The 56,763-nt window shown below is 67.7% G+C and carries 53 protein-coding genes (1 of these 53 only partly in view); 29 read left to right on the top strand and 24 right to left on the bottom strand.

Translation table 11 applies throughout. The features are described from left to right. Positions 1–172, top strand: the final stretch of a protein-coding gene (locus AWC18_RS08550) for an acyl-CoA dehydrogenase (protein ID WP_064998069.1). Its footprint begins 1,007 nt before the window's first position; the window shows 172 of its 1,179 coding nt (coding positions 1,008–1,179); its start codon lies beyond the left edge, outside the window; its stop codon occupies positions 170–172. Between the two features lie 34 nt (positions 173–206). Further along, positions 207–1,304: an acyl-CoA dehydrogenase family protein gene (locus AWC18_RS08545; RefSeq protein WP_064998068.1), complete on the top strand. Its 1,098-nt coding sequence runs from the start codon at positions 207–209 to the stop codon at positions 1,302–1,304. An 18-nt stretch (positions 1,305–1,322) separates the two neighbouring features. On the opposite strand, the gene AWC18_RS08540 is transcribed toward AWC18_RS08545, so the two are convergent. Then, a complete protein-coding gene (locus AWC18_RS08540) occupies positions 1,323–1,841 on the bottom strand; it encodes a nuclear transport factor 2 family protein (RefSeq protein ID WP_420093320.1) in 519 nt (172 codons plus the stop codon). 29 nt (positions 1,842–1,870) lie between these two features. Here AWC18_RS08540 and fadD17 point away from each other — a divergent pair, with 29 nt between their 5' ends. Beyond that, positions 1,871–3,388 carry a long-chain-fatty-acid--CoA ligase FadD17 gene (gene fadD17 / locus AWC18_RS08535; RefSeq protein ID WP_085138409.1) on the top strand — a complete coding sequence of 506 codons (1,518 nt, stop codon included), beginning with the start codon at positions 1,871–1,873 and terminating at the stop codon, positions 3,386–3,388. Positions 3,389–3,412: 24 nt separating this feature from the next. Here fadD17 and AWC18_RS08530 read toward each other — a convergent pair whose 3' ends face one another. After that, positions 3,413–3,910, bottom strand: a complete 498-nt coding sequence (locus AWC18_RS08530; RefSeq protein WP_064998066.1) for an Rv1419 family lectin — start codon at positions 3,908–3,910, stop codon at positions 3,413–3,415. A 325-nt stretch (positions 3,911–4,235) separates the two neighbouring features. Between AWC18_RS08530 and AWC18_RS08525 the strand changes: the two genes are divergently transcribed. From AWC18_RS08525 to AWC18_RS21060, 3 genes are all read left to right on the top strand, one after another. Further along, on the top strand, positions 4,236–4,859 hold the full coding sequence (locus AWC18_RS08525) for a lasso peptide biosynthesis B2 protein (protein ID WP_064998065.1): 624 nt from the start codon (positions 4,236–4,238) through the stop codon (positions 4,857–4,859). Continuing rightward, on the top strand, positions 4,856–6,622 hold the full coding sequence (locus AWC18_RS08520) for an asparagine synthase-related protein (RefSeq protein ID WP_085138407.1): 1,767 nt from the start codon (positions 4,856–4,858) through the stop codon (positions 6,620–6,622). The genes AWC18_RS08525 and AWC18_RS08520 overlap by 4 nt, the downstream gene beginning before the upstream one ends. 87 nt (positions 6,623–6,709) lie before the next feature. After that, positions 6,710–6,880, top strand: a complete 171-nt coding sequence (locus tag AWC18_RS21060) for a lasso RiPP family leader peptide-containing protein (protein WP_109560027.1) — start codon at positions 6,710–6,712, stop codon at positions 6,878–6,880. Positions 6,881–6,911: 31 nt separating this feature from the next. Here AWC18_RS21060 and AWC18_RS08515 read toward each other — a convergent pair whose 3' ends face one another. Continuing rightward, on the bottom strand, positions 6,912–8,792 hold the full coding sequence (locus AWC18_RS08515) for an ABC transporter ATP-binding protein (RefSeq protein ID WP_085138406.1): 1,881 nt from the start codon (positions 8,790–8,792) through the stop codon (positions 6,912–6,914). A 278-nt stretch (positions 8,793–9,070) separates the two neighbouring features. Between AWC18_RS08515 and AWC18_RS08510 the strand changes: the two genes are divergently transcribed. Continuing rightward, positions 9,071–9,781: a DUF3298 domain-containing protein gene (locus AWC18_RS08510; protein WP_234784461.1), complete on the top strand. Its 711-nt coding sequence runs from the start codon at positions 9,071–9,073 to the stop codon at positions 9,779–9,781. 8 nt (positions 9,782–9,789) lie between these two features. Here the strand turns inward: AWC18_RS08510 and AWC18_RS08505 are convergent, their stop codons facing one another. After that, positions 9,790–10,215, bottom strand: coding sequence for a DUF6636 domain-containing protein (locus tag AWC18_RS08505; protein WP_064998062.1), 426 nt, complete (start codon positions 10,213–10,215; stop codon positions 9,790–9,792). 191 nt (positions 10,216–10,406) lie between these two features. Here AWC18_RS08505 and AWC18_RS08500 point away from each other — a divergent pair, with 191 nt between their 5' ends. Next, positions 10,407–11,198, top strand: coding sequence for a serine hydrolase (locus AWC18_RS08500; RefSeq protein WP_234806467.1), 792 nt, complete (start codon positions 10,407–10,409; stop codon positions 11,196–11,198). Positions 11,199–11,239: 41 nt separating this feature from the next. Then, on the top strand, positions 11,240–12,793 hold the full coding sequence (locus AWC18_RS08495; protein ID WP_064998061.1) for a succinic semialdehyde dehydrogenase: 1,554 nt from the start codon (positions 11,240–11,242) through the stop codon (positions 12,791–12,793). A gap of 3 nt (positions 12,794–12,796) precedes the next feature. Here AWC18_RS08495 and AWC18_RS08490 read toward each other — a convergent pair whose 3' ends face one another. After that, on the bottom strand, positions 12,797–14,212 hold the full coding sequence (locus AWC18_RS08490; RefSeq protein ID WP_064998060.1) for a WS/DGAT/MGAT family O-acyltransferase: 1,416 nt from the start codon (positions 14,210–14,212) through the stop codon (positions 12,797–12,799). Between the two features lie 64 nt (positions 14,213–14,276). Next, positions 14,277–15,929 (bottom strand): medium/long-chain-fatty-acid--CoA/3-oxocholest-4-en-26-oate--CoA ligase, encoded by a 1,653-nt coding sequence (gene fadD19 / locus AWC18_RS08485; RefSeq protein WP_085138405.1) that lies wholly within the window; start codon positions 15,927–15,929, stop codon positions 14,277–14,279. 69 nt (positions 15,930–15,998) lie between these two features. Between fadD19 and AWC18_RS08480 the strand changes: the two genes are divergently transcribed. The 3 genes from AWC18_RS08480 (at position 15,999) to AWC18_RS08470 (ending at position 18,890) form a co-directional block, all read left to right on the top strand. Continuing rightward, positions 15,999–16,799 (top strand): crotonase/enoyl-CoA hydratase family protein, encoded by an 801-nt coding sequence (locus AWC18_RS08480; RefSeq protein WP_064998058.1) that lies wholly within the window; start codon positions 15,999–16,001, stop codon positions 16,797–16,799. Next, the gene (locus AWC18_RS08475; RefSeq protein ID WP_085138404.1) at positions 16,799–17,773 is read left to right on the top strand and encodes an NAD-dependent epimerase/dehydratase family protein; all 975 of its coding nucleotides are present in this window, start codon (positions 16,799–16,801) and stop codon (positions 17,771–17,773) included. Before AWC18_RS08480 ends, AWC18_RS08475 begins: the two co-directional genes overlap by 1 nt. A 232-nt stretch (positions 17,774–18,005) precedes the next feature. Continuing rightward, positions 18,006–18,890 (top strand): type IV toxin-antitoxin system AbiEi family antitoxin, encoded by an 885-nt coding sequence (locus AWC18_RS08470; protein WP_085138504.1) that lies wholly within the window; start codon positions 18,006–18,008, stop codon positions 18,888–18,890. A gap of 23 nt (positions 18,891–18,913) precedes the next feature. Here AWC18_RS08470 and AWC18_RS08465 read toward each other — a convergent pair whose 3' ends face one another. Further along, on the bottom strand, positions 18,914–20,143 hold the full coding sequence (locus AWC18_RS08465) for a cytochrome P450 (RefSeq protein WP_085138403.1): 1,230 nt from the start codon (positions 20,141–20,143) through the stop codon (positions 18,914–18,916). 28 nt (positions 20,144–20,171) lie between these two features. Between AWC18_RS08465 and AWC18_RS08460 the strand changes: the two genes are divergently transcribed. After that, positions 20,172–20,897 (top strand): acetoacetate decarboxylase family protein, encoded by a 726-nt coding sequence (locus tag AWC18_RS08460; protein ID WP_109560026.1) that lies wholly within the window; start codon positions 20,172–20,174, stop codon positions 20,895–20,897. Between the two features lie 24 nt (positions 20,898–20,921). Here the strand turns inward: AWC18_RS08460 and AWC18_RS08455 are convergent, their stop codons facing one another. After that, positions 20,922–21,953 (bottom strand): LLM class F420-dependent oxidoreductase, encoded by a 1,032-nt coding sequence (locus AWC18_RS08455; protein WP_064998054.1) that lies wholly within the window; start codon positions 21,951–21,953, stop codon positions 20,922–20,924. Positions 21,954–22,011: 58 nt separating this feature from the next. On the opposite strand from AWC18_RS08455, the gene AWC18_RS08450 reads away from it, so the two are divergent. The 6 genes from AWC18_RS08450 to AWC18_RS08425 all read left to right on the top strand — a co-directional run bounded on the left by AWC18_RS08450 (position 22,012) and on the right by AWC18_RS08425 (position 27,664). After that, the gene (locus AWC18_RS08450) at positions 22,012–23,004 is read left to right on the top strand and encodes a Zn-ribbon domain-containing OB-fold protein (RefSeq protein WP_064998053.1); all 993 of its coding nucleotides are present in this window, start codon (positions 22,012–22,014) and stop codon (positions 23,002–23,004) included. 8 nt (positions 23,005–23,012) lie between these two features. Then, entirely contained in the window at positions 23,013–24,077 is a 1,065-nt protein-coding gene (locus tag AWC18_RS08445) for a thiolase family protein (RefSeq protein WP_064998052.1), read from the top strand. Then, a complete protein-coding gene (locus tag AWC18_RS08440) occupies positions 24,077–25,249 on the top strand; it encodes a thiolase family protein (RefSeq protein ID WP_085138401.1) in 1,173 nt (390 codons plus the stop codon). The genes AWC18_RS08445 and AWC18_RS08440 overlap by 1 nt, the downstream gene beginning before the upstream one ends. A 50-nt stretch (positions 25,250–25,299) precedes the next feature. Beyond that, positions 25,300–25,710 carry a nuclear transport factor 2 family protein gene (locus tag AWC18_RS08435; protein ID WP_064998050.1) on the top strand — a complete coding sequence of 137 codons (411 nt, stop codon included), beginning with the start codon at positions 25,300–25,302 and terminating at the stop codon, positions 25,708–25,710. A gap of 303 nt (positions 25,711–26,013) precedes the next feature. After that, complete coding sequence (locus AWC18_RS08430; protein ID WP_064998049.1) at positions 26,014–27,186, top strand: 3-ketosteroid-9-alpha-monooxygenase, oxygenase component; 1,173 nt, start codon at positions 26,014–26,016, stop codon at positions 27,184–27,186. Between the two features lie 10 nt (positions 27,187–27,196). Next, entirely contained in the window at positions 27,197–27,664 is a 468-nt protein-coding gene (locus AWC18_RS08425; protein WP_064998048.1) for a hypothetical protein, read from the top strand. Positions 27,665–27,758: 94 nt separating this feature from the next. On the opposite strand, the gene AWC18_RS08420 is transcribed toward AWC18_RS08425, so the two are convergent. The 3 genes from AWC18_RS08420 to AWC18_RS08410 are packed head-to-tail and all read right to left on the bottom strand — an operon-like array spanning position 27,759 to position 30,816. Continuing rightward, complete coding sequence (locus AWC18_RS08420; protein ID WP_085138400.1) at positions 27,759–28,904, bottom strand: sulfotransferase family protein; 1,146 nt, start codon at positions 28,902–28,904, stop codon at positions 27,759–27,761. Then, positions 28,904–29,686 (bottom strand): SDR family oxidoreductase, encoded by a 783-nt coding sequence (locus tag AWC18_RS08415; protein WP_085138399.1) that lies wholly within the window; start codon positions 29,684–29,686, stop codon positions 28,904–28,906. Before AWC18_RS08415 ends, AWC18_RS08420 begins: the two co-directional genes overlap by 1 nt. A gap of 2 nt (positions 29,687–29,688) precedes the next feature. After that, the gene (locus tag AWC18_RS08410; RefSeq protein ID WP_085138398.1) at positions 29,689–30,816 is read right to left on the bottom strand and encodes a hypothetical protein; all 1,128 of its coding nucleotides are present in this window, start codon (positions 30,814–30,816) and stop codon (positions 29,689–29,691) included. A gap of 96 nt (positions 30,817–30,912) precedes the next feature. Between AWC18_RS08410 and AWC18_RS08405 the strand changes: the two genes are divergently transcribed. Genes AWC18_RS08405 through AWC18_RS08390 form a run of 4 tightly spaced genes read left to right on the top strand, consistent with a single transcriptional unit; the run spans position 30,913 to position 33,965 of the window. Beyond that, on the top strand, positions 30,913–31,848 hold the full coding sequence (locus AWC18_RS08405; RefSeq protein WP_085138397.1) for an IclR family transcriptional regulator: 936 nt from the start codon (positions 30,913–30,915) through the stop codon (positions 31,846–31,848). Continuing rightward, positions 31,824–32,306 carry a nuclear transport factor 2 family protein gene (locus tag AWC18_RS08400; protein ID WP_085138396.1) on the top strand — a complete coding sequence of 161 codons (483 nt, stop codon included), beginning with the start codon at positions 31,824–31,826 and terminating at the stop codon, positions 32,304–32,306. The genes AWC18_RS08405 and AWC18_RS08400 overlap by 25 nt, the downstream gene beginning before the upstream one ends. Then, entirely contained in the window at positions 32,303–33,235 is a 933-nt protein-coding gene (locus AWC18_RS08395; RefSeq protein WP_085138395.1) for a TIGR03619 family F420-dependent LLM class oxidoreductase, read from the top strand. Before AWC18_RS08400 ends, AWC18_RS08395 begins: the two co-directional genes overlap by 4 nt. Before the next feature lie 10 nt (positions 33,236–33,245). Beyond that, entirely contained in the window at positions 33,246–33,965 is a 720-nt protein-coding gene (locus tag AWC18_RS08390) for an EthD domain-containing protein (protein WP_085138394.1), read from the top strand. Here the strand turns inward: AWC18_RS08390 and AWC18_RS08385 are convergent. The 6 genes from AWC18_RS08385 to AWC18_RS08360 all read right to left on the bottom strand — a co-directional run bounded on the left by AWC18_RS08385 (position 33,940) and on the right by AWC18_RS08360 (position 40,482). Then, positions 33,940–34,206: a heme-binding protein gene (locus AWC18_RS08385; RefSeq protein ID WP_085138393.1), complete on the bottom strand. Its 267-nt coding sequence runs from the start codon at positions 34,204–34,206 to the stop codon at positions 33,940–33,942. The genes AWC18_RS08390 and AWC18_RS08385 overlap by 26 nt on opposite strands. Before the next feature lie 21 nt (positions 34,207–34,227). After that, entirely contained in the window at positions 34,228–36,309 is a 2,082-nt protein-coding gene (locus AWC18_RS08380; RefSeq protein WP_085138392.1) for a RecQ family ATP-dependent DNA helicase, read from the bottom strand. A 7-nt stretch (positions 36,310–36,316) separates the two neighbouring features. Next, entirely contained in the window at positions 36,317–37,345 is a 1,029-nt protein-coding gene (gene dmpG, locus AWC18_RS08375; protein ID WP_085138391.1) for a 4-hydroxy-2-oxovalerate aldolase, read from the bottom strand. Next, complete coding sequence (locus AWC18_RS08370) at positions 37,342–38,274, bottom strand: acetaldehyde dehydrogenase (acetylating) (RefSeq protein ID WP_064996442.1); 933 nt, start codon at positions 38,272–38,274, stop codon at positions 37,342–37,344. The genes dmpG and AWC18_RS08370 overlap by 4 nt, the downstream gene beginning before the upstream one ends. 21 nt (positions 38,275–38,295) lie before the next feature. Beyond that, positions 38,296–39,081, bottom strand: a complete 786-nt coding sequence (locus AWC18_RS08365; RefSeq protein ID WP_085138390.1) for a 2-keto-4-pentenoate hydratase — start codon at positions 39,079–39,081, stop codon at positions 38,296–38,298. Positions 39,082–39,222: 141 nt separating this feature from the next. After that, entirely contained in the window at positions 39,223–40,482 is a 1,260-nt protein-coding gene (locus AWC18_RS08360; protein WP_085138389.1) for a cytochrome P450, read from the bottom strand. Positions 40,483–40,737: 255 nt separating this feature from the next. Here AWC18_RS08360 and kstD point away from each other — a divergent pair, with 255 nt between their 5' ends. The 3 genes from kstD to AWC18_RS08345 all read left to right on the top strand — a co-directional run bounded on the left by kstD (position 40,738) and on the right by AWC18_RS08345 (position 44,888). Further along, the gene (gene kstD, locus AWC18_RS08355; RefSeq protein ID WP_208858340.1) at positions 40,738–42,441 is read left to right on the top strand and encodes a 3-oxosteroid 1-dehydrogenase; all 1,704 of its coding nucleotides are present in this window, start codon (positions 40,738–40,740) and stop codon (positions 42,439–42,441) included. A gap of 3 nt (positions 42,442–42,444) precedes the next feature. Next, positions 42,445–43,305, top strand: a complete 861-nt coding sequence (gene chsH3, locus AWC18_RS08350; RefSeq protein WP_085138388.1) for an enoyl-CoA hydratase ChsH3 — start codon at positions 42,445–42,447, stop codon at positions 43,303–43,305. Positions 43,306–43,385: 80 nt separating this feature from the next. Further along, the gene (locus tag AWC18_RS08345; protein WP_109560030.1) at positions 43,386–44,888 is read left to right on the top strand and encodes a PPE domain-containing protein; all 1,503 of its coding nucleotides are present in this window, start codon (positions 43,386–43,388) and stop codon (positions 44,886–44,888) included. Here AWC18_RS08345 and ltp2 read toward each other — a convergent pair. From ltp2 to AWC18_RS08315, 6 genes are read right to left on the bottom strand one after another with little or no spacing between them, the layout of a single operon-like run. Then, positions 44,863–46,020 (bottom strand): 17-hydroxy-3-oxo-4-pregnene-20-carboxyl-CoA lyase, encoded by a 1,158-nt coding sequence (ltp2, locus tag AWC18_RS08340; RefSeq protein WP_085138387.1) that lies wholly within the window; start codon positions 46,018–46,020, stop codon positions 44,863–44,865. The two genes, AWC18_RS08345 and ltp2, sit on opposite strands and share 26 nt — an antisense overlap. Beyond that, positions 46,020–46,421 carry a MaoC family dehydratase gene (locus AWC18_RS08335; protein WP_064996439.1) on the bottom strand — a complete coding sequence of 134 codons (402 nt, stop codon included), beginning with the start codon at positions 46,419–46,421 and terminating at the stop codon, positions 46,020–46,022. The genes ltp2 and AWC18_RS08335 overlap by 1 nt, the downstream gene beginning before the upstream one ends. Next, complete coding sequence (locus tag AWC18_RS08330) at positions 46,418–47,392, bottom strand: bifunctional MaoC family dehydratase N-terminal/OB-fold nucleic acid binding domain-containing protein (RefSeq protein ID WP_085138386.1); 975 nt, start codon at positions 47,390–47,392, stop codon at positions 46,418–46,420. Before AWC18_RS08330 ends, AWC18_RS08335 begins: the two co-directional genes overlap by 4 nt. 13 nt (positions 47,393–47,405) lie before the next feature. Continuing rightward, positions 47,406–48,569: an acyl-CoA dehydrogenase FadE29 gene (gene fadE29 / locus AWC18_RS08325; protein ID WP_085138385.1), complete on the bottom strand. Its 1,164-nt coding sequence runs from the start codon at positions 48,567–48,569 to the stop codon at positions 47,406–47,408. Further along, complete coding sequence (locus tag AWC18_RS08320) at positions 48,569–49,573, bottom strand: acyl-CoA dehydrogenase family protein (RefSeq protein WP_085138384.1); 1,005 nt, start codon at positions 49,571–49,573, stop codon at positions 48,569–48,571. Before AWC18_RS08320 ends, fadE29 begins: the two co-directional genes overlap by 1 nt. A gap of 37 nt (positions 49,574–49,610) precedes the next feature. After that, positions 49,611–50,861, bottom strand: coding sequence for a cytochrome P450 (locus AWC18_RS08315; protein WP_064996435.1), 1,251 nt, complete (start codon positions 50,859–50,861; stop codon positions 49,611–49,613). Positions 50,862–51,042: 181 nt separating this feature from the next. Between AWC18_RS08315 and AWC18_RS08310 the strand changes: the two genes are divergently transcribed. Genes AWC18_RS08310 through AWC18_RS08300 form a run of 3 tightly spaced genes read left to right on the top strand, consistent with a single transcriptional unit; the run spans position 51,043 to position 53,075 of the window. Then, entirely contained in the window at positions 51,043–52,194 is a 1,152-nt protein-coding gene (locus tag AWC18_RS08310; RefSeq protein ID WP_064996434.1) for a steroid 3-ketoacyl-CoA thiolase, read from the top strand. Beyond that, the gene (locus AWC18_RS08305) at positions 52,194–52,583 is read left to right on the top strand and encodes a DUF8021 domain-containing protein (RefSeq protein ID WP_064996433.1); all 390 of its coding nucleotides are present in this window, start codon (positions 52,194–52,196) and stop codon (positions 52,581–52,583) included. Before AWC18_RS08310 ends, AWC18_RS08305 begins: the two co-directional genes overlap by 1 nt. A gap of 9 nt (positions 52,584–52,592) precedes the next feature. Then, complete coding sequence (locus AWC18_RS08300; RefSeq protein WP_064996432.1) at positions 52,593–53,075, top strand: nitroreductase family deazaflavin-dependent oxidoreductase; 483 nt, start codon at positions 52,593–52,595, stop codon at positions 53,073–53,075. A 286-nt stretch (positions 53,076–53,361) separates the two neighbouring features. On the opposite strand, the gene AWC18_RS21635 is transcribed toward AWC18_RS08300, so the two are convergent. Then, positions 53,362–56,763, bottom strand: a 3,402-nt coding sequence (locus AWC18_RS21635) for a PE family protein (RefSeq protein WP_165757987.1), incomplete at its 5' end; no start/stop codon positions are given.

Below are 56,763 nucleotides of genomic sequence, written 5' to 3'. Positions count from 1 at the left end.
GGTGCTCGGCACCGCCGCCACCGTGCGCCAGGACTCCCCCGGCGCACTGCTGCGCGGACGGGTGGAGCGGATGCACCGGGCCTGCCTGATCCTGACGTTCGGCGGCGGCACCAACGAGGTGCAGCGCGACATCATCGGCATGGTGGCCCTGGGCCTGCCCCGGAACCGCTGACCCACATACCCAAGGACTTTGGAGGCAAGGACTCATGGACTTCACCACTACCGAAGCATCTGACGACCTCTCGGGTCTGGTCGGCACCATCGTGGACTCGGTGTGCACGCCGGAGCACCAGCGCGAGCTCGACGCACTGCAGCAGCGCTTCGACACCGAACTGTGGCGCAAACTGATCGACGCCGACGTCGTGTCCAGCGCGGCCGCCGAGCCGCTCGGCGGCGGAGGGTTCGGCGTGCTGGAACAAGCGGCGATCCTGACCGCGCTCGGCCGCCAGCTGGCCGCGGTGCCCTATCTGGAGTCGGTGGTGCTGGCCGCCGAGACTCTGGCCAAGTTCGGCTCCGCAGAGCTGCAGCAGGCCTGGGGCGCTCCGGCCGTGGCCGGGACGAAGATCCTCACCGTCGCGCTCGACGGGGAGATGGGCGAGGGCCCGGTCCGGGCGGCCGCCGCGGGTGACGGGTACCGGCTCACCGGCACCCGCACGCAGATCGGTTTCGCTTCGGTCGCTGACGCCTTCCTGGTGGCGGCCGAAACCGATTCGGGTGCAGCGGTGTTCCTGATCGACTCCGCCGATCCCGGTGTGACCGTGACTTCGCTGGCCACCACCGGTCGCGGCAGCGTGGGCCACTTGGAGCTGTCCGGAGTCGAGGTGGAGGCCGGCCGCCTGGTGGGTGGGGCCGACGTGCTCGACCACCTGGTCAATGTGGCGGCCCTGGGCCGCAGCGCCTACCAGCTGGGAGTGTTGGAGCGCGGCCTGGCCCTGACTGCCGAATACGCCCGCGAGCGCGAGCAGTTCGACAAGCCGATCGGCAGCTTCCAGGCGGTGTCGCAGCGGCTGGCCGACGGCTACATCGACGTCAAGGGGCTGCGGCTGACGCTGACCCAGGCGGCGTGGCGGGTCAGCGAGGGTCTGCCGGCGACCACCCAGGTGGCCACCGCCGCGTTCTGGGCGGCCGAGGCCGGCCACCGGGTGGCGCACAGCATCGTTCACATTCACGGCGGCGTCGGTATCGACATCGACCACCCGATCCACCGCTACTTCCTGGCCGCCAAGCAGACCGAGTTCGCGCTCGGCGGCGCCACGGGACAGCTGCTGGCGATCGGCCGCGAACTGGCCGAAACGCCTGCGTAGTTGGCTGGGCCGGGCGGCTCAGCGGTTCAGGGCCTCCCCGAACGACACGTGGAATCCCGGCAGATCGGTCAGGGGCACGGTGGCGTCGTAGGTCCGCTCGTATCCGGTGTGGCTGAGCTTCCAGCCGTCGGCGGTACGGCGGTAGGTGTCGTGGTAGAAGCCTGCGCCGATCAGCATCAGGTTGACGTCGGGAACGATCACCCGGTCCTGCAGGTACCAGATTCCGGTGGCGGTGTCCGGGCCGGTGAGGTCGATCTCGGGATGGTTGACCCGGTGCTCGGTGATCACGTTGCCGGGAAGCGAGTTGCGCATGAACTCCACCAGCGAGTCACGGTCGTCGAACGTGTGCTTGCTGCCCATCGACTGGCCGTAGGCGGCGGTGACGTCTTCGGCCAGGGTGGCCGCGAAGTCGTCCCAGTGCTTGGTGTCCAAGGCCCGCAGGTAGCGGTACTTGACTGCCTTGATGGCGTCGATGTCGGCGATTTTCTTCAGGGCGGCTATGGCGTCTGCGGCGTTGAAGGCCTGCGAATCAGTCACCGCTCTATTGCATCACTAATCTGATCACCATGTCAGCCCCAGCCCCCCTCGACGAACAGTCCACCGTCACAGCACTGCTGGCGCAGCTGGCCGAAGTGGACGACCGCGGCGTCTTCTTCGAGGACACCTTCGTCAGCTGGCGAGACCACATCGCCGCCGGTGCCCGACTCGGCGCCGCGCTGCGAGCCCGCCTCGATCCGGATAAGCCGCCGCATGTCGGTGTGCTGCTGGGCAATACGCCGTTCTTCTCGACGATGCTGGTGGCGGCGGCACTGACCGGCATCGTGCCGGTGGGCTTGAACCCCACCCGCCGGGGCGCGGCGCTGGAGCGCGACGTGGCCCACGCCGATTGCCAGCTGGTACTGGCCGACAACACCGCCGACGTCACGGTCTCAGGCATGATCGATGTCGAATCACCCTCGTGGGAATCGGAATTGGCCGGATATGACGACACGCCGGTGTCCTTTCGGGACGCCGATCCCGACGAGCTGTTCATGCTGATCTTCACCTCGGGTACCAGCGGCGACCCGAAGGCCGTGCGCTGCACGCAGTGGAAGGCGGCGTTCCCGGGGATAATGCTCTCGCAACGATTCGGTTTGGGCCCGTCGGACGTCTGCTACCTGTCGATGCCGCTGTTCCACTCCAACGCGGTGATGGCGGGCTGGTCGGTGGCGGTGGCCGCCCGCGCGTCGATCGCGTTGCGCCGCAAATTCTCTGCCTCCGGTTTCCTTTCCGACGTGCGCCGCTTCGGCGCCACCTACGCCAACTACGTGGGCAAACCGCTGTCGTATGTGCTGGCCACTCCAGCAGCACCCGACGACGCCGACAACCCGCTGCGACTGCTTTACGGCAACGAAGGTGCGCCCCGGGACCTGGAACGGTTCGCGGCCCGGTTCGGGTGCACCGTGATCGACGCCTTCGGCTCCACCGAGGGGGGTGTGGCGATCGGGCGCACCCCGGACACCCCGCCCGGGGCACTGGGGCCACTGGTGGACGGCAACACCATCATCGACGTCGAGACCGGCGAAGAGTGCCCGCCCGGAGTGGTCGGGGAGCTGGTGAATGCCAGTGGGCGCGGCCAATTCCGCGGCTACTACCGCGATCCCGAGGCCGAGGCGGAGCGGATGGCCGGCGGGATCTATCACTCCGGCGACCTGGCCTACCGTGACGAGGCCGGCTACGCCTACTTCGCCGGCCGGCTCGGCGACTGGATGCGGGTGGACGGCGAGAACCTGGGGACCGCCCCCATCGAGCGGATTCTGCTGCGCCACAACGCTGTCGCCCAAGTGGCGGTATATCCCATCCCGGACCCCGCAGTGGGCGATCAGGTGATGGCCGCACTGGTGCCGGCCCGAGGGGCGTCGTTCGACGTCGACGACTTCCGCGCATTCCTGGCCGAGCAGCCCGACCTGGGCCCCAAGCAGTGGCCGTCCTATGTACGGGTGGCCGCGGAGTTGCCGCGTACCGAGACCTTCAAGGTGCTCAAGCGGGTGTTGTCCGCCGAGGGCACCGAGTGTGCCGATCCGGTGTTTCGGATCTCCCGATAGTCGCTCCTGTTGGTGCCGGCCGGCTCAGGAGATGACATCCCAGCCTTGGCTCGGGTCCCCATTGCAGTAGCGGGTGGAGACCCACGTTCCGGGCCCCGGTCCGCCGAGGACGGTGAGGCAGTACCAGCCCGTGTCATTCTTGACCTGGCCGTTGGGGTCGAAATTCCAGTCTTGAGGCCACATTCCGGCACACGGTCCGAGATGCGCGAACACGCTCATCTCCGCCGTATTTGTGGCAGCTACCGCCGGGTTGATCAGGCACCCCCCGGGGAAGGCCACGTTCTGCAGCTGCTTGCCGTTGCGGTACCAGCGCTGGGTGTCCGAATCACCGCAGGGGTTGATCACCACCGCAGCGAAATAGTTCGCGCTGGGGGCGTCCAGACAGAAGTCGCCGAGCCGGCTGCGCAATGTGACCGGGCCGTCGGCGGCTGCGACGCCGGCGATCCCCACCGCGACGGCCAGCACCGTCCCGGCAACCACAAGAGCCCGGCCAGCAACGGCCATCGACTTCAACGGATGCATGGTTCGCTCCCTCTTCTCGGCCGCGGCGGCGCCGATCCAGCCACTCCTATCACCATGACCGCAGTTCATGGGCCGCAAACGCCTAAATCCCCGCGGGTGCCGCCGCACCGAGGTGTTGCACGCCGGCCGCACCGTCGAGGTCCGGATCCGGCATTCCCCCCCCATTTCGGAAATTCGGGCGTATAACTACACCATTGGGCGGCTCCCGTCGCCTTCTTGGCCCATCATCCGACAGTCGCCCAGCACAGTGCCGAATCCTGGACCTTCCTCACCGCCCCAACTGGCCCCCGCACCGGCCCTGCGGTGCGCGCAGGTAGCCGACCGATTGGTACTGCTGGACCTCTCCACGGGTGTCTACGACGTGGTGGACGAGATCGGCACCGCCATGTGGGTCCAGCTCACCCGGCCACCGGCAGAGCGCGACTTCGCCGCCCTTGCCGAAACCTATGGAGTGCCGGCGGCTGCCGTGGCTGCCGACACCGCCGACTTCGCCGCGTCGCAGATGGCCGCCGGCAGATTGGTCCCCGCCCCGCACCGCACGCCGCCACCTGCCGCCGTCCGGGCAGCGCGACGCAGGCCAACGATCATGCGCGCCTTGGCCGAAAGGGCCGCCGCGGACCGCGACCTGCGAAAGAGTTTCGCTTCCGCCTACTGCAAGCGCACCCGCCCACTCGCCGACCCCACCGAGCCGCGGGCTGACGTGCGGCTGACGACACAGCGCTTCTTCACCGCCGAGGGCCTCTATCCCGCCCGCCAGGCGCCGCTGGACTGTCTACCGCGTTCGCTCGCCCTGACCAGCTTTCTTCGCGCAGCCGGCTGGCCGGCCCAGCACGTGATAGGCGTGGCGCTGTATCCCTTCGAAGCCCATGCCTGGGTGGAGTTGGACGGCGTCGCGCTCAACGAGAGTGATTCCGCCCTGCACCGTTTCACCGTTATCCAGCGGGCATGATGCCACCAGCCCTGCAGGGATTCCTGGTATCGCTGCCCACCGAGGCGGGGGCACCGATACAGGGCTGGCCGCAGTACGAGGCGGTCGGCGACGCCGCGGTCTGGTTTCACGGCTACCTCGCGCATCCGGCGCCGCTGCGCGCCACGTTGAATCTCTCCCCCTCGGCGTCGTTCGGCCAGATCGTGGAAGCCGGGCTTCGGCGGTGGCAGACCGACACCGTCGAGCACATCATCGGCGAATACGCGGCAGTTGTCGTGAACGGGCCCGACGCCGTACTGATCGGGGATCGGATGGGCCTGCGGCCGCTGTACTACGCCGCACGGCCGAGCGGAACCGTGGTGTCGACCGACTTAGCAGCCCTGGCCCGCGAAACCCAGGCCTGGCGCGACGTGGACGACGAGTACCTGGCCGACCTGTTCAGCACCGGCATGCATCTGGGCCCGCACACCCCGTACCGCGGCATACGACGGCTGCAGGTGGGCCAATTCGCCACCTGCAACGCCGGCCGCCCCCGGCTGCGCGGCGGGTGGCGACCAACGACGGATCCCATTGACGAGGGATTCGGCGCCCATCAAGAACTGTTGAGAGAGACCGTCGAGGGTGCTGTCGCGGGAGCGTTGTCCGCCGACGGCGCCCAGGCGGTGGAGTTGTCGGGCGGCCTGGACACCTCGACGGTCTTGGCTGCCGCCACCGGTATGGCACCGGTGGCGGCGCTGAGCTTCATCCATCCCGGCTACCCGGGCAGCGATGAGTCGGCGTGGATGAAGGCCGCCCTGGAGACGACTCCGGCCTCGTGGCATCCCATCGACGCCGCCGAGCACGGCACCTTCACCGCCGGACCGGAACTGGGCGTCTTCCTGCCGGCGCCCACGCGCCGAATCATCAACTGGGCTCCGAGCGCCGCGCAAGAAGCCGTCGGGCGAGACTTGGGCCTATCGACTCTGCTGACCGGGGAGGGCGGCGACGCGGTGTTCTTCGCGGGCCTGCTGCCCTGGTACCTGGCCGACTTACTGCGGACCGGACAGCTGCTGCAACTACGGCGCGAAACGCTGCGGTGGAGTGCCGAGTCCGGACTCGGACGCTCCGCCGCGTTCTGGCTGCGCCGCGCGGCACTGGAAGGACGGCGCCGATGGCGACGCGGACGGACCCTTGCGCTACAACCGTCGGCGCACATCGCCGAAGCCGCGCCCTGGCTACGCCGCGACTACGTCGAGGGCCATGACCTGCAACGCCGCGCGCAGGTCACCACAACGATCCGGGCGCAGACAGTCCACGGTCAGGCCGTTGTGGAGAACGTGTTGCGCGGCGCGGAGTTCGCCCGAAGCCGCCACCAGTTCCCTGCGGCCACTTACGAACTGCGGCATCCACTGCTGGCGCCACCGGTGATCGACTTGGCGCTTGCCACGCCGTGGAACATCGCGGTGGATCCGCGGGTGGACCGAGCGGTACAGCGGTACGCCTTCGCGGGACTGGTCAGCGAGCAGGTCCTTCGGCGGCGCTCGAAACCGATCGCGGACGAGGCGATGCTGCACGGGTTCGAACGCCACCCGCGTTGGCGGGAGTTCCTGGGCGAGCGCCCCGAGCTCGTGGAGCGCGGCTACGCCGACACCGGCGCATGGACCGATGCGCTGCGCGCCACCGGGCGCATCGGCGCGGTCGCACAGTTCTACACGGCAATCCAGATCGAGATCTGGCTGCGCCACCTGCATCATGCGGGCGCTCCCGCCCTCCTGACCGGAGCCTCCGGGGCGGTTAGACGTTGATTCGTCCAAACACCCCGTCTCGCTCGGCGGCGACAAGTACACTTTCGTAGGCCAAGCCCGCGCGTAACCGATCATTGGAGGTCGTCCATGCGCTCCTACTCGCCCCCGCAGGTCGTCCGTATCGGAGACGTCCGCGCCACCACACAGGGCAGCGGAAACTACCTGTCGGACAGCAGCACCGGCTACGGCTACATGGGTTGGTACCAGCGCAGTTTCGACACTCCCGACACCGCGGCACCGCTGCCCCCACGCGACTGAGCACCCCTGGCGGGCCGCCTCGCCGCAGCGGTCAGTCGAGCGCGGCGGCCCGACGGGTCGCCTCCTTTACCTGAGCGCTGCGCTCGAGTAGGGCGGAGTCCGCGTTGTCGGCGTCATACAGCTGCTTGTACAGGCCACCACGATCCATCAACTCCGCATGGGTGCCCTGTTCCACGGCTCTGCCGTGGTTCAACACGATGATCCGATCGGCCACTGCCGCAATGAAGTCCATGTCGTGGCTGATCACCAGACAGGTGCGGGCATCGGCGTATTCCCGGATCACGGCGGTCACGCGGGCTCGCTGATCGGCATCCAGGTTCTCCGTCGGCTCGTCGAGCAGCAGTACCTGCGGCCGGCGAAGTAGGCACCGCGCGAAGGCGATCAGCCGCTTCTGCCCTCCCGACGGCACCTCGACGTCCATGACGGTGTCGTAGCCGTCCCGCATTTTGGCCGGGTCGACGATCACCGCATGGACGTGGGCCGATCGGCAGGCGTCTTCGATGTCACTGTCGCCGGCATCGTGTCTGCCCAGTCGAACATTCTGTCGGATGGTGTCCTTGAGATAGAACGGGAACTGCGCCAGTTTGGACACCTGTTCGCGCAACGAGTGCAACGTCACCTCACGGATATCGTTGCCATCCAGAAAAATCCGGCCACGCTGCGGTTCAAGGAAACGGAGCAGCAGGTTGAAGACAGTGGATTTTCCTGATCCGATCGGTCCGACCAGCGCCACCGTCTCACCCGCGGCGACCGAGAATGACAGCCCGTTCAGAACCTGCTGTTGCGGCGAATAGCCGAAGCACACGTCCTCGAACACCACATCACCCCTGATCTCGGGCAATGCGACGGCGTCGGGGAGTTCCCGCACCGTCGGCTCGGTGTCGAGCAGATCGTAAGTCGAGGCCACATGGGGCAGGATCGACTGGTAAGTCGTATACGCCAGCACCATTCGCTGCACGGCCGCAAACATCGTCGGCACATACGCGACGAACACCACCAGGCCGGCGAAGCTGAGACCCCACCGGCCGCCCCACGCGATCCCGCTCACGAGCACCAAGACGGTGCTCAGCGCGATAAAGACCTGAACGCCGTTGGTCGATGCCTGCATCCAGACCCGCATCGCGGCCATGTTCTTCGTCGCCGACGTCGCCGATTCGCCGAACATCTCGCTGCGGCGGCGCTGGGCGTTGAACACCTGAATCTCCGAGATACCACTGGCGGTCTCGGCCAATTCCGCACTCATCGCCCGATTTGCCATCATGGCGCGTTGCGTCACCACCTGGAGCCTGCTGCCCGCGTAGCGCAGAGCCGTGAGCGCGAGGGGCGCAAGAACCAGCGACACCACCGTCATCTGCCAGGACAGCGTCAGGAGGTACCCGAGCGCGAGGACCAACACCACCGCGTCGACAACCGGTGGGAGGACGCAGTCGGTCAACAACCGCTGGACACAGGGCGCCTCCAGTTGCACACGCTGAATCAGGGCACCGCTGCGCGTGCCGACAAAGAAGTCCAGGGACAGCGATTGAACGTGGTCGTGTACGCGTTGCAGAATCGCGGCCAGAAGTCTGCGCTCGACATGCGCGCCGATCCACGCGTTGACGAAACCCAGCGCTTGCGCCAGCACCAAAGCACCCGCCCAAACACTCAGCAGTACGGTGAAATTCAGTGGTGTCGTCAGCCAGTCGAGCGGGCCGGAGGCGGCACCGCTCTCACGACTCAGCAACGCACCCTGCATTCCCCATACATCCGAGAGGTTCCCGTTCATCCCTGCGACGGCTACGGCCTGCATCAGCGGGCCGAAGGCAGCATTGGACACAAAGGGCAGCGCCGTGACGAACAACCCCAGCACGACGCAGCACAGCACCGACCCGCGGACCGCGTGCAGCATGGTCAAACTGCGGCGTATGTACATCGACCCGCTCCTCGATCACGATTCCGCGTCCACGATGACAGAATGGCATCCGCTGACGGGTGGGTTCTCCGCGATCTCCGTTCGCTGCGCCGTGCAGCGCTGATCAGCAAAAACCACGCATCACGTTCACGCACCGGTGAGATGATCTCTGGGTGCCCCTTCACCAGCCAACCGGCCGCCGCACGCCGCACGCCTTCACGACACCCCTGACCGCAGCTGTCATTGCCGCACTTTCGGTGTCGACGGCTTCCTGCGGAAACACTGAATCGCACGTCGCGATGGGTCATCAGCTCGTGGTCACCTCGACGGCGCTGACTTCCGCCAGTCCATCGCCGGCTGCCGGCCAGGACTCGCAGATCTCCAACGGAAAGAGCTATACCGTCACGATCGCTCCCTTGGAGGGAGCCACCGCCGACGGCAGGGGCCACTGGCACGCCGAAGTCGGCCGGATATCCGATGGCGACCCACGGGTGGCCGAGACGTTCAACAAAGCCGGCAACGCATCGGCCCGCTATCAGATCGATCAGGTGCGTGCGGACGCCGATGCGAATTCTTCGTGGAGCCTTGAGATTCGGCCGGCTGTGACGTTTCGGCCCACCGCGATCGCCCAGGTTCTCAGCGGCGTCTACTACGCCAAAGGCGCAGCGCATCCGACCAACTATGTGAGCACGGTCGTCATCGACAGTCGCAGCGCCAAACCGATCACGCTGCGCGATCTGTTCAACGACGAGCAAGATGGCCTCAACCGGCTTTCTGAGCAGACCAAACGGATCTGGCCGACCGTCTACGGCGGAGGCGAGCCGATGTCCGACGAACCGGGCAACCGCCCCATCGCGGAGAACTTCGCGAACTGGATTCCGACCGCCGAGGGGCTCGAAATCCATTTCGCCGACTACCAGTTCGGACACGGCTCGCCGGTCATCACCGTGCCGTGGTCATCGCTGACCGATGTGCTGGCACCTGACATGACGGCACTCGCGCAGCGCTGAAACCGCTGTCAGAACAGGTCGTAGGACTCGCGGGAGATCACGAAGCCGTGGCCCTCCCGGTTCTCGCACCTGATGCCGGACGCCTCGCTGGTGCACACATGCGTGGCCGAGCGGTCACTCTGACCGTAGTTGAGGGTTCTCGCAGTCGGCTCGAACGTCGTGTCACCGGCACAGACGAACTCGGCCCTGCCGGTGGCGGCGATGTTGATGCCCTGCCCGTACCCGGTCTGGCTCGGGCAGTCCGCCGGCCGCGGCGGCGGCGACCAATCACGTTCTTTGATGTCGCACCGGACATGGTCCGGCGGGTACATCAGGCACGAGATGTTTCCGCTCGGGGATTTGAAGAAATGCAGATCCTCGTCCGCCAGCGCAGGCGGCGCCATGCCGAGCACCGAAGTGACCAGGGCCGCGGCCGCACCGAGCGCTGCTTTCATGCTGCCCCAAGATAGCCGAAAATAGACGACCGTAAGGTTTTACGCGAATCTTTCTGCTCGCACGGCCTTGAGGGTCCGGATTCGGCCGGTTGTCCACCTATCGTGGGCTCGCGACGCGCTGCACGCCGACAGGTCCGACACTCCGCCGTCGTCATCCGCATTCCACGCCCACCGCAGGCAATACTGAGCCAATGCATGTTGCCCGCCGCGTGCTCGCCGCGATCCTGGCCGCCGCCGCCGGCGTGGCCCTGGCCTCCCCCGCCTCCGCAGAGCCGTTACAGGCCAGCTTCGCGCAGCTGGCCAACACCATTCCGGGCAACGTGGGTATCGCCTATGCGCCGGTCGGACAGAACCAGGTGGCCACGCTGGGTTCTCTGCAGAGCGGCGTCGCGTGGTCGACCATCAAGGTCCCGCTGGCGATTGCGGCGCTACACGCCAACCGCCCGAACGCTGCCGACCTGGCCGCGCGGGCCATCACGGCGTCCGACAATGACGCCGCCGAGCAGTTGTGGTCCTCACTGGGTCCGGCACCCCAGGCGGCGCAACAGGTGCAGGCCGTGCTGCGGGCCGGCGGCGACGCCGGCACCGCGGTTGAATCCCGGCGACTGCGTCCTGAGTTCAGCGCCTTCGGCCAGACCCAGTGGCCGCTGGCCCGCCAAGCGGTGTTTGCCGCCCATCTCCCCTGCATGTCCGCTGCCGCCGCAACCGTCTACAGCCTGATGCGCAACACCGTTCCCGACCAGCGTTGGGGGCTGGCCGGCATCGGCGCCCCGACCAAAGGCGGCTGGGGCCCCGGCCGGGGCGGCGGCTATCTGGTGCGGCAGTTCGGCGTCGTCGGCACGCCGGCCGGGTTGCTCGCGGTGGCGCTGGCCGCCGAACCCAAGGACGGCAGCTTCGGGTCCGGGATTGCGGCGCTCAACCAGATGACCGAGTGGCTCAGTGCCCACGCCGCCGAGCTACCGGGGGGCCGCTGCGGCGGGTAGTTTGGCGTTAACACCGTGTTACCCGCCAGTAGGAGACACCCATGCCCGCTCCATCCGCCGCAGACTTCGACCGGCTGCGTCAACTGTGCGCCATCGATGACCTGGAAAGCCGTGCGACCCGGACCATCGACGAGGTCTTCACCGGCAAGCCGCTGACCACCATCCCGGTCGGCAACGCCGACGACGTGACAGCGGCGTTCGCCAAGGCCCGGGCCGCGCAGCGCACTTGGGCGGCGCGCAGCGTCAAAGAGCGCAGCGCGATCATCGAGCGCTACCGCGACCTGGTGATCGCCAACCGGGACTTCCTGATGGACGTCTGCCAGGCGGAGACCGGCAAGGCGCGTTCGGCCGCTCAAGAGGAAATCCTCGACATCATGCTCAACGCGCGCTACTACGCGCGCCAGGCCACCAAGTTGCTGGCCTCCAAGCGGGTGCCGGGACTGCTGCCCGGGATCGTCAAGACCGTGATCAACTACCACCCGAAGGGCGTGGTGGGCGTGATCGCGCCGTGGAACTACCCGATGACGCTGTCGATCTCCGATGCCATCCCGGCCCTGCTGGCGGGCAACGCGGTGGTGGTCAAGCCCGACAGCCAGACCCCCTACTGCACGCTGGCCAACGTCGAACTGCTGTATCAGGCCGGCCTGCCGCGCGACTTGTTCGCGGTGGTGCCCGGGCCGGGATCGGTGGTCGGCACCGCGATCGTGCAGCAGTGCGACTATCTGATGTTCACCGGCTCCAGCGCCACTGGCCGCACCCTGGCCGAGCAGTGCGGCTCCCGGTTGATCGGTTTCTCCGCCGAGCTGGGCGGCAAGAACCCGATGATCGTGACCAAAGGCGCCGACCTGTCCGAGGTGGCCAAGGCAGCCACCCGCGCCTGCTTCTCCAACGCCGGACAGTTGTGCATCTCGATCGAGCGCATCTACGTCGAACGCGATGTCGCCGAGGAGTTCGCCGCGAAGTTCGCCGAGCAGGTCCGCGCCATGAAGCTCTCTGCCGCCTACGACTTCACCGCGGACATGGGCAGCCTGATCTCCGAAGACCAGATCAAGACCATTTCCAACCACGTTGACGACGCGAAAGCCAAGGGCGCCAAGGTGGTCGCCGGCGGCAAAGCCCGCCCCGACATCGGGCCGCTGTTCTACGAGCCGACGGTGCTGACCGACGTCACCGACGAGATGGAGTGCGCACGCAACGAGACGTTCGGGCCGGTGGTCTCCATCTACCCCGTCGACTCCGTCGAGGAGGCTATCGCGAAGGCCAACGACACCGAGTACGGTCTGAATGCCAGTGTCTGGGCCGCGACCAAGGCGCAGGGTGAGGCGATCGCCGCACGCATCAAGTCCGGCACCGTCAATGTCGACGAGGGCTACGCGCTGGCCTTCGGCAGCGTCGCCGCGCCGATGGGCGGCATGAAGGCCTCCGGGGTGGGCCGTCGCCACGGAGCCGACGGGATCCTCAAGTACACCGAGCCGCAGACCGTCGCCACCGCCCGTGTCCTGAATCTGGACCCGCCGCTGGGGATCTCGACGCCGTTGTGGCAGAAGCTGCTGACCCCGATGATCCGGGTGGTGCAGGCACTGCCGGGACGGTAGCGCTCAGCGCCGGCCGGTCCGGTTCTTCCCCCGGTCGATGTCGCGCTCCAGCTCCGCCAGCGCCGGTTCGATCGCGTCGGCCATCTTGTGGATGTCCTCGGCGACTTCCGGCGTGGTCACGAACCCGAAGTCGAGGTGTTCGCGGTAGGAGAAACAGGTGATGTTCAGCGCCACGTCCATAACCGGCGGACCGAGCGGCACCAGTGACTCCAGCTCCGCCCCGGCCATGTAGATCGGAAACGGCGGGCCCGGCACGTTGGAGACGACGAGATTGATCGGGGCCAGCCGGTTGGCCAGCCCGGTCGCGGTGTAGGCACGCGCGGCCAGCTGCACCAGCCCGGGTGGGGTGGTGTCGGTCAGTCCCATGATCTGGTGCGCCGAGAGCGCCTTGGCCATCTGTTTGGCGCTCTGAGTGTTGGCGTGAATCGTCTTGAGCCGCTGGGCCGCTCCCTCGATGTCTGTCGCCATCGACACGGTCATCGAGCTGACCTGGTTGCCGACCTCGCCCTGACTTTCCTCGGTACGGGTCGACACCGGGATCTGGGCCACCAGCGCCTTGTCCGGCAGTTCGCCACGCTCCCGGAGATACTCGCGGACGGCGCCGGCGACCATGGCCAGCACCACGTCGTTGAGCTTGACTCCGTAGGCATCCTTGACGGCTTTGACCCGGGCCAGCTCGACGCGCGTGGCGCTGATCCGGCGGTGCGGCGACACGCTGGCGTTGAACCGGGTCACCGGCGCGTCGAAGTAGCGCGGAGGCTTGCGGGGCAGCCCCAGTCCGACCGTGGCGATCTGCTGGCGCACGGTCTGCTGCAGCAGTCGGCCGATCCGATAGGGCGTCTTGACCGTGACGTTGACCAATTCCTCGAGGACGCGGCGCTCGTAGCTGGGCATGGTGGCCCCGTTCGAGGACCCGACCGTCTCGGGGTCGGGCGGCCTGGGCTCCGGGGTGACGTCCAGCATGATCTCGAACAACCCCGCGCCCGAGACACCGTCGACGATCGCGTGATGCATCTTGGTCAGGGTTGCGACCCGGCCGCCGCTGACGCCTTCGATCACCCACATCTCCCACAGCGGGCGGGAGCGGTCCAGCTTGTAGGACATCAGCCGGCCCACGAGCTCTTCCACCTCGCGACGCCCGCCGGGGGCGGGAACGCCGATGCGCCGCAGGTGGAAGTCGATGTCGAGGTTCTCGTCCTCAACGAACCACGGGCGGTCCAGTCCCAAGGGGGAAGGAGTGACCCGCCAGCGCAGCTGCGGCAGTTGTGGCAGCCGCTCGATCAGCAGCTGACGGACCCGCTCGAAACTGTAGTTCGGCGCATTGGTCGTGTCGCAGATCGCCAGCCCACCGACGTGCATGTGCCAGCCAGGGGTTTCACCGGACCAGAACGCGGCGTCGACGCCCGAAAGTCGTTGCATCGACAGAGACTAGCTCGGACACCGGTTCGCCGGGAGCGGCTCACCGTCAAAAGATTTGGTGAATCTAGCTCTCGGCTGCCACATGCTTGGCGTGCACCTCGTCGGCGGGACGGGCTTCGGTCTGTTCCTTGGCCCAGCGGTAGTCGGGCTTGCCGGCCGGGGAGCGCTTGACCTCGTCGACGAACCACAGACTGCGGGGCACCTTGTAGCCGGCGATCTCGGTACGCGCGCAGGCGTTGATCTCCTCGAGCGACGGCCGGGCATCTCCGCGCGCCTGCACCACCGCCGCCACATGCTGGCCGTAGCGGGGGTCGGGCACCCCGACCACCAGCGCGTCGAATACGTCGGGGTGGGTCTTGAGGGCGGCCTCGACCTCCTCGGGGTAGATCTTCTCGCCACCGGAGTTGATCGACACCGACCCGCGGCCCAGCATCGTCACGGTGCCGTCGGCCTCGACCTGCGCGAAGTCGCCGGGGATCGCGTAACGCACGCCGTTGATGGTGCGGAACGTCTCGGCGGTCTTCTTCTCGTCCTTGTAGTAGCCGACCGGGATGTGGCCCCGCTTGGCGATGATGCCCCGCACGCCCGAGCCCGGCTGGACCTCGTTGCCGTCCTCGTCGAGCACCACGGTGTTCTTGTCGATGGTGACCCGGGGGCCACCGGTGTGCTCTTCGCCCTTGGCGACGATGCTGGTGCCGCCGAAACCGGTCTCCGAGGAGCCGATGGAGTCGGTGATGATCCGGTTGGGCAACAGCTCCAGCAGGCGTTCCTTGATGCTCGGGCTGAACAGTGCCGCGGTGGAGGCCAGCAGGAACAGCGACGACAGGTCGTATTCGTTGCCGGCGTCCTGATGGGCCAGCAGCGCATCCAGCAGCGGGCGCGCCATCGCGTCACCGGTGAAGAACAGCAGGTTGACCTTGTGTTCCTCGATCGTGCGCCACACCGCGTCGGCGTCGAACTCCGGTGCCAGCACCACCGTCTGCCCGCTGAACAGCGACATCCAGGTCGCCGACTGCGTGGCGCCGTGGATCATCGGCGGAATCGGCAGACGGACCATCGGCGGGTTGGCGGCGGCCTGCTTGGCCAGGTCGTACTCGTCGGCGATCGGCTCACCGGTGGCGAAGTCGGTCCCGCCGAACAGCACCCGGTAGATGTCCTCGTGGCGCCACATCACGCCCTTGGGGAATCCGGTGGTTCCGCCGGTGTAGAGCAGGTAGATGTCGTCGGCGCTGCGGGGTCCGAAGTCACGCTCCGGTGAGCCCTGTGCCAGCGCGGCCTCGAACTCCACGCCCCCGTAGCGCTGGTAGTCCAGATCGCTGCCGTCCTCGACCACCAGGATGGTCTTGACGTTCGGGGTGTCGGGCAGCACGTTGGCGACCCGGTCGGAGTACTGGCGTTCGTGCACCAGGGCGACCATGTCCGAGTTCTCGAACAGGTAGCGCAGCTCACCCTCGACGTAGCGGAAGTTGATGTTGACCAAGATGGCGCCGGCCTTGATGATGCCGAGCATCGCAACGACGATCTCGTTGCGGTTGCGGCAGTACAGGCCTACCTTGTCGTCCTTCTTGACGCCCTGGTCGATGAGGTGATGGGCCAGCCGGTTGGCCTTCTCCTCCAGCTGCGCATAGGTCAGCTGTTCCGTGCCGCAGATCAGGGCAACCCGATCCGGTACGGCGTCGATGGCGTGTTCGGCTAAGTCGGCGATGTTGAGAGCCACAACACACAAACTAGAACGTGTTACATTTCGATTTCAAGTCGAGGATCCAACCCGGAAAGGCGGACGCCGGTGTCCGAGTCGTCAGAGCAGCCCCACGCCCTCATTGAGCAGCGCGGACACACCCTGATCGTCACCCTGAACCGGCCGGAGGTGCGCAACGCCCTTTCCGGCGAAATGCTGGCGATCATGGTTGAGGCGTGGGACCGCGTCGACAACGACGACGAGATCCGCAGCTGCATCCTGACCGGAGCGGGCGGCTACTTCTGCGCCGGCATGGACCTCAAGTCCGCCAACAAGAAGGCGCCCGGCGACTCCTTCAAAGACGGCAGCTACGACCCGTCGCGCATCGACGGCCTGCTCAAGGGCCGCCGCCTGACCAAGCCGCTGATCGCCGCGGTGGAGGGCCCGGCCATCGCCGGTGGCACCGAGATCCTGCAGGGCACCGACATCCGCATCGCCGGTAAGAGCGCCAAGTTCGGCATTGCCGAGGCCAAGTGGAGCCTGTACCCGATGGGCGGCTCCGCGGTGCGACTGGTCCGCCAGATTCCCTACACCATTGCCTGTGACCTGCTGTTCACCGGTCGGCACATCACCGCCGACGAAGCGAAGGAGATCGGCCTGATCGGCCATGTGGTCGAGGACGGCCAAGCCCTGACCAAGGCACTGGAGATCGCCGAACAGATCAACAACAACGGGCCGCTGGCGGTGCAGGCGATCCTGCGCACCATCCACGAGACCGAAGGCCTGCACGAGAACGACGCGTTCAAGATCGACACCAAGATCGGCATCAAGGTTTTCTTGAGCGAGGACGCCAAAGAGGGTCCGCGGGCGTTCGCCGAAAAGCGCAAGCCGGAATTCAAGAACCGCTGATGCGGATCGCAGTCACCGGCGGCACCGGCTACCTCGGCGCCCACACCGTCAAGACGCTGCTGGAAGCCGGGCATTCGGTTCGGCTGCTGGTCGCCCCGGGCTGCGGCGACGAGCCCATCATTCCCCGGCTGGGTGAGCTGGGGACCCTCGAGGTGCTCGACGGCGACATCCGCGACACCGCGGTGGTGGCGGCGCTGCTGGACGGCTGCGACGCGGTGCTGCACGCCGCCGGGGTGGTCGGCACCAACGACCGCCAGGAAAAGTTGATGTGGGACATCAACGCCTACGCCACCGAGGCGATCCTGACCCGTGCCGTGGCCGCCGGCCTGGACCCGGTGGTGTCGGTCAGCAGCTACAGCGCGCTGTTTCCGCCGCCGAACGGGATCATCGGCCCGGACTCGCCCACCGTGCCCGGGCGCAGCGCCTACGCCCGCACCAAGGCCTACGGCGAGCGGGTGGCCCGCCGGCTGCAGGACGAGGGCGCGCCTGTCGTGGTGACCTATCCCTCCAGCGTGGTCGGCCCGGCGTTCCACACCGCTCCGGGCGTCACCGAACGCGGCTGGGCGCCGATCGTGAAGTACCGGGTGGCGCCGGTGGTGCGCGGCGGCATGGCAATGGTCGACGTCCGCGACATCGGACTGGTGCACGAGGCGCTGATGCGGCCCGGCCGCGGACCGCACCGCTACCTGTGCGGCGGGATCATGGTCAGCTTCGACGAGATGATCGCCGCGGTGGAGCAGGGCCTGGGCAAGCCGGTGCGGCGAATCCCGGTGGCCCCCGGCGTGTTCAAGGGCATCGGCCGGGTCAGCGACCTGGCCAGCAAGCTGCTGCCGCTGCCGGAGTCACTGAGCTACGAGGCAGCCTGGCTGCTGACCTCGGCCACTCCGACCGACGACTCGGCCACGCTGGCCGATCTGGGCCTGACGTGGCGGTCGCCGACCGAGGCGATCATCGAGTCGCTGCGGGCGCACTGATCCCTTCGCGGGCCTTCGCGGGCCTTTGTCCGGCCGTCTCGCGCCGCCCACGCCCGACCGTCTCGCGCCTTTGCCCGACCGTCTCGCGCCTTTGCCCGACCGTCTCGCGCCTTTGCCCGACCGTCTCGCGCCGAGCGTGTAATCAGCCCGAATTTTCGGGCGATTTCTCGGTCTGAGTACACGCTCGGCATAGGTGGACGATCTTGTCGGTGTCGGTGTGCAGACTCCCGCCATGGGAGAACCCGGCCAACCATTCCTAGGTAGCGAAGCCGTAGCCGCAGCGCGGTTGACCAAGTACGCGCTCAGCAGCCGATTCACCGCGATCCATCCCGACGTCTATGTGCCGCGGGTAACGGAGCCCACCGCCGCGCTGCGGGCGCACGCCGCGTGGTTGTGGTCTCGACGGCGCGGGGTGATCGCTGGGCAATCCGCCGCCGCCCTGCACGGCGCGAAGTGGGTCGAAGACCGTGCTCCCGCCGAGTTGCTCTATGACTGCCGCCGGCCGCCCAAGGGTGTCCACACCTGGTCGGACCGCATCGGTGACGACGAGTTCCGCATTGTTGCGGGCCTTCCCGCCACCACGCCCGCCCGGACCGCGTTAGACCTCGCCTGCCGTTATCCGCTGGGAAAGGCCGTGGCGGCCATCGACGCGCTCGCCCGGGCCAGCGATCTCAAGATCGCCGATGTCGACGTGCTGGCCGAGCGCTACCGCGGCCGGCGAGGGATCCGCCGTGCGCGCAAGGCGCTGGAACTCGTCGACGCCGGCGCCGAATCTCCCCGCGAAACCTGGTTGCGGCTGTTGCTGATTCGGGCGGGTTTCCCACCCCCGCAGACCCAGATCCCGGTCTACGACGCGTGGGAGCAACTGGTCGCAGTGCTGGACATGGGCTGGGAGGACATCAAAGTCGGCCTGGACTATGAGGGCGACCACCACCGCACGAGCCCGCGGCAATTCAACAAGGACATCCGCCGCCACGAGACGGTCACCGGTCTTGGCTGGATCGATCTGCGGATCACACGCGAAGACACCGAAGGCAGCATCATCGGCCGTGTCCGCGACGCGTGGGCTCGTCGAACGTGTAATCAGTCAGCGAAATCCGCGAATTTTCGCGTCTGATCACACGCTCGCCGTCCGGGCGGCTACGCCAGCACCGGCTTGCTCGGGGTGAACACCACCGGCATCGCCTCCAAGCCGCTGACGAAGTTCGCCGGGCGCAGCGGCAGCGCGTTGTCAGATGCCAGCCGCAGATCGGGCAGCCGTTGCAGGATCCGCTGCGTCATCAGCCGCAGTTCCAGCCGGGCGAGCTGGTTGCCCAGGCAGAAATGGGTGCCGAAGCCGAATGCCACGTGACTGTTGGGATCGCGGGTGACGTCGAAACGTTCCGGCTCTTCGAACACCGACTCGTCGAAGTTTGCCGACTCGAACAGCAGCAGCATCTTCTCGCCCTCGCGCAGCTGCGTTCCGTGGAACTCGAAGTCGCGGGTCAGGGTGCGGCACATGTTCTTCACCGGCGAGGTCCACCGCAGCATCTCCTCGATCGCCACCGGCACCCGATCGGGATCGCTGCGCAGCAACTCCCACTGATCGCGGTGACGCAGCAGCTGCTCCGTGCCGCCGGAAAGGGTGTGCCGGGTGGTCTCGTCGCCGCCGATCAGGATCAACAGCGTCTCGAACACGATCTCGTCGTCGCTCATCCGCTGCCCGTCCACCTCGGCGTTGACCAGGATGGAGAACAGGTCGTCGGCGGGCTCGGCTCGGCGTTTGCCGATCAGGTCCATGGTGAACGCGGTGTAGGCGCTGAACGCCTCCATCACGGCCTGGAAGGTGGCCGATTCCGGGTCGAGGTGCGAACTCAGCCCGCACACCAGATCATCGGACCACTTGAGCAACATGCCGCGCTGTTCGGGCAGTACGCCGAGCATGTCACCGATCACCGCCATCGGAAGCGGGGCGGCGATATCGCGCACGAAGTCGCACTCCCCGCGCTCGCAGACCGCGTCGATGAGGGTGTCGCACAACGTCTCGATGGACGGCAGCTGGGCATGCACCCGTTTGCGGGTGAATCCGGCGTTGACCAGCTTGCGGCGCAACAGGTGCGCGGGATCGTCCATGTCGATCATGTAGGGAAAACCCGGCTGGTCCGGACGGATGCCGCCGGCGTTGGAGAACACCTCGGGCGTACGTTCCGCGTCGATCACGGCCTGATAGGTCGACGCCGCGGCCAGCCCGTTGCGGTCCCGGAACACCGGCTCGTTGGCCCGCATCCACGCGTAGGCCCTACGCGCGCCCCCGTCGGCGTAGAACGTGCCGTCGGTCAGATCGACGTCCGGCTTGGTGGCCGGCAACGCATCGGCCGTTACCTCGGTCATGGGCGTCCTCCGGATTACAGTGACAGGCATGGCTCTTTCACAGCACACCATCGCTGGCACTGTGCTTACCATGCCCGTTCGCATCCGTCATGCGGACGTGCATTCCGCAATGTTCTCGGTGCCGGCGGATGCCGCGCAGGCGATGATCGACTACAGCGGGCTGCAGGTGTTCCAGCAGCAGCCGGGACGCGCCGTGGTCAATCTGATGCTGGCCCGCTATATCGACGGCGACCTCGGCCGCTACCTGGAGTTCGGCACGGCGGTGATGGTCAACCCGCCCGGCACCGAGGCCAGCGGCTGGCGAGCACTGGGTTCCGCCGGGGCGTTCATCCACCACCTGCCCGTCGACCAAGCGTTTACGTGCGAGGCGGGCCGGACCATCTGGGGATTCCCGAAGATCATGGCGGACTTCACTGTTCGCGACGGCCGGCAGTTGGGTTTCGACGTCGCCGCCGACGGCCAGCACATCGCCACCATGGAGTTCGGTCGCGGGCTGCCGGTGCCGGGACTGTTCACATCCCGGCCGCGGGTTCTGCAGGCATTCAGCCACCTCGACGGCGTCACCCGCCAAGTGCCTTGGGAGATGCGGGTTTCGAAGGCGCGCGGGTCGCTGGGCGGCACCACGTTGCGGCTGGGCACCCATCCCTACGCCCGCGAGCTGGCCGCACTGGGCCTGCCGAAACGGCCGATGATGTCGTCAACGGTGGGCCGCGTCGAGATGACCTTCGGCGACGCCGCAGTGGTTAACGCCTGAGTCTGGGCGTCACGCCGGACGACGCTAAATCAGCGAGGCCAGCTGCTGGATCTGCTCGGTGCTGCGGCCGGTGACCACCATCATGGTGACGCCGGCGGCTTCCCAGACCTTGATCTGCTGACGGACGTAGTCGATGTCGCCCACGATCGCGGCGTCGTCCACCAGTTCGTCGGGGATGATCTCGCCGGCTTTGTCCTTCTGCCCGCTGCGGAACAGCTTGGTCACGTCGTCGACGACCTCCGCATACCCCATCCGGCGGTAGACCTCGGCGTGGAAGTTGGTGTCCTCGGACCCCATGCCGCCCATGTAGAGGGCCAGGTAGGGCTTCATGGCCGCGAACGCCGCGGCGCGGTCTTCGGTGATGACGATGTTGGCCGTCGCGCAGATCTCGAAGGTCTCGCGGGTACGGCGAGCACCCGGGCGGGCGAAGCCCTCGTCGAGCCATTCGTTGTACATGCCGGCCAGCCGCGGGGAGTAGAAGATGGGCAGCCAGCCGTCGGCGATCTCGGCCGACAGCGCGACGTTTTTGGGGCCTTCGGCGCCGAGCATCACCGGGATGTCGGCCCGGCGCGGGTGGGTGATCGGCTTGAGGGCCTTGCCCAGCCCGGTGGTGCCCTCACCGCTGATCGGCAGCGGGTAGTGCGGGCCGGCGCTGGTCACCGGGGCCTCACGGGCCCAGACCTGGCGCAGGATGTCGATGTACTCGCGGGTGCGGGCGAGCGGTTTGCCGAAGCGCTGGCCGTACCAGCCCTCCACCACCTGAGGGCCGGACACGCCCAGGCCCAGAATGTGGCGGCCACCGGAGAGGTGGTCCAGGGTCAAGGCGGCCATCGCGCATGCGGTCGGGGTGCGCGCCGACAGCTGAACCACCGAGGTGCCCAACCGAACCCGTGACGTCGACGAGCCCCACCAGGCCAGCGGCGTGTAGGCGTCGGAGCCCCAGGCCTCAGCGGTGAAAACCGCGTCGAAACCCGCGTCCTCGGCAGCTGCCACCAGTTCGGCGTGGTTGGCAGGCGGCTGCGCGCCCCAATATCCGAGTTGCAGTCCCAGCTTCATCCTTGGCTCCTCGCTCGCCTGCTTGCCACCATTGTTAGAACCTGTTCTACTCGATGCCGTGACTGCCAGCCAAAGCAACCGCGCGCAGATCGATGAGCATGAGCCACCTCTTTCTGCGCCGCTGAAGTTGTCCTTCGACTACACACGTTCAGTCGGCCCCGTTCTGGGCGCTTTCTTCACCGCTCTGCGTGAGCGCCGCATCGTCGGCGTCCGTGGTTCCGACGGTCGGGTGTACGTGCCGCCGGCCGAGTATGACCCGGTCAGCTACGAACCGCTCACCGAGATCGTACCGGTGGCCAGTGTCGGCACCGTGGTGTCGTGGTCGTGGCAGCCGGCGCCGCTGGAGGGCCAGCCGCTGGACACCCCGTTCGCCTGGGCACTGATCAAGCTCGACGGCGCCGACGTGCCGTTGCTGCACGCGGTGGCAGTCGACAGCCCCAAGGACATCAGCGTCGGCACCCGGGTGCACGCGCACTGGGCCGACGAGACCGTCGGCGCGATCACCGACATCGCCTACTTCGCCGTCGGCGAGGACGCCGAGCCGCCGGCCGACACCCCCGATGAGCGCGACCCGGTGACCATGATCGTGACCCCCTCCACCCTGGAGATCCAGCACACCGCATCGCTGCCGGAGAGCGCGTATCTGCGTGCGCTGCAGGAGGGCAAGCTGCTCGGGGCGCGCACCGGCGCCGACGGCAAGTTGTACTTCCCGCCCAAGGAGGCCGATCCGGCCACCGGTCTGCCGTTGGACACCTTCGTCGAGCTGCCCGACAAGGGCACGGTGACGACGTTCGCGATCATCAACATCCCGTTCGCCGGGCAGCGCATCAAGCCGCCGTATGTGGCCGCCTATGTTCTGCTCGACGGCGCCGACATCCCCTTCCTGCATCTGGTGTCTGAGATCGACGCCCACGAGGTGCGGATGGGCCTGCGGGTCGAGGCCGTGTGGAAGCCCCGCGAAGAGTGGGGCCTGGGCATCGACAACATCGAGTACTTCCGGCCCTCCGGCGAACCGGACGCCGACTACGACACCTACAAGCACCACCTGTGAGGGGCAGCATGACGCAACGCGATGTCGCGGTGGTGGGCTTCGCCCACGCCCCGCACGTTCGCCGCACCGACGGCACCACCAACGGCGTCGAGATGTTGATGCCGTGTTTCGCTCAGTTGTACTCCGAGCTGGGCATCTCCCAGCGCGACATCGGCTTCTGGTGCTCCGGTTCCTCGGATTACCTTGCCGGCCGGGCTTTTTCGTTCATCTCGGCGATCGACTCGATCGGCGCGGTTCCGCCGATCAACGAGTCGCACGTGGAGATGGACGGCGCCTGGGCGCTGTATGAGGCCTACATCAAGGTGTTGACCGGCGAGGTCGACATCGCGTTGGCCTACGGGTTCGGCAAGTCTTCGGCCGGCCAGCTGCGCCGCATCCTTGCCCTGCAGACCGACCCCTATACCGTCGCGCCGCTGTGGCCGGACTCCGTTTCGATCGCAGCACTGCAGGCCCGCCTCGGCCTGGACGGCGGCCAGTGGACCGCTGAGCAGATGGCGCGGGTGGCAATGGATTCGTTCCTGGTCGCCGAACGGGTGGATTCGGTGGAGTCATCGGCCAACCTCGACGAGCTGCTGGAGCGTCCGTTCTTCGCCGACCCGCTGCGCCGGCACGACATCGCACCGATCACCGATGGCGCTGCCGTGATCGTTCTGGCCGCGGGCGACAGAGCCCGTGAACTGTGCGAAAACCCGGCCTGGATCACCGGTTTCGAGCACCGCATCGAATCCGGAGTGCTCGGCAGCCGCGACCTGACCCGGTCGCCGTCGACCACCGCCTCGACGCGCGCCGCCACCGGTGACGACCTGCCGGCGGTGGACGTCGCCGAGATCCACGCACCGTTCACCCATCAGCACCTGATCGTGACCGAGGCGATGCGCCTGCCGTCGAAGACGAAGGTGAATCCCTCCGGCGGGGCCCTGGCGGCCAACCCGATGTTCGTCGCCGGACTGGAGCGAATCGGCTTCGCGGCGCAGCACATCTTCAACCGTTCGGCCGAACGTGTGCTGGCGCATGCCACCAGCGGCCCGGCGCTGCAACAGAATCTGGTCGCGGTCATGGAAGGACGCAACTGATGGGCCAACTCGCTGCGGTGCTGGGTACCGGGCAGACCAAGTACGTCGCCAAGCGCCAGGACGTGTCGATGAACGGCCTGGTGCGTGAGGCCATCGACCGCGCGCTGGCCGACTCGGGCTCAACGTTCGACGACATCGACGCGGTGGTGGTCGGTAAGGCGCCGGACTTCTTCGAGGGCGTGATGATGCCCGAGTTGTTCATGGCCGACGCCGTGGGCGCCACCGGCAAGCCGCTGATCCGGGTGCACACCGCGGGGTCGGTGGGCGGTTCGACCGCGATCGTGGCGGCCAGCCTGGTGAAGTCCGGCAAGTACCGGCGCGTGCTGGCGATGGCCTGGGAGAAGCAGTCGGAGTCCAACGCCATGTGGGCGCTGAGCATCCCGGTGCCGTTCACCAAACCGGTCGGGGCCGGCGCCGGCGGTTATTTCGCCCCTCACGTGCGTGCTTACATCCGCCGTTCCGGAGCGCCGAACGACATCGGCGCGATGGTCGCGGTCAAGGATCGCCTCAACGGCGCCCGCAACCCCCTGGCGCACCTGCACCAGCCCGACATCACCGTGGAGAAGGTGATGTCGTCCCAAATGCTTTGGGATCCCATTCGTTTCGATGAGACGTGCCCCTCATCCGATGGTGCCTGCGCGCTGGTGATCGGCGACGAGACCGCCGCGCAGGTCCGCATCGACGCCGGCGAGCCGGTGGCCTGGATCCACGCCACCGCGCTGCGCACCGAGCCGTTGGCCTACGCCGGTCGCGACCAGGTCAATCCGCAGGCCGGCCGGGACGCGGCTGCCGCGCTGTGGAAGGAAGCCGGGATCACCAGTCCGATCGACGAGATCGACGCCGCGGAGATCTATGTGCCGTTCTCCTGGTTCGAGCCGATGTGGCTGGAGAACCTGGGCTTCGCGGCACCCGGCGAGGGCTGGAAACTCACCCAGGCCGGCGAGACGGCGATCGGCGGGAAGCTGCCGGTGAACGCCTCCGGCGGAGTGCTGTCGTCCAACCCGATCGGCGCCTCGGGCATGATCCGGTTCGCCGAGTCCGCGATCCAGGTGATGGGCAAGGCCGGCGACCACCAGGTGCCCAACGCCCGCAAGGCGCTTGGCCACGCCTACGGCGGCGGCTCGCAGTACTACTCGATGTGGGTTGTCGGCGCCGACAAGCCGGGCGGTTAGCGAGGGTCGAGACCGTCGCATCAAGCCCGCCAACTGAGAAGGACACTCGGATGAACGCAGATCACCCCGCCCACGTAGCAGGCCTTCGTTCGCGGGAGGCCGTCATCGCCCGCGACAAGGAAGCCTGGCTGGCGAACTTCGCCGACGATGCGATCGTGCAGGATCCGGTCGGGCCGTCGCACTTCGACCCGGAGGGCAAGGGCCACCGCGGTCGCGACGAGATCTCCGCCTTCTGGGACAAGGCGATCGCGAGCACCGACAAGATCGAATTCAACTTCTCCGACACCTTCCAGTGTGGTGACGAGGAAGCCAACACCGGCAACATCACCATCACCATGGGCGGTCACCAGATCGTCACCGAGGGTGTGTTCACCTACAAGGCCGACGCGGCGGGCAAGCTCGTCGCGCTGCGCGCCTACTGGGAACTGGACCGCGCGGCCAAGACCGCCCGCAAGGTCTAGCCAACCCGGACCCAACCCCCGCCGAGCCGGAATCTCACGACGCGACACGCCGATTCAGCGTCGGGGATTTCCGGCTCGGCGCATGTCGGCGGGTTAGGCACGGCTGGCGGCGGGTCAGGCGCATGTCTGCGGGTCAGGCGCGGCGCCGAACCACCCTGAGGCCCCAATGACGTCGCCGATGGCCACAGCTGGATTGTTCACGTATACCTGGGACCAAAGGCCCTAACCAGCAGGGCTTATTGCGCGAACAGGTGTCAAAACTGTAACGTGTTCTAGTTAGAAGCAACGGGTTGGAGGCAACAGGTGAGCACTGACAACGCCGAGGTCGGCGTCCGCCACATCGATACCGGAACACTGCCGGACCGCTACGCGCGTGGCTGGCACTGCCTGGGCCCGGTGAAGGACTTCCTGGACGGCAAACCGCACTCCATCCATGCGTTCGGCGCCAAGCTGGTGGTCTTCGCAGATTCCAAGGGCGAACTGCACGTGCTCGACGCCTACTGCCGCCACATGGGCGGCGACCTGAGCCGCGGCCAGATCAAGGGCGACGAGGTCGCCTGCCCCTTCCACGACTGGCGCTGGGGCGGCGACGGGCGCTGCAAGCTGGTGCCCTACTCCAAGCGGACCCCGCGGGTTGCGCGTACCCAGTCCTTCCCGACCGACGTGCGCGGCGGGCTGTTGTTCATGTACAACGACCCGGAGGGCAACCCGCCGCCGGACGAGGTGCGGATCCCCGAGATCCCGGAGTGGTCCAGCGGTGAGTGGACCGACTGGCGCTGGAACTCCATGGTGATCGACTCCAACTGCCGCGACATCATCGACAACGTCGTGGATTTCGCGCACTTCTTCTACATCCACTACGGCCTGCCCACGTCGTTCAAGAACGTCTTCGAAGGCCACATCGCCTCGCAGTACCTGCGCAACGTCGGGCGTTCCGACGTGCCCGGCCTGGGCACCCAGTACGGCGAGTCGGTCCTGGACTCGGAGGCCTCCTACTTCGGTCCGTCGTTCATGATCAACTGGCTGCACAACAGCTACGGCGGTTTCAAGGCCGAGTCGATCCTGATCAACTGCCACTACCCGATCAGCCAGAACCAGTTCCGGCTGATGTGGGGCGTGATCGTGCAGAAGCCCAAGGGCCTCGACGACGCGACCACCGAGAAGATCGCCGACGCGATGACCGACGGCGTCAGCAAGGGCTTCCTGCAGGACGTGGAGATCTGGACGCACAAGAGCCGGATCGAGAACCCGCTGCTGGTCGAGGAGGACGGCGCGGTGTACCAGCTGCGCCGGTGGTACTCGCAGTTCTACGTCGACGCCGCCGACGTCACCCCGGACATGACCGATCGCTTCGAGATCGAGATCGATGCGACGGTGGCCAACGAGAAGTGGAAGGCCGAGGTCGCCGAGAACCTGCGGGTGCAGGAAGAGGAAGCCAAGGCCGCAGAGGCGTCAGAAACCGTTAACGCAGAGTAGGTCTGAGACCATGGCCCGCGAGGTTCCCGACGCCGGCGAGCTGGCCCGGTCCATGCTGAGGTTCTACGGCCCGCACGACGAGCACGGCGAGCATGGCGGCTCCGACGATGACGGGCCCGACACCCGCTACTCGCGGCAACCGCTGTTTCCGGTCGATCCGCAGCGCTTCGAGGCGATTCGCGCTGCGACCGAACGGGATACCGACCACTACCTGCATTCGGGTCTGATGCCGGTGGAATGCCGGCACTGCACCGCCACCGTCGAAGTCAAGAAGCTGGGTCCCGGATACACCTCGGTGCAATGGAATTCGGCGGCGGTGCAACGGTGCGCCCATTTCGCGGCCGAACGCGAGGCCGGGATCGACAGCACCCGTAGCCGCGGCTGCCCGAAGCTGTCGAAGAGCATTGCGCACGCGATCGCCGAGGGCCATCTGGAGGAGCGCACCGCCGCTCCCCTGCCCGGCGACGGCATCGACTAGCTCGGTTTCCATCCGCGAACAGACGCGAAAGCCCCCAAATCGACCGGAATTTGGGGGCTTTCGCGTCTGCTCGCGCAGGGGGCACAGGGGGACGTCACAGGCCGGCGAAGCGCTCCCGGACCTGCTCGGCGGTCAAGCCGTAATCGGCCAGCGAGTATTCGTGCTTCGGTGCGCGCGGACCGGTCTTGCTCGCGGCATAGTCGTCGGCCATGGCCTGGCGCGCCTCGTCGGTGAGCGTCAGCCCGAAGCGTTCGTAGATACCCGCGGCGGTGGCCAGCGGGTCGGCGACGAAGTCCTGATAATCGATGTCGCAGAACTGAGCCTGGTCATAGTTGGCCCGTTGGGCGTTGAACAGCTCCAACCCGCGGGCCCAGGTCTCCATCTCGTCGGCGCCGATCTGCGCGCCGACGAAGGTGTTCGACTGGCCTTCGGTGGTGTGCCGGGCCAGTGAGCACATCGACGCCAAGATGGTCTCGGCCGGCCGATGGCACTGCACGATGAGCGCATCGGGGTAGACCGCCATGATCGCGTCCAGCGCGAACAGGTGGCTGGGGTTCTTCAGCACCCACCGCTTCTCCGGTTCGTTGAGCCCGATCAGCTGCAGGTTGCGCCGGTGCCGCTGGTAGGCGGGAGTCCAGTCCTGCTCGGAGAGCCAGCGCGAATAGCTCGGCAGGTGCGCCAGCGTCTCATACGACACCGAGTGCAGCGACTGGCGCAGCAGCTGCCAGCATTCCTCCAAGCCGTCGGCGGTCATGAAGTGCAGCCCGGTGTAGTCCGGGTTCTCATCATGGTGCCGTTCGAACTGGGCCTTCATCTCCCGGTACACCGGGTTGCTGTCCCAGGTGTCGCGCGGGGGCCGTGGCTGCGGGAAGTCCGCCAGCCACATCTCCAGCCCCTGATGAGCCGGGTCGGCGCCCAGCAGCCGGTGCAGCGCGGTGGTTCCGGTGCGGGGCAGGCCGGTGACGAAGATCGGCCGCTCGATGGCAACCTCGGTGTACCCGGGGTTGGCCTTCCAGCCGGCCTGCGCCAGCAGCCGGGCCACCAGCGCACCGCGCAGGAAGAACCGGTTCATCTTGCTGCCCAGCTCGGTGAGGTCGGCCTCGGTGCGATAGGAGTCCAGCAGTACGCCGAGCGCTTCGCGGTAGTTGTCGTCGTCGGGGCCGAAGTCGTCCAGGCCCACCATCTTGGTTGCCGAGGCGTGCAGATCCTCGACGGTGCCTACATCGGTACGAGTGGTCATCAGTTGTGGTACTCCCCGCAATTGACGTCGAGAACCTGACCGCTGATGCCGCTGGCCAGGTCGCTTGCCAGGAACAGCACCGCCGAGGCCACCTCGTCCTCGGTGGGCAGTCGCTTCAGGTCGGAGCCGGCGGCGGTCGCCGCGTAGATCTGCTCCACGGTAGTACCGTACTTGCCGGCCTGGTGGGCGAAGTAGCTCTGCAACGTTTCACCCCAGATATATCCGGGCGCAACGGAATTGACACGGATGCCCTGCTCACCGAGTTCGGACGCCAAAGACTGCGACATCGCCAGCAGCGCCGACTTGGCCATCTTGTAGGCACCGTATTTGGGCTGCGAGTGCCGGATCACCATCGAGTTCAGGTTGACGATCGAGCCGTTGGCCGCGGCCAGTGCCGGCGTGAAGCCCTGGGTCAGTCGCAGCGCGCCGAGCCCACTGAGCTCGATGGCGTCGCGGATGTGCTGAAACGTGGTCTGGGCCAGCGGTTTCATCGACGGCACCCGGAAGGCGTTGTTGATCAGAACGTCGATGTGGTCGAACTCGGCCGTGGCCGCCTCGATCAGGTGCGCAACCTGGTCGTCATCGGTGATGTCGGCCGGGACCGCCAGGGCGCGACGTCCGGCCGCCCTGACCTGCTCGGCCACCTCTTCGAGGCGATCGGCGCTTCGCGCGACCAGCACCAGGTCGGCGCCCTCGGCCGCGAACCGATTGGCCATAGTGCTGCCGAGCCCCGGCCCGACGCCGCTGATCACGACGACTTTGCCGTCGAGCATTCCGGTCATTTTCACCCCAGCATCCTGTTAGCGATCTGCCGCTGTCGCTGCGCGATACGCGCTCGCCAGCCCTCTTGGGAAATTTTGTTCTGGTCGTAGAAGGGCAGCGCCGCCGCCACCGCGTCGACGTCGATGAGCTCGACGGTCGGGCCGTCGGCCTCGGTCAGCTGCCGCGACACCCGCTGCCACCGGAACTGCAGGAAGCCGCGACGGTGGCCCAACGTCTCGACCCAGTTGGTGACACCGGGATCGGTGTCGGAGACCACGATCCGGATCTTGCCGTCCGGATCCGCTTGCGCCTGAGTGCCGTTCAGCGAGGTCTGATGGTTGATGTAGTCCAGCGAGATGTACCACAGGCTGCCCAGCTGGAACCCCAGGTACGGCGCATCCGACACCGGCACGGTGATGACCAGCGCCTGGCCTGGCTCCAGCTCGAAGTGCCCGGCCGAGGAGTACTGGGTGGCCAGACCGCCCGGAGTGAGCCGTGGCGCCACCATCGTGTTGACCGGGAGGTTGAGGTAGAACCACTGGGGGAAGGCCAGCCAGGTCTTGACCCGGTTGATCAGCTGCTTTCCCGCTGCGGCATAACGCTTCTCGATGAGCCGCCGGGTCAGCGGCGGCGGCGCGGTGCCTTCGGTGTCGACCCGGGCGATGGACAGGGTGCCGCGCTGAGCATCCCAGTCGTTGTAGACCTCGCGGATCACCAGTTGCGCCGGCGTCTTGGGCTGAAAGCGCCAGGTGAAGGTGCCGTCGGCGGCGATGTCGAGTTCGCGATCGTCGAAGGCGGCTTCGCTGGCCGGGACGTTGTCGTCGGTGTATTCACCGCCGAGCAGCTGGAAGCTCAGATCCGTCGTGGTTCCCCGGGTGCCCCGTACGACATAGTCGTTGCCCGGACGGACCACCGTGCCGAAGTACAAGGTGTCGGGGTTGTCCAGGCCCATCTTGGTGAACGGTCCAGTGCCCGAGAACAAGAACGGGTGATCGCGCTCGCCGTTGAATGCGGCGTGCACACATGCCTCGACACCGCCGGCAAGGTATTGCAGACCCTCGAGCAGGTCCGCCTCGGTCTCGATGTGCGGGGCTGCGACGACCAGCTTCTCCGCCTCGGCGATCGCGGCCGAAAGGGGTTCGGAGTACATCGCTGCAGCACCTCTTCGATCGTAAAGTGGTCCAATATTGGACCGAATTGGTAGATATCTCGAACCGACTTTAGACGGTCGCGGTAGCATGCTGCAATGGCTGCGCCTCAGCAAGCTGCTCCCCCGCGCGGGGCGCGATCGTCGCCGCCCACCGAGCGGGTGGTGGCGATCCTGGACTTTCTGGCCCGCCACCCCGACCAGAGCTTCGGGCTGTCCGAACTGGCCCGCCGCACCGAGCTGTCCAAGCCGACCTGTCTGGGCATCGCCAACGCCCTGGCCGACGCGGGCTATCTGACGCGAGACGATCCCGACAAGACCTACCGCCTTGGGCCGGGCCTGATCTCGCTGGGCCGTGCGGCCCAGCAGTCGCTGCGGGTCGGCCCCGAGGCACGCGAGCAACTGCGGCGGCTGTCCGCGGATTTCGCCACCTCCGCTGCGCTCAGCGCGGTGATCGACGACCGGATCACGGTGCTGGAGCTGGTGGCGGCACCCCATGCGCATCTGGGAGTCCAAGCCGGCCAGAGCTATCCGTTCGCACCACCGGTCGGGCTGATGTTCGTGCTCTGGGACGACCTCGCCCTGCAGGACTGGCTGGCCCGCCAGCCCACCATCCCGCTGCGCTCGGAGAGCGAGCGCCTGCAACGCGTGGTCGACGAGTGCCGCGCCGACGGGTATCTGGTGGAGCGGCTGACGCCGGGCGGGCAACGGCTCTACGGGCTGATGGCTGGCCTGCCCAGCGATCTGCCCGACGAGCTGCGGGCCCTGCTCGGTGAGCTGGTCTCCGACATCGGTGAGCGGGTGTATCTGCGCGGCGAAGCCGGCGGCCGGGGCCGACATGACATCAGCGTGATCTCCGCCCCGGTCTACGACCACCATCAACGCCAGGCGATGGTGGTGTCACTGCACGCCCAGCGTGCACTGACCGACTCCGAGATCACCAGGTGGGCTCGCGGACTGCTGCGGACCGCCGAGGCGCTCACCGCCCAACTCGGCGGGAGCAGACCCGCATGGCAGTCGGGCTCGGCGCCGTGACCGCGCTGGTCTTGTCGACCCGACTCGAGCTGTCCGAGCTCGTGCACCGCTACGCCAATTATGTTGATGCGCGGCGATTCGACGCGCTGGCCGAATTGTTCACCGCCGATGCCGAACTCGTGGTGCCGGACCCGCCGGAGCATCTGGAGCCGCACCGGCGCCATCACGGCCACACCGGCGTGCGAGACGCAATGTCACCGCTGGCCGGCCTGACCCGCACCCAGCATGGCATCGTCGGCGAGGTCTACACCGCCTCGACCTCGCCTGACGTGGCCACCGGAGAGATCACCGCCGTGGCGCATCACTGGATCGAGCACGACGGCAAGCTCACCGACCATGTCTGGTACCTGCGCTACCGCGACGTCTATCACCGGACCGGACAGTCCTGGCAGATCGCACAACGGGAGCTGACCATCGACGCGATCGAATCGCGGCCGGCCCGCCAGGTGCGCCCATGACCCGGCGGCCCCAGATCTCTTTTCAGCTCAAGACCTTCACCGATGACCCCGGCCACGACTGGGGCACCACCCTGGCCCTGGGCGCTGCCATGGACGCGGCGGGCGTCGATCGCGTGGTGGTCTCTGACCACGTGGTGTTCGGCGAGAACCCGGATGCCTACGGCGACCCGCGGCTCGGCGGAATCGCCGGCGGGCGACAGCCGACCGGCCCGGACGGCCAGTGGCTGGACCCGCTGATCGTGCTGACCGCGCTGGCCGCAACCACCACCCGCATCCGCCTGGGCACTGCGGTGTTACTGGCGGCACTGCGCCGGCCGGCGGTGCTGGCCAAGGAGCTGGCCACCCTGGATGTGCTGTCGGGAGGGCGGCTGGACCTCGGCGTGGGCGTCGGCTGGCAACGCGAGGAGTACGAGGCCACCGGATTGTCGTTCGAGCGCCGCGGTCGACTCCTGGACCACACCCTGGAGGTGTGCCAGACGCTGTGGACTCAGCAGCGCAGCAGCTACACGTCCCAGGAGTTGACCTTCGCCAATATTCACCAGATGCCCAAACCCGTTGCGCCCGGCGGGGTTCCGATCTGGGTGAGCGGCACCGTCAACGACGCGGTGGCACGCCGGCTGGCCCGGTTCGGATCCGGCTGGATACCGTGGGGCCCGGCGATGCGCGACCCGGCCGGCGCCATCGCAGCGATGAAGGATCGCATCGCCGCACTGGGCGGCGATCCGACTGACCTGCAGGTCCTGGGCCACGCGACCACCGCGAAGAACCCGGACGGCTCCCTGAACATCGACGCCACCGCGGCTTCGGCGCCGGCGCTGACAGCGGCCGGGGTCACCGATGTGCGGGTCACCTGCTCACTGCCCAAGGACATCGGCCGGGCCACTGATCTGCTCAGCGAACTCGTCGGCGCGTTCCGCGCCGCTACCTAAGGAGACATCGATGGAAAAGGTCATGATCGTCGCGCGCACAGCCGATTTCACCGACCAGTGGTGCCAGAATCTGCGCGGTCCGGTCGCGGCGAAGCTTCTCGACCTGGGACTGCCGGGTGTCGTGGTCAACGTGCGTGACGCGCCGGTGCGCGACTCCATGATGACCCTGACGACGCTGGACCCGCCGGCCGCGGCCGTCGTCAGCCTGTGGACCCAGCAGTACTACGGCGACGCGACCCGGGCCGCCATCTCCCTGATCGAAGCCGAGTCCGATTCGGCGCACGCATATCTGGTGACCGAGTCGACGCCCATGGCACCGCCGGACCTCGGGGAGGGCCGTCGCACCCGCGGGCTGGCCAATGTGGCGCTGCTGCGCCGGCCGGCCGACTTGGACGAGGCGACCTGGCTGCACCGCTGGCACATCGACCACACCCAGGTCGCGATCGACACCCAGGCTACCTTCGGCTACACCCAGAACGTGGTGGTCCGCGCGCTCACCGCCGATGCGCCGCAGATCGACGCGATCGTCGAGGAGAACTTTCCCGATGAGGCGGTGTCGGATCCCTACGCCTTCTACGGCGCGGCCGACGAAGCCGATCTTCACGATCGGGTGGGCCGGATGATCGCCAGTGTCAGTGCCTTCGGCGCGCACCTCAACATCGACACGGTGCCCACCAGCCGCTATGTGTTCCGGTCGCCGTTCGTCACACACACTGCTGGGACAGCGTGATCAACGCCTCCCGGACATGCGGGTGCCGTTCGAGGTAGGACAGCGTCGGATTCGGGGCGCCGGGATCCTCCTGCCTGCCTCGTTCGTCCAGTTCCGCCCGGACGTCCGGATGCCGGTTCAGGTAGGCGTCGATGGATTCGCCGACGGTCTGATCGCACTGCGGTGCGGCGCTGGCCACCGGTGCCACGACAGCGGCCACGCTGAGCAGGCCGACCGCGATCGCTCGAGTGATTCCGCTCATCTTTCGACGGTACGCGCGTTCTCAGTTCACGCTGGCCAGGGCGAACGGCAGCACCTGCGGTGCGCCCGCGGCGCGCACCAGTCGGGCGGCCATCGTCAACGTCCACCCGGTGTCGGTCACGTCGTCGACTAACAGCACCGGGCCGATATCCGCCGGTAGCTCCGCGGGCGGCAGCCAGCAACCCTGCAGCGCGGCGACCCGGTAGGCAGAGTTCGCTGCCGCCGTCGCTCGCCGGTTCGGTGCATACCGCAACGTGTCCAGCCGGGTCAGGCGCCCGAGTTCGGCCAGCCGGTCGGTCAACGAGGCGATCAGCACCGGGTGCGTGGCCGAGTCCAGGCCCAGCACCGCGGTCGGCCGGGTCTGCCACTGCCAGCCGGCCAGCACACTCACGGCGGCGCGGACCACCTCGTCGGGCACGGGCTGGTCCGGCTCGTCGAGCAGGCGCCGCAGCCGGGCGCCCCAGCCCAGATCGGTGAGCCGGCCGATGACGCGGCCCGGCTCCGGCCCGTCGGTGATCCGGCCGGAGAGTTTGACGCCGAGCTGCGCCAGGCCCGACGGCCACTGCCGGCGCGGCGTGATCTCCACTCCGGGACGCATCAGCCGCTCCCGGGTGGCGGCGGCGGCGCCGGGATCCACCGCGGCATCAAACCGCGGCCCGGCGCAGTTGTCGCACCGCCCGCAGCGCTCCCCCGCTTCAAGCTCGGGGTCGTTGAGCTGGGCGCGCAGGAAACTCATCCGGCAGCCGTCGGTGGCCTGGTAGTCCAGCATCGCCTGCTGCTCAGCCCGCCGCAGCTCTTCGAGCTTGCGGTAGCGCTGCTCGTCGTAGGTCCACGGGGCTCCGGTGCCCAGCCATCCGCCCTTGACTCGGCGCACCGCGCCGTCGACGTCGAGGACCTTGAGCACCATCTCCAATCGCGACCGATTCAGGTCGACGCGTGCTTCCAGCGCCGGTGTCGACAGCGGCTGATCCGGCGACAGTTCGCCGATGACTTTGCGCACCAAGGGTTCCGGGGGGAAGGCCAGCGACGCGAAGTAGCGCCAGATGTCGGCGTCCTCGGTGCCGGGCAACAGGATCACCTCGGCGCTGGTGGTGGCGCGCCCGGCGCGGCCGACCTGCTGGTAGTAGGCGATCGGCGAGGACGGCGCACCCAAGTGCACGACGAACCCCAGGTCGGGCTTGTCGAATCCCATGCCCAGCGCCGAGGTGGCGATCAGCGCCTTGACTCGATTGGCCAGCAGATCCGCCTCGAGCTGCTCGCGATCCGCCGAGTCGGTCGAGCCGGTGTAGGCGGCCACGGCGAATCCCTGTTCGCGCAGGTCGGCAGCCACATCGTGGGCTTGGGCCACGGTGAGCGTGTAGACGATCCCGGATCCGGGCAGCTGTTCCAGGTGAGCTCCGATCCAGGCTGCCCGCGCAGCGGGGCCACCGGCTTGAACCACCGACATCCGCAACGATTCGCGGTCCAGGCCGCCACGCAGCACCAGCGTGTCAGAACCGCCGACCCCGAGCTGGCCGGCGACATCGGCGACCACCCGGTCGTTGGCGGTTGCCGTGGTGGCCAGCACCGGGATGTCGGCGCCGAGCTCGGCGATCAGGGTGCGGATACGCCGGTAGTCCGGCCGGAAGTCATGGCCCCAATCGGACACGCAGTGGGCCTCGTCGACCACGACCAGTCCGGCCCGGGCCGCCAGCGCCGGCAACACCTCGTCGCGGAAGTCGGGATTGTTGAGCCGCTCCGGACTGACCAGCAACACGTCGAGTTCGCCGGCGGTCACCCGGCGTTGCACCTCGGCCCACTCGGTGACGTTCGACGAGTTGATGGTGGCCGCGTGCACCCCGGCGCGTTCGGCTGCGGCGACCTGGTTGCGCATCAACGCCAGCAGCGGCGAGACGATCACCGTGGGCCCGTGCCCGCCGGCGCGCAGCAGCTTGGCCGCGATGAAGTACACCGCGGACTTGCCCCAGCCGGTCCGCTGCACCACCAGCGCGCGGCGGCGCCCGACGACCAGCGCCTCGATCGCAGCCCACTGGTCGTCGCGCAACCGCGCCTGCGGTCCGGCCAGCTGCTCCAGAATCGCCTGGGCCTGCGGCCGCACCGTCATGTGGGGGTTATTTCCCGGCTCGCTCCCGCTGGATTTCCAGGGCGATGTCGATGAGCTGGTCCTCCTGGCCGCCGATCAGTTTGCGCTGACCGGCCCGGTGCAGCAGCTCATGGGCCGGCACGCCGTAGCGCTCACCTTGGCGCACCGCGTGCTTGAGGAAGCTGGAGTACACCCCGGAGTAGCCCATGATCAACGCGTTACGGTCCAGCACGCACTCGGCCGGCATCGCCGGGCGCACCACTTCCTCGGCGGCATCAGCGATGTCGAAGAAATCGATACCGGTCTTGATCCCCACCTTGTCGAACACCCCGATCAGGGCTTCGACCGGGGCGTTGCCCGCACCGGCACCGAACCGGCGCACCGAACCGTCGATCTGCTTGGCCCCGGCCCGCACCGCCTCCAACGAGTTGGCCACCCCAAGCCCGAGGTTCTCATGCCCGTGGAAACCCACCTGCGCATCATCACCGAGCTCAGCGACCAGCGCCGCCACCCGATCCCGCACACCCTCGAGCACCAGCGCACCGGCCGAATCCACCACATACACGCACTGGCACCCCGCATCGGCCATGATGCGGGCCTGGCCGGCCAGCTTCTCCGGAGACACCGTGTGGGCCATCATCAAAAACCCGACGGTCTCCAACCCGAGTTCACGGGCCAAACCGAAATGCTGAACGGAGACATCGGCCTCGGTGCAGTGCGTGGCGATCCGACAGATCTGTCCACCGTTGCCCTGCGCCTCCTTCATGTCCTCCTTGGTGGCCACCCCGGGCAGCATCAAAAACGCGATCCGGGCATCACGGGCGGTCTGCGCCGCCAGCTTGATCAACTCCTGATCAGGAGTCTTGGAAAACCCGTAGTTGAAACTCGACCCGCCCAGCCCATCACCGTGGGTCACCTCGATCACCGGCACACCGGCGGCATCGATCGCCGCCACGATCGCCGACACCTCCTCGCGCGTGAACTGATGCCGCTTGTGATGGGAACCGTCGCGCAGCGAGGTGTCGGTGATCCGCACATCGAAGATGTGGTCGCTCATTTGGCTCCTCCAGCACTCACACCGGCCATCTCGCGGGCGATCTCCTCGCCGACCTTGGTAGCCGCAGCAGTCATGATGTCCAAGTTGCCCGCGTAGGGGGGCAGGTAATCACCGGCACCCTCGACCTCGACGAACGTCGTCACCACCGCACGCCCCCCGGAATTCAGCGACGGCTCGTCGAACTGCGGCTCATTGAGCAACCGATACCCCGGCACATAGGTCTGCACCTGCGCCACCACATCCTTGATGGATGCGGTGATCGCATCCCGGTCAGCGTCCTCAGGGATCTGGCAGAAAATGGTGTCGCGCATGATCATCGGCGGATCAGCCGGGTTCAAGATAATGATCGCCTTGCCCTTCTGCGCACCACCGATGGTCTCCACCCCCCGCGAGGTGGTCTTGGTGAACTCATCGATATTGGCCCGCGTACCCGGCCCCGCCGACACCGACGCCACCGACGCCACGATCTCCGCATACGGCACCACCCCGCCCTGCTGCGCGACCGCACGCGTCACCGCGTACACAATCGGAATCGTGGCCTGGCCACCGCAGGTGATCATGTTGACGTTGGGCGCATCAACATGCTCATGCAGGTTCGCCGGCGGAATCACCGCCGGACCCACCGCAGCCGGAGTCAAATCAATCGCCCGAATCCCCGCCGCCTCATACTTCGGCGCGTACGCCTTGTGCACATAAGCGCTGGTGGCCTCGAAGACGAAATCCGGCTTCTCATCCAAACCCAACAACCAATCCGCACCTTCAGCTGACGTCTCCAGGCCAAGCTTGCGGGCCCGCGCCAAACCCTCAGACTCCGGGTCAATGCCGATCATCCAGCGCGGCTCCAACCACTCCGAACGCAGCAACTTATACAACAGATCGGTACTGATATTGCCCGACCCGACAATCGCCACAGAGGCCTTAGCAGCCATAAAAAGCTCCTCTATTCGAATCTATTCGAAAACCAGCCGGACTGAACCCAGCCCGGAGAACTCGGCGACACAGTCGTCGCCGGCGTGTACGTCGATGGCCCGGGTGGCGGTGCCCGGCAAGACGATGTCGCCTGCCTTCAACCGCACCCCAAAGCTTTCCACCTTGCGAGCCAGCCAGGCCACCGCGGTGACCGGATTGCCCAGCACCGCGTCACTGCGGCCCTGCGCCACCACCTCGCCGTTCTTGGTCAACGTGGCATCGATGTTCTTGATATCGATGTCGCCCGACTTGACCCGCTGCGTGCCCAGCACGAATCCCGCCGAGGAGGCGTTGTCGGCGATGGTGTCGCAGAGTTTGATCTTCCAGTCGCTGATCCGGCTGTCGATCAATTCGATCGCCGGGGCGAACGCCTCGGTGGCGGCCAGCACGTGCTCCTCGGTGCAGTCCGCGCCCGGCAGGTCCTCGGCCAGAATGAACGCGACCTCCACCTCGACCCGTGGGTAGAGGTAGTTCGACGCCTTGACCGGCTTGTCCTCGAACACCTGCATCTCGTTGAGCAAATGGCCGTAGTCCGGTTCGTCGACGCCCATCATCTGTTGCATCGCCTCGCTGGACAGACCGACCTTGTGTCCGACGACGCGGGCGCCCTCGGCGATCCGCTGGCGGATGTTGATCAGCTGGATCTCGTAGGCGTCGACGACGTCGATACCTGGCTGAGCCGCTGTCAGGGGCGAGATCGGAATCCGACTCCGCTCCGCCTGCGCCAACTCGGCAGCGAGTTCCTCACGGATCTGGGCGCTGAGCATCTTCGATGGTCCCCTCGGGTGGTGTGGAGCGGGTGAAAACGAGCCGTTCAGCGGCAATTCTATAACGTGTTCTAAAACGCCGGCACCGAGACGAGTCCGGCGCCTGCTACCCGACGGGCCAACCACTCCGGCGGCGTGCGATCAGCGACCGCCGGTGTAGTCGACGTGCCAATGCTTGATGCCGTTGAGCCAGCCCGAGCGCAGGCGCTGCGGGGTGTCGAGGGGCTTGAGGTCGGGGATGTGGTCGGCGATCGCGTTGAACATCAACCCGATGGTCATGCGCGCCAGGTGTGTGCCGATGCAGTAGTGCGCACCCGTGCCACCGAACCCGACGTGCGGGTTGGGCTCACGCAGGATGTTGAACTCCTGCGGCTTGTCGAACACCGTCTCGTCGAAGTTGGCCGAGCGGTAGAACATCACCACCCGCTGGCCTTTCTTGATCAGCGTGCCGTTCAGGTTGTGATCGCGGGTCGCGGTGCGCTGGAAAGACGTCACCGGGGTGGCCCAGCGCACCACCTCGTCGGCGGTGGTCGCCGGGCGTTGCCTGCAGAACAGCTCCCATTGGTCGGGATGGTCGACGAAGGCCATCATCCCCTGGGTGATCGAGTTGCGCGTGGTCTCACTGCCGGCCACGGCCAACAGGATGATGAAGTAACCCAGCTCGTCATCATTGAGCTTCTCGCCGTCGACGTCGGCCTCGACCAGCGTCGTCACGATGTCGGGGCCGGGGTTGCGCCGCTTGAGCTCCGCGAGTTCGAGCCCGTAGGTGATGATCTCCAACGCCGAGGCCGCCGGGTCGTAGTGCGCGAACTCCGGGTCGTCGTAGGACGTCATCTGGTTGGTCCAGTCGAACAACTTGCCGCGGTCCTCCTGCGGCACCCCCATCAGCCCGGCAATCGCCTGCAGGGGCAATTCCGATGCGACTTCCACCACGAAGTCGCCGCGCCCGCGGGCCAGCGCCTCCTTGGCGATCGCCTGCGCCCGCGCCTGCAGGTCATCGTGCAGCGGCAAGATGTGCCGGGGAGTGAAGCCACGCGAAATGATCCGCCGCTGCCGGGTGTGCTTCGGGGCGTCCTGGTTGAGCATGAGGATTCGTTGCGCGTCGAGCTGTTCCCGGGTGGTTTCGTCGTGGAACCTCGGGATCGCTCCGTTGATCTCACTGGAGAACACGTCGTCGAGCCGCGAGATCTCCTTGATGTCCTCGTGCCGGGTGATCGCCCAGTAACCGCCGTCCTTGAATCCACCGCTCTTGTCGTCCGGCTGGGCGATCCACTTGATCGGCTCACTGCGCCGCAACGCGGCGAACTCCGCGTCGGGCAGACGTTCGGCATAGATGTCGGGGTCGGTGAGATCCAAACCGGCCGGAATGCCGGTGGCTGACGCGATAGCAGGGCTGGCCACGATGACAACTCCTCACTACTGATCCGCAGGAGAAAACGATGCGTTCTCGCGCCAGTAAAGCATGCGTTTACCTCAGCCGGAAGGGCAGAAAGACCCCGTTGACAAGGCAAAACTGGAACACGTTCTAATACGCGGCGGGTCTGGCCCGGCCTGGCCGGAACCGACGGGTTACCAGCAGGGTAGGGAACAGTTGTCCCGGGGCCGCCCGAGCAATAGGGCCAGCCAACTGGCGCCCGGGCGGGGCAATTCTATAACGTGTTCTACATGGCCGAACAGGAGTACGACGTCGTCGTGGTCGGAAGCGGCGGCGCCGGGATGGTCGCCGCCCTCACCGCCGCCCACCAGGGACTGTCCACCATCGTCATCGAGAAAGCCGCCCATTTCGGCGGCTCGACCGCTCGCTCCGGTGGGGGCGTGTGGATCCCCAACAACGAGGTGCTGAAGCGGGCGGGCGTCAAGGACGACCCCGAGGCGGCCCGCACCTATCTGCACACCATCGTCGGTGACGTGGTGCCGGCCGAGAAGATCGACACCTACCTGCAGCGCGGGCCGGAGATGCTGTCGTTCGTGCTGAAGAACTCGCCGCTGAAGATGTGCTGGGTTCCGGGTTACGCCGACTATTACCCCGAGATGCCCGGCGGCAAGCCCACCGGCCGTTCGATCGAGCCGAAGCCCTTCAACGCCAAGAAGCTGGGCCCGGACATGAACGACCTGGAGCCGGCTTACGGCAAGGTGCCGCTGAACGTCGTTGTCATGCAGCAGGACTACGTCCGGCTCAACCAGCTCAAGCGCCACCCGCGCGGAGTGCTGCGCAGCCTCAAGGTGGGCGCCCGCACCATGTGGGCTCAGGCCACCGGCAAGAACCTGGTCGGCATGGGCCGGGCCCTGATCGCACCGCTGCGCATCGCCCTGCGCCAGGCCGGGGTTCCGGTGGAGCTCAACACCGCGTTGACCGACCTCTACGTGGAAAACGGCGTGGTCGCCGGTGTCTACGTCCGTGCGACGGGCGACTCCGAATCGAGCGAGCCGCGGCTGATCCGCGCGCGGCGGGGAGTCATCCTGGCCAGCGGCGGCTTCGAGCACAACGAGCAGATGCGGGTGAAGTACCAGCGCGCCCCGATCACCACCGAGTGGACCGTGGGCGCGAAGGCCAACACCGGCGAGGGCATCATCGCCGGTGAGAAGCTGGGCGCCGCCTTGGACATCATGGAGGACTCCTGGTGGGGGCCGACGGTGCCGCTGCCCGGTGCACCGTGGTTCGCGCTCTCGGAGCGCAACTCGCCCGGATCGATCATTGTGAACATGGCCGGCAAGCGGTTCATGAACGAATCGATGCCCTACGTCGAGGCCTGCCACCACATGTACGGCGGCGAATACGGCCAGGGCCCCGGCCCCGGCGAGAACATCCCCGCCTGGCTGATCTTCGACCAGCGCTACCGCAACAACTACATCTTCGCGGGATTGCAGCCGGGCCAACGGATCCCGAAGAAGTGGCTGGAGTCCGGCGTGATCGTCTCCGCTGACTCCCTGGAAGAGCTGGCGACCAAGACCGGCGTTCCGGCCGCCGCACTGGCCGCCACCGTCGAGCGGTTCAACGAGTTCGCGCGCACCGGGGTGGACGAGGACTTCCATCGCGGTGAGAGCGCCTACGACCGCTACTACGGCGACCCGACCAACAAGCCGAACCCGAACCTGGGCCAGATCGCCCAGGCCCCGTTCTACGCGGCCAAGATGGTGCCGGGCGACCTGGGCACCAAGGGCGGGATCCGCACCGACGTGAACGGCCGGGCGCTGCGCGACGACGGCAGTGTCATCGCGGGGCTGTATGCGGCAGGAAACGTGAGCGCACCGGTGATGGGCCACACCTACCCCGGCCCGGGCGGCACCATCGGACCCGCGATGACGTTCGGCTACCTGGCCGCCCTCGACATCGCCCGCGCACAATCTGGAAAGGCCTAGAACATGGCGATCGATCTCGACGTCGCACTGGGAGCGGAATTCGGCCAGGTCGAGTTCTCCTGGACCGTAACCAATGTGCAGCTCTACAACCTGGCGCTGGGCGCCGGTTCGGACCCGATGGATCCGCGTGAGTTGAGCTATGTGGTGGACGGCAAGCCGCAGGTGCTGCCGACCTTCGGGTGCGTCGCCGCCTCGTTCAACGAGGTGGACCCGCCCAAGGTGAGCTGGCCCGGTATCGAGATCGATCTGGCCAAGATCCTGCACGCCTCCGAGAAGGTGACCGTGCCGGCGCCGCTGCCGCCGGCGGGCAGCGCCCGCGCAGTCAGCCGGATCCTCGAGGTGTGGGACAAGGGCAAAGCCGCGGTTGTGGTGCTCGAGACCTCAGTGACCAGCACCGACGGCACACCGCTGTGGACGCAGCACCGGTCCATCTTCGCTCGCGGCGAGGGCGGCTTCGGCGGTGAGCGCGGTCCGTCGACGTCGAGCGAGCTGCCCGAGCGGGCCCCGGATTTCGAGATCGACATCCCGGTATCGCCGCAGCAGGCCCTGCTCTACCGGCTCTGCGGCGACCGTAATCCGCTGCACTCGGACCCGGCCTTCGCGGCCGCGGCGGGCTTCGACCGGCCCATCCTGCACGGGCTGTGCACCTACGGCATGACCTGCAAGGCGGCGGTGGACACCGCACTGGACGGCGACGCCGGGGCGGTCCGTTCCTTTGGTGCCCGGTTCGCCGGAGTGGTCTTCCCGGGCGAGACGCTGCGGGCGCGGCTGTGGAAGGACGGCGACCGCCTGCTCGGCAACGTGGTGGCACCCTCGCGTGACGATGCCGCCATCCTCAACGACGTGGAGCTCGTCTCGGCCTAACTGCACCCCGGCGCGCCCGTCGGCCACCGTGCGTGGCCCCCTAATTGAAAATGACTTTCATCTTCGATATGGTGATCGTCATGACGGCGCCGGTATGGATGGCATCTCCCCCGGAGGTGCATTCGGCGGCGCTGAGCAGCGGTCCCGGGCCCGGCCCCCTGCTGTCAGCCGCGGGCGCGTGGTCATCGCTGAGCCTTGAGTACGCCGCGATCGCAGAAGAGTTGCGGGACGTGCTGGGAGCCACTCAGGCGGCGGCGTGGCAGGGCCCCAGCGCCGAGCGCTATCTCGCCGCACACCTGCCGTATCTGGCCTGGTTGGCCACGGCCAGCGCGGACAGTGCCGCGCGGGCGTCTCAGCACGAAACGGCGGCCGCGGCCTACGTCACCGCATTGGCGGCCATGCCCACCATGCCCGAGTTGGCGACCAACCACGCCGTCCACGGCGTCCTGGTCGCCACGAACTTCTTCGGGATCAACACCATCCCGATAGCGGTCAACGAAGCCGACTATGTCCGGATGTGGGTCCAGGCCGCCACCACGATGGCGACCTACGAAGCCGTCGCCGGCGCTGCTGTGGCCTCGGGCCCCCAGCCCGCCGCGGCACCGCCGATCGTCAACGCCGAGGCCGATCACGACCACGACGACCACGACCACGACGACCACGACGACCACGACCACGACCACGACCACGACCACGACCACGGGGGAACCCACGGCGACCTGGATCCGACCGACCCGGAATGGTGGAAAGCATTCGCCGTTGAGCTGGGCGAATACGCCGAGATCATCATCAACGACCTGCTGACGAATCCCGCTGCCCTGTTGACCGATCTGCCGATGATCATGGCGGATCTGACCTTCCACGCCAGCCAGATCGCAGCGACACTGACCCAGTTCGCCCCCGCGCTGCTGCAGCCCGCGCTGGGCCTGGCGATCGGCAATCTGGGGTGGGCTGCCGGTCTGGCCGGACTCGCCGGAATCCAGCCTCCCCCCACCCTGGCCGCCGAGGCCCTGCCCGCGCAGAATCCGTTGGCCTCCGTGGGTGCAGGCAATACGTCCACCACCGTCGCCAACACCGCTGCGGCGCCGGCCACAGCGGGCTCGGTATCGGCACCGGCCACCGGCGCAGCGTCGGCGTCGGCACCGCCGGCAGCTCCGCCGGCGGGCGGCAGTCCGGCGTTCTTCCCGCCGTATGTGATCGGGCCTCCCGGCGCGACCGGCCGGATGCCCGCCACGACTCGCGCTCACGCCGTGCGGAAGGCACAGACTCCGGAAGCAGCCGCCGAGGCCGCAGCCGCAGCCGCCCGGGATCGGTCCCGGGCCCGTCGACGCCGCAAGGCGCGCGGGCACGCCGACGAGTACATCCGGGTCTATGCGGACGCCGTACCGGAACCCGACACCACACCCCTGGCCTCCGACCGCAGCGCGGGGCCCCTGGGATTTGCTGCGGCGCAAACCAAGCCGGGTCTGGCCGCAACGGGTTTGGCGACATTGGCCGCCGTCGGCCTCAGCGACGGGCCCCGCCTTCCGCTGTTACCCGAGAGCTGGGGCGCCGAACCTAGCCCAGGATCAGACCCGACGTAGGCACCCCGGTTCCGGCGGTCACCAGCACATGCTCCACGCCGTCGACCTGGTTGACCGAAGTGCCGCGCAGCTGGCGCACACCCTCGGCAATGCCGTTCATGCCGTGCACGTAGGCCTCGCCGAGCTGACCGCCGTGGGTGTTGATCGGCAACCGGCCGCCGAGCTCGATGGCACCGCCGGCGATGAAGTCCTTGGCCTCGCCCTTGCCGCAGAATCCCAGCTCCTCCAGCTGGATCAGCGTGTAGGGGGTGAAGTGGTCGTAGAGCACCGCGGTCTGGATGTCGGCCGGCGTCAGACCCGACTGAGACCACAGCTGCTTACCCACCAGGCCCATCTCGGGCAGCCCGAGCTCCTCGCGGTAGTAGGAGTACATGGTGAACTGGTCGGCCCCGGAGCCCTGTGCCGCCGCTTCGATGATCGCCGGACGATGCTTAAGGTCGCGGGCCCGCTCGGGTGTGGTGACCACGATTGCCACCCCGCCGTCGGTCTCCTGACAGCAGTCCAGCAGCCGCAACGGCTCGGCGATCCACCGGGAATTCTGGTGATCCTCAAGGGTGATCGGCTTGCCGTAGAAGTGCGCCTTGGGGTTGGTCGCCGCGTGCTTGCGGTCGGCCACCGACACCACGCCGAAATCGGCGCTGGTGGCGCCATATTCGTGCATGTAACGCTGGGCGATCATCGCCACCGACGCTGCCGGGGTGCTCAGCCCGTGCGGGTAGGACCAGCTGTACTCCACGCCGCGCGAGTCGGCGTTGACCGTCAGACCAGTCATCACCTGGCCGAACCGGAACTCCGAGCGCTCGTTGAAAGCCCGGTACGCCACCACGACTTCGGCGACCCCGGTCGCGACCGCCATGGCGGCCTGCTGAACCGTCGCCGCGGCGGCACCACCGCCGTAACCGATCTGGGAGAAGAACGTCAGTTCGCCGATCCCGGTGGCGCGCGCGACGGCGGTCTCCAAGTTGGAGTCCATGGTGAAGGTGACCAGACCGTCGACGTCGGAGGGCTTCAGGCCCGCATCGTCGAGGGCGTCGAGCACCGCCTCAGCGGCCAGGCGCAGTTCGCTGCGGCCGGATTCCTTGGAGAAGTCGGTCGCGCCGATCCCGGCGATAGCCGCCTTACCGGACAGCATCATTCCTCCCCGAGGGTGAGAGTGGCGGTGGCGATGACGTGGTCGCCAAGACTGTTGTTGCCCACGACTTTCACGGTGACCAGACCGTCTTCCACCGCCGTCACCTCACCGGAGAAGGTGACCGTGTCGTAGGCGTACCACGGCACACCCAGCCGCAGCCCGATCGAGCGGATGATCGCGTTGGATCCGGCCCAGTCGGTGATGTAGCGCTGCACCAGACCGGTGTCGGTCAGGATGTTGACGAAGATGTCCTTGGAACCCTTGGCCTGCGCCTTGTCCCGGTCGTGATGCACGTCCTGGTAGTCGCGAGTGGCGATGGCCGTGGAGACGATGAACGTCGGGTCACCGTAGATCTTCAGCTCGGGCAGCTTGGTGCCCACGTCGGCAGTCACAGTGCTCATGCCCCGTCTCCTTCCACAGGCTCCCAGGCGTACAGAGACCACGCGGGACCGACATCGCTTGCGGGGAAGTCGAGGAAGGTTGCGCGAACCGGCATGCCGATCTTCACCGCGGCTGCGTCGACGCCGCGGAGCTCCCCGAGCATTCGCACCCCCTCTTCGAGCTCGACCAACGCGATCACGAACGGCAAGCTGCGGCCGGGAACCTTGGGCGCGTGGTGCACCACGTAGCTGAACACCGTTCCGCGGCCGCTGGAAACGACGTAGTCGGTGGTCTCGGTCTTGTCTTTCCAGACCGCCGGCACCGGCGGATGCTGCAGGCTGCCGTCCGGGCGGAGCTGGATGCGCAGCTCGTGTGCGGCCACCCCGTCCCAGAAGTACTTGGAGTCCCGCGACCATGACGGGCGCATCATCTTGTCGGGGTCGAGATCCTCGGGCACCGCAGCCGGCGCGGAGTCCTGCGCGCTCTTGTCCTTCGGCAGGAATTTCAGAATGCGCCAGATCATGTCGGCGACGTTCTCTTCGCCTACCCACCAGCGGATCTTCTGGGTGACGAAGTACCCCTCGCCCAGCCCGGTCTGCTTGGGGCCGACGATGTCGGTCACCTCGGCGGTGACGCTGACCTCCTCGCCGGGGCGCAGGTAGCGGTGGTAGGTCTGCTCACAGTTGGTGGCCACCACGCCCACGTATCCGGCGCCGTCGAACAGTTCCATGACCTTGCCGAGCGGATCGTCGGCGGGGCGCTGCCCGCCCAGACCCATCATCGTCCAGACCTGGATCATGGCCGGCGGGGCGACGATTCCGGGGTGGCCGGCCGCCTGTGCGGCCGCCTCGTCGGTGTAGATCGGGTTGGCGTCGCCGATCGCGTCGACCCAGTGCCGAATCATCGGCTGGTTCACCGGATCCCGGCCGGTCCGCGGCTTGCTGCGGCCAGAGGCCAGTATCTGCTCGATCCCAGAGGAAAGGTCGCTCATCTGTCTCCTCGACTCATCGTGGCACTCGCGGGACCTTCAGACCGGAGGCCGCGATCATCTCGCGCATCACCTCATTGACCCCGCCGCCGAAGGTGATGACCAGGTTGCGCTTGGCCATCTTGTCCAGCCAGGTCAGCAGTTCTGCGGTCTCCGCATCGGCGGGGTTGCCGTACTTGCCGACGATCTCCTCGGCGAGGCGGCTGACTTCCTGGATGCGCTCGGTGGAGAACACCTTGGTGGCCGCGGCATCGGCGACGGCGATGGTCTCGCCGGACGACGCCACCTGCCAGTTCAGCAACTCGTTGATCCGCCAGATGGACTTGATCTGTCCGAGCAGACGTTGCACATCCTGGTGCTCGATCGGCGTGACCCCGTCCGAGCCGGGCTTGGATGCCCAGGTGCGTACCTGGTCATAGATGCCGGCGACGCGGCCCGCCGGGCCCAGTCCGACCCGTTCGTGGTTGAGCTGGGTGGTGATCAGCTTCCAGCCACCGTTCTCTTCGCCCACCAACATGTCTGCGGGCACGCGCACGTCGTTGTAGTACGTCGCGTTGGTGTGATGCGCACCGTCGGACAAGATGATCGGGGTCCAGGAGTAACCCGGGTCCTTGGTGTCGACGATCAGGATCGAGATGCCCTTGTGCTTGGCCGCCGTCGGATCGGTGCGGCAGGCCAACCAGATGTAGTCGGCGTCATGTGCGCCGGTGGTCCACATCTTCTGGCCGTTGACGATGTATTCGTCACCGTGGCGGACCGCGGTCGTGCGCAGCGAGGCCAGGTCGGTGCCGGCGTCGGGCTCGGAATAGCCGATGGCGAAATGCACGTCGCCGGAGAGAATTCCGGGCAGGAACTTCTTCTTCTGTTCCTCGGTGCCGAGTGCCTGCAGGGTGGGGCCAACGGTCTGCAGGGTGACCATCGGCAGCGGGATGTCGGCGCGGTTGGCCTCGTTGATGAAGATCTGCTGCTCGACCGGGCCGAAGCCCAGGCCGCCGTACTCCTTCGGCCAACCGACCCCCAGCTTGCCGTCGCTGCCCATCCGCTTGATCACCGCGCGGTAGGCCTCATTGTGCCGGTCGGACTCCATCGCCGCAGCCTCTTCGGGCGTGATGAGAGTCGAGAAGTATTCCCGCAGTTCGGCTTGCAGCGCGCGCTGCTCGGGCGTCAGGTCGATGAACATTACGCTCCCACCAAATCGAGACGATGCGACGGACCACCCAACAGCCGAGTCAGATCCTTGATCGAGGAGTAGTAGCGGTCCATCGGGTAGGTGATGTCCATGCCCATGCCGCCGTGCAGGTGATGGCAGAGTCGCATGGCCGGCGCGGCCTGCGAGGTGAGCCAATACCCCAGGATGTTCAGATCCTCGTCGGCGTCCAGCCCCTCGGTCAGCCGCCACAGCGCCGAGGTCGACAGCAAAGAGATTGTCCGCGAGGCGATGTAGACCTCGGAGAGCTGCGCGGCCACGGTCTGGAATGTCGACAGCGGACGGCCGAACTGCTCACGGGTCGCCACGTAGTCGGCGGTCAACCGCAGGGCGCCGGCCACCAGACCGGCCGCGAAGGCTCCGGTGGTCGCCAGCGCCAACTGGTTGACCTGTCGCGCGGTGGCCCCGTCGAGCACATCGGCGGTCTCGATCGCGACGTCGGTGAACGTCACCACATATTCGTCGGAGCCGTTGGAGGTGGGGGTCTTGGTGACCGTCACACCTTCTGCGGCGGGAGAGACGACGACCACCGCCTTATCGGCGGTGACGAGCAGGCTGGCCGCCGCCTCGGCATACGGCACACCGACTTTGGTGCCGTTGAGCCTTCCGTCCGCGTAGGTGGTGTGGGGGTGCTCCGGCAGCTGACGACCCGGTTCGTTCAACGCGGCCGACAGCACGGCACCGGCGGCCACATTGGCCAGGTAACGGTCCTGCTGAGCCTCGCCTGCCAGCTCCAGCAGCGGCACCAGAGCGAGCCCGAGGGTGGCCAGGGCGGGGCTGATGGTCCCGTGGCGGCCGATCTCGGTCAGTGCCGTCGCGACTTCGGACAGGCCGAGGCCGTCGCCGCCGAGCCGTTCCGGAACCGCCAGGGCCGTCACCCCACCGGCGACCAGCGCATCCCAGCTGTTGTCGCGGTCGAGTACCGATGTCACCACATCGGCGACAGCCTGCTGCGCCGGGTTCGGTGTGAAATCCACCCGAATCCTCCTTGATTCGTCTACGCCGACAGCCTGCTCAGTGCGCGACCGGGCACTTGCCCGAGTAGTCGACCTGCCAGTGCTTGATGCCGTTGAGCCAGCCGGACTTCAGCCGCTCCGGCTCGCCGATCGGCTTCAGGTCGGGCATGTGGTCGGCGACCGCGTTGAAGATCAGGTTGATGGTCAGGCGGGCCAGGTTGGCGCCGATGCAGTAGTGCGCCCCGGTGCCGCCGAAACCGACGTGCGGGTTGGGGTCACGAAGGATGTTGAAGGTGAACGGGTCGTCGAACACCTCTTCGTCGAAGTTGGCCGAGCGGTAGGACATCACCACACGCTCGCCGGCCTTGATCTTGACGCCGGAGATCTCGGTGTCGACGCTCGCCGTGCGCTGGAATGCCGAGACCGGTGTGGCCCAGCGGATGATCTCGTCCACCGCGGTCTGCGGCCGTTCCCGCTTGAACAGCTCCCACTGGTCGGGGTTCTGCGAGAACGCGATCATGCCGTGGGTGATCGAGTTGCGGCTGGTCTCGTTGCCGGCCACCGCCAGCATGATGACGAAGAAGCCGAATTCGTCGTCGCTGAGCTTCTCGCCGTCGATGTCGGCCTCGATCAGCTTGGTGACGATGTCGTCGGTGGGGTTCTTGCCCCGCTCCTCGGCCATCTTCATGGCGTAGCTGATGACCTCGAACGATGACATCGCCGGGTCAACGTCGGCGTACTCCGGGTCCTCACCGGCAGTCATCTCGTTGGACCAGCGGAACAGCTTGTCCCGGTCGTCCTGGGGCACGCCAAGCAGTTCGGCGATGGCCTGCAGCGGCAGTTCGCACGACACCTGCTCGACGAAGTCACCGGTGTTGGCCGCCGCGGCGGTCTGAGCGATCTTCTGCGCGCGCGCCTTCAGCTCATCCTCAAGCCGCGACAAAGCGCGCGGGGTGAAGCCCCGGGAGATGATCTTGCGCAGCCGGGTGTGGTGCGGCGCATCCATGTTCAGCAGGACCGCGCGCTGCAGGTCGACCGCTTCACGAGTCATGTCCTGCGGCCACACCGGAATCGCACCGTTCATGGCGCTGGAGAAGACGTCGCTTCGCAGCGAGACGTCCTTGACGTCCTTGTGCTTGGTCACCAGCCAGTAACCCTTGTCGCCGAAACCACCGGTTCCCCCGGGAACGTCGACCCAATGCACCGGTTCCGACTTACGCAGCTCAGCGAGCTCTTTGACCGGTAGCCCCTTCAGGCTCATCTCGGAGTCGAGGAAGTCGAAGTCGCTGGGGATGGCGGGACAACCCATGTGTCTACTCCTAGGGTGTTCAGTAGGTACCTGTGCGGGTTCGACGACGTTTGAACCCGGAAGCAGGGACAACACCGTCTAGTGCCTGATTGCGACCATTGAAACACGCCCCGACCGCAGATCAAAGGCGGTGGCGCATCCTCGCTTGTCAGAGTAATGAAACGTGTTCTAGCCTGGCCGCATGGGTAATCCTGTCATCGTCGAAGCCACCCGCAGCCCTATCGGTAAACGTAACGGCTGGTTGTCCGGTCTGCACGCCACCGAACTGCTCGGGGCGGTGCAGAAGGCACTGGTAAACAAGGCCGGGATTGACGCGGGCAGCGTCGAGCAGGTCATCGGCGGCTGTGTCACCCAGTTCGGCGAGCAGGGCAACAACGTCACCCGGCAGTCCTGGCTGGTGGCCGGGCTGCCCGAGCATGTCGGCGCCACCAGCATCGACTGCCAGTGCGGCAGCGCGCAGCAGGCCAACCACCTGATCGCCGGCCTGATCGCCACCGGCGCCATCGACATCGGCATCGCCTGCGGCGTCGAGGCGATGAGCCGCGTGCCGCTCGGCGCCAACGGCGGCGGCGCCCGCGCGGCGTCGTGGGACATCGACCTGCCCAACCAGTTCGAGGCGGCCGAGCGCATCGCCAAGCGCCGGGGCATCACCCGCGCCGACGTCGACGCGCTCGGGCTGCGGTCGCAGCAGCTGGCCAAGCAGGCTTGGGCCGAGGGCCGGTTTGACCGGGAGATCTCCCCGATCGAAGCCCCCGTGATCGACGAGAACAAACAGCCCACCGCCGAGTTGAACATCGTCAGCCGCGACCAAGGCCTGCGTGACACCACGGCCGAGGGCCTGGCGGCACTCAACCCGGTCATGGAGGGCGGTATCCACACCGCGGGCACCTCGTCGCAGATTTCCGACGGCGCCGCCGCGGTGCTGTGGATGGACGAAGACAAGGCCAAGGCCTTGGGCTTTAAGCCGCGGGCCCGGATCATCAGCCAGGCCAATGTCGGCGCCGAGACCTACTACCACCTCGACGGCCCGGTGCAGTCCACCGCCCGGGTGCTGGAAAAGGCCGGGATGAAGATCGGCGACATCGACCTGGTCGAGATCAACGAAGCCTTCGCCTCGGTGGTGCTGTCCTGGGCTGCGGTGCACAAGCCCGACATGGATCGGGTCAACGTCAACGGTGGGGCGATCGCGCTGGGCCACCCGGTGGGTTCCACCGGCAGCCGGCTGATCACCACGGCTCTGCACGAACTCGAGCGCACCGACTCCTCGACCGCGCTGATCACCATGTGTGCCGGTGGGGCGCTGTCCACCGGCACCATCATCGAGCGAATCTAGTGGCCCCGGTCCCGGACACCGACCGCGTCGCGGCGGCCCAGGCCTACATCGACGCACTTGTCAGTCACGACGCCTCTGCGGTCCCGTTCGCACCTGACTGCGTCCGGATCGAGGTGGGACTCAAGACCGGTTTCTCGGGAAATCATCTGCGGCGCAGCCTTAATCGAGGGCCGCAGTTTCGGGTGATCTCGGCGGCCACACTGCCGAAGTACAGCATCGACGGCGACGACGTGCGGGCGGTCTACGACATCATCACCAAGCCGTCGCTGTTCGGGATGCGGGTCTGTTCGCATGTCGACGAGGTTTTCCGCATTCCCGCTGACAGCCCGGACGGCACTGCGGTGATTCATCACATCCGCGCGGGGATTCGTCCGTTCATCCACCGTTAGAGTGAGCCCGTGAGCAACCCACCCGAGAAGCCGAAGTCGCTGGATTCGCCGGTCACCGGAACGATCATCAAGTGGATGTCGCGGGCCAACACCTGGGCCTACAAGGCGACCGGCGGCCGGGTTGGCGGCAAATGGCGGCTGGGCTCCAAGCATTTCGGTACGGTGCCCGAGGTCGGGATCCTCACCACCATCGGCCGCAAGTCCGGTCAGCCGCGGGAGTCTCCGCTGCTGTTCCTGCGCGAAGGTGACCGGGTGATCCTGGTGGCTTCCCAAGGCGGGCGCGCCACCAACCCGATGTGGTACCTGAACCTCAAGGCCAACCCACAGGTGTCATTCCGGATCCGCAGCGAGGTGTTGTCGCTGCGTGCCCGGGACGCCAGCGACGCCGAGCGGGCCGCCTATTGGCCCAAGCTCGACAACATGTACCCCGACTTCGCCAACTACCGCGCCTGGACCGATCGGGAGATCCCGATCGTGATCTGCGAGCCCTGACGGGGCGTCGTTGCCGGCTCGCGCACGTGAGCCCTGAAGTCCCCGCGTTGTAGCGCGCCCAGACCGCACGTCGTGCGGATTTCCCAGCAACCCTGTTCCGCGCGGGCACCATCGCCCGGGGCTGTGTCCTTTCCGGCCGCGTCTGCGGCGAGGCATACGACCGTCTGCGCACCAGAGTTCGTTCCAGGCCACCGTAGCCACCCACCAGGCAATGGCCGACAGGCCCCGCACGCCATGCGTGCGGGGCCTGTCGGTACTGCTTCTCTGTCGAGCGTCGGGACCTCGATCAGTAGTTCGCGCCGTACGCGCCCTGGTGGCCCATACTGCCGCCCTTGCCCGTGCCGCCGTCGGAACCGTCCTGGCCGTTCGGCCCGCCGATACCACCGGAGCCACCCTGACCACCGATCGTTCCGGCGGCGCCACCCTGACCACCGGGACCGCCCTTGCCGCCGTCCGGGTGTTCTTCGGTGCCCTGGCCGCCGGTACCGCCGGTACCGCCGCCGCCGCCCGTCCCGGCGCCACCGCCGTTGCCGCCGTTACCGCCGGCGCCGGTGTTGCCGTTGGCTGCGGTGCCACCGTTTCCACCATTACCGCCGTCGCCGCCGATACCGCCGCCGCCGCCAGGGCCGCCCTGGTAGCCGGTGCCGCCACCGGCTTCACCGGTCTCACCACTTTGGCCCGGGCCGCCACGGCCGCCGGAACCGCCGACACCGCCGTGACCGCCGGCACCGCCGTCGCCCGAGTTCCAGCCGCCCAGGCCGCCGTCGCCGCCGTCACCACCGACACCGCCGATTCCACCGGTGTAGCCCGGGCCGCCCTTGTCCGGCGAGGTACCGCCGGTAACGCCCTGGCCACCGGCGCCGCCGTTGCCGCCCTTACCGCCGTTACCGTCGGGTCCGGCGTTGCCGCCCTTACCGCCGTTGCCGCCGGCTTGACCGGTCTGGTGCTCACCGTTGCCGCCGTTGCCGCCGTTGCCGCCGTTACCGGTGTCGAGCGCCTCAGCGCCCTGCTGGCCGTCAGCAGCCTGACCACCAGCACCGCTGCCGCCCTGACCGCCGGCCCCTGCGGCACCGCGCTCACCGCCGTCACCACCGGCACCACCGGCGCCCGCAATCGGGTTCAGGCCACCGCCGGCACCGGCACCGCCGTCACCGCCGTTGCCCGCGGCACCGGCCGCACCACCGTCGCCACCGACACCGCCGACACCCTGGCCACCGGCACTGCCGTTGGTCGCCGAACCACCGGCGCCACCGTCGCCACCGGCGCCACCCTTGCCGCCGTCGCCACCGTTACCGCCGTCGCCACCGGCCGAACCGTCGCCGCCACTGCCGGCCACTGCATCGGCACCCGTCGAACCATTGGTCCCGGAGCCGCCGGCACCGCCGACGCCACCAGCACCACCGGCACCACCGACGCCACCGTCACCGGACAGTGAGCCGCCCTTACCGCCGGCACCGCCGGCGCCACCGGCACCCGCGTCACCACCGGCAGTGCCGTTGCCGTCACCGTCGGTGACACCGGCAGCACCATCCGCACCGGCACCACCGGCGCCACCGGCGCCACCGTTACCGATCGTCCCGGCGTTACCGCCGGCACCGCCGGCGCCGCCGGACTGGCCGAAGCCTTCGCCGTCGCCGCCCTTGCCGCCCTTGCCACCGTTGCCGGTACCGGGGGCATCAGCGCCCTGCTGGCCGTCAGCAGCCTGACCACCGGCACCGCTGCCGCCCTGGCCGCCGGCACCCGCGGTACCGCGGTCACCGCCGTCACCACCGGCACCACCGGCGCCCGCGGTCGGGTTCAGGCCACCGCCAGCACCGGCACCACCGTCGCCACCGTTGCCCGCGGCACCGGCGGCACCACCGTCGCCACCGACGCCACCGACACCCTGGCCACCGGCACTGCCGTTGGTCGCCGAACCGCCGGCACCACCGGCGCCACCGGCGCCACCCTTGCCGCCGTCGCCACCGTCGCCACCGTGGTCGCCGGCCGAACCGTTGCCGCCACTGCCGGCCACTGCGTCGGCACCAGCCGAACCGTTGGTTCCGGAGCCGCCGGCACCGCCGACGCCACCGGCGCCACCGGCACCACCGACGCCACCGTCACCGGCCAGTGAGCCGCCCTTACCGCCGGCACCGCCGGCGCCACCAGCACCCGCGTCACCACCGTTGGTGCCGTTGCCGTCACCGTCGGTGATACCCGCAGCACCATCAGCGCCCTTACCACCGGCGCCGCCGGCGCCGCCGTCGCCGACCGTTCCGGCGTTGCCACCGGTACCACCGGCGCCGCCGGACTGACCGAAGCCCTCGCCGTCGCCGCCCTTGCCGCCCTTGCCACCGTTGCCGGTACCGGCTGCCTCAGCGCCCTGCTTGCCGTCAGCAGCCTGACCACCGGCACCGCTGCCGCCCTGGCCGCCGGCACCGCCGGTACCGCGCTCACCGCCGTTACCGCCGTTACCACCGGCACCCGCAATCGGGTTCAGGCCACCGCCGGCACCGGCACCGCCGTCGCCGCCGTTACCCGCGGCGCCGGCAGCACCACCGTCGCCACCGACGCCGCCGACACCCTGGCCACCGGCACTGCCGTTGGTCGCCGTACCGCCGGCACCACCGGCGCCACCAGCGCCACCCTTGCCGCCGTCGCCACCGGTGCCACCGTCGCCACCGGCCGAACCGTCGCCGCCACTGCCGGCCACTGCATCGGCACCAGCCGAACCGTCGATCCCGGAGCCGCCGGCACCGCCGACGCCACCAGCACCACCGGCACCACCGACGCCACCGTCACCGGCCAGTGAGCCGCCCTTACCGCCGGCACCGCCGACGCCACCAGCACCCGCGTCACCACCGTTGGTGCCGTTACCGGAACCGTCGGTGATACCCGCAGCACCATCAGCGCCCTTACCACCGGCGCCGCCGGCGCCGCCGTCGCCGACCGTTCCGGCGTTGCCACCGGTACCACCGGCGCCGCCGGACTGACCGAAGCCCTCGCCGTCGCCGCCCTTGCCGCCCTTGCCACCGTTGCCGGTACCGGGGGCATCAGCGCCCTGCTGGCCGTCAGCAGCCTGACCACCGGCACCGCTGCCGCCCTGGCCGCCGGCACCGCCGGTACCGCGCTCGCCACCGTTACCGCCGTTACCACCGGCACCCGCGGTCGGGTTCAGGCCGCCGCCGGCACCGGCGCCACCGGTACCACCGTTGCCCGCGGCACCGGCTGCACCACCGTCGCCACCGACGCCGCCGACGCCCTGGCCGCCGGCACTGCCGTTGGTGGCCGAACCACCGGCACCACCGGCGCCACCGGCGCCACCCTTGCCGCCGTCGCCACCATTACCGCCGTCGCCACCGGCCGAACCATCGCCGCCACTGCCGGCCACCGCGTCAGCACCAGCCGCACCCTCGATCCCGGAGCCGCCGGCACCGCCGACGCCACCACCACCACCGGCACCACCGACGCCACCGTTACCCGACAGTGAGCCGCCCTTACCGCCGGCACCGCCGGCGCCACCAGCGCCCGCGTCACCACCGGTAGTGCCGTTACCGGAACCGTCGGTGATACCCGCAGCACCCGCGGCACCCGTGCCGCCGGCGCCGCCGGCGCCACCGTTGCCGATCGCCGAACCGTTACCACCGGCACCACCATCGCCACCATTGGCACCCGAAGCAGCCAACGGGTCAGCGGCCGCGTCATAACC

Source organism: Mycolicibacter nonchromogenicus (assembly GCF_002101775.1).
GTDB lineage: Bacteria > Actinomycetota > Actinomycetes > Mycobacteriales > Mycobacteriaceae > Mycobacterium > Mycobacterium nonchromogenicum.
Note: the sequence above shows the minus strand (reverse complement) of the source record. Positions and strands in the feature narration are given on the sequence as shown.

Bases quoted from the DNA above. Each gene is read 5' to 3' on its own strand.
- AWC18_RS08530 (WP_064998066.1), bottom strand. From the start codon at position 3,910: ATGCATCCGTTGAAGTCGATGGCCGTTGCTGGCCGGGCTCTTGTGGTT.
- AWC18_RS08315 (WP_064996435.1), bottom strand. From the start codon at position 50,861: ATGGGTTGTCCCGCCATCCCCAGCGACTTCGACTTCCTCGACTCCGAG.
- AWC18_RS08470 (WP_085138504.1), top strand. From the start codon at position 18,006: ATGGGAGAACCCGGCCAACCATTCCTAGGTAGCGAAGCCGTAGCCGCA.
- AWC18_RS08385 (WP_085138393.1), bottom strand. From the start codon at position 34,206: ATGAGCGGAATCACTCGAGCGATCGCGGTCGGCCTGCTCAGCGTGGCC.
- AWC18_RS08515 (WP_085138406.1), bottom strand. From the start codon at position 8,792: ATGTACATACGCCGCAGTTTGACCATGCTGCACGCGGTCCGCGGGTCG.
- AWC18_RS08345 (WP_109560030.1), top strand. From the start codon at position 43,386: ATGACGGCGCCGGTATGGATGGCATCTCCCCCGGAGGTGCATTCGGCG.
- chsH3 (WP_085138388.1), top strand. From the start codon at position 42,445: ATGGCGATCGATCTCGACGTCGCACTGGGAGCGGAATTCGGCCAGGTC.
- fadD17 (WP_085138409.1), top strand. From the start codon at position 1,871: ATGTCAGCCCCAGCCCCCCTCGACGAACAGTCCACCGTCACAGCACTG.
- dmpG (WP_085138391.1), bottom strand. From the start codon at position 37,345: ATGAGCGACCACATCTTCGATGTGCGGATCACCGACACCTCGCTGCGC.
- AWC18_RS08425 (WP_064998048.1), top strand. From the start codon at position 27,197: ATGGCCCGCGAGGTTCCCGACGCCGGCGAGCTGGCCCGGTCCATGCTG.
- AWC18_RS08415 (WP_085138399.1), bottom strand. From the start codon at position 29,686: ATGACCGGAATGCTCGACGGCAAAGTCGTCGTGATCAGCGGCGTCGGG.
- AWC18_RS08335 (WP_064996439.1), bottom strand. From the start codon at position 46,421: ATGAGCACTGTGACTGCCGACGTGGGCACCAAGCTGCCCGAGCTGAAG.
- AWC18_RS08435 (WP_064998050.1), top strand. From the start codon at position 25,300: ATGAACGCAGATCACCCCGCCCACGTAGCAGGCCTTCGTTCGCGGGAG.
- AWC18_RS08440 (WP_085138401.1), top strand. From the start codon at position 24,077: ATGGGCCAACTCGCTGCGGTGCTGGGTACCGGGCAGACCAAGTACGTC.
- AWC18_RS08380 (WP_085138392.1), bottom strand. From the start codon at position 36,309: ATGACGGTGCGGCCGCAGGCCCAGGCGATTCTGGAGCAGCTGGCCGGA.
- AWC18_RS08310 (WP_064996434.1), top strand. From the start codon at position 51,043: ATGGGTAATCCTGTCATCGTCGAAGCCACCCGCAGCCCTATCGGTAAA.
- AWC18_RS08370 (WP_064996442.1), bottom strand. From the start codon at position 38,274: ATGGCTGCTAAGGCCTCTGTGGCGATTGTCGGGTCGGGCAATATCAGT.
- AWC18_RS08475 (WP_085138404.1), top strand. From the start codon at position 16,799: ATGCGGATCGCAGTCACCGGCGGCACCGGCTACCTCGGCGCCCACACC.
- AWC18_RS08400 (WP_085138396.1), top strand. From the start codon at position 31,824: ATGGCAGTCGGGCTCGGCGCCGTGACCGCGCTGGTCTTGTCGACCCGA.
- AWC18_RS08455 (WP_064998054.1), bottom strand. From the start codon at position 21,953: ATGAAGCTGGGACTGCAACTCGGATATTGGGGCGCGCAGCCGCCTGCC.
- AWC18_RS08495 (WP_064998061.1), top strand. From the start codon at position 11,240: ATGCCCGCTCCATCCGCCGCAGACTTCGACCGGCTGCGTCAACTGTGC.
- AWC18_RS08545 (WP_064998068.1), top strand. From the start codon at position 207: ATGGACTTCACCACTACCGAAGCATCTGACGACCTCTCGGGTCTGGTC.
- ltp2 (WP_085138387.1), bottom strand. From the start codon at position 46,020: ATGCTGTCCGGTAAGGCGGCTATCGCCGGGATCGGCGCGACCGACTTC.
- AWC18_RS08520 (WP_085138407.1), top strand. From the start codon at position 4,856: ATGATGCCACCAGCCCTGCAGGGATTCCTGGTATCGCTGCCCACCGAG.
- fadE29 (WP_085138385.1), bottom strand. From the start codon at position 48,569: ATGTTCATCGACCTGACGCCCGAGCAGCGCGCGCTGCAAGCCGAACTG.
- AWC18_RS08490 (WP_064998060.1), bottom strand. From the start codon at position 14,212: ATGCAACGACTTTCGGGCGTCGACGCCGCGTTCTGGTCCGGTGAAACC.
- AWC18_RS08465 (WP_085138403.1), bottom strand. From the start codon at position 20,143: ATGACCGAGGTAACGGCCGATGCGTTGCCGGCCACCAAGCCGGACGTC.
- AWC18_RS08365 (WP_085138390.1), bottom strand. From the start codon at position 39,081: ATGCTCAGCGCCCAGATCCGTGAGGAACTCGCTGCCGAGTTGGCGCAG.
- AWC18_RS08505 (WP_064998062.1), bottom strand. From the start codon at position 10,215: ATGAAAGCAGCGCTCGGTGCGGCCGCGGCCCTGGTCACTTCGGTGCTC.
- AWC18_RS08410 (WP_085138398.1), bottom strand. From the start codon at position 30,816: ATGTACTCCGAACCCCTTTCGGCCGCGATCGCCGAGGCGGAGAAGCTG.
- AWC18_RS08420 (WP_085138400.1), bottom strand. From the start codon at position 28,904: ATGACCACTCGTACCGATGTAGGCACCGTCGAGGATCTGCACGCCTCG.
- AWC18_RS08330 (WP_085138386.1), bottom strand. From the start codon at position 47,392: ATGAGCGACCTTTCCTCTGGGATCGAGCAGATACTGGCCTCTGGCCGC.
- AWC18_RS08500 (WP_234806467.1), top strand. From the start codon at position 10,407: ATGCATGTTGCCCGCCGCGTGCTCGCCGCGATCCTGGCCGCCGCCGCC.
- AWC18_RS08405 (WP_085138397.1), top strand. From the start codon at position 30,913: ATGGCTGCGCCTCAGCAAGCTGCTCCCCCGCGCGGGGCGCGATCGTCG.
- AWC18_RS08510 (WP_234784461.1), top strand. From the start codon at position 9,071: ATGGGTCATCAGCTCGTGGTCACCTCGACGGCGCTGACTTCCGCCAGT.
- AWC18_RS08460 (WP_109560026.1), top strand. From the start codon at position 20,172: ATGGCTCTTTCACAGCACACCATCGCTGGCACTGTGCTTACCATGCCC.
- AWC18_RS08390 (WP_085138394.1), top strand. From the start codon at position 33,246: ATGGAAAAGGTCATGATCGTCGCGCGCACAGCCGATTTCACCGACCAG.
- AWC18_RS08395 (WP_085138395.1), top strand. From the start codon at position 32,303: ATGACCCGGCGGCCCCAGATCTCTTTTCAGCTCAAGACCTTCACCGAT.
- AWC18_RS08445 (WP_064998052.1), top strand. From the start codon at position 23,013: ATGACGCAACGCGATGTCGCGGTGGTGGGCTTCGCCCACGCCCCGCAC.
- AWC18_RS21060 (WP_109560027.1), top strand. From the start codon at position 6,710: ATGCGCTCCTACTCGCCCCCGCAGGTCGTCCGTATCGGAGACGTCCGC.